The 55,954-nt window shown below is 58.7% G+C and carries 52 protein-coding genes, 1 tRNA gene and 3 pseudogenes (2 of these 56 cut by a window edge); 29 read left to right on the forward strand and 27 right to left on the reverse strand.

The features are described 5' to 3' along the window. The 3 genes from ACP7A4_RS04585 to ACP7A4_RS04595 form a co-directional block, all read left to right on the forward strand. Positions 1–1,173: the 3' portion of a lipoprotein-releasing ABC transporter permease subunit gene (locus ACP7A4_RS04585; RefSeq protein ID WP_059761657.1), read on the forward strand. Its footprint begins 78 nt before the window's first position; the window shows 1,173 of its 1,251 coding nt (coding positions 79–1,251); its start codon lies off the left edge, out of view; the stop codon is at positions 1,171–1,173. Positions 1,174–1,180: 7 nt separating this feature from the next. Continuing rightward, positions 1,181–1,864 (forward strand): lipoprotein-releasing ABC transporter ATP-binding protein LolD, encoded by a 684-nt coding sequence (lolD, locus tag ACP7A4_RS04590; protein ID WP_165599907.1) that lies wholly within the window; start codon positions 1,181–1,183, stop codon positions 1,862–1,864. 62 nt (positions 1,865–1,926) lie between these two features. Then, positions 1,927–3,171 carry a lipoprotein-releasing ABC transporter permease subunit gene (locus tag ACP7A4_RS04595; RefSeq protein ID WP_203302961.1) on the forward strand — a complete coding sequence of 415 codons (1,245 nt, stop codon included), beginning with the start codon at positions 1,927–1,929 and terminating at the stop codon, positions 3,169–3,171. Positions 3,172–3,237: 66 nt separating this feature from the next. On the opposite strand, the gene ACP7A4_RS04600 is transcribed toward ACP7A4_RS04595, so the two are convergent. Further along, positions 3,238–4,602: a heavy metal sensor histidine kinase gene (locus ACP7A4_RS04600; protein WP_426245724.1), complete on the reverse strand. Its 1,365-nt coding sequence runs from the start codon at positions 4,600–4,602 to the stop codon at positions 3,238–3,240. Next, positions 4,602–5,282 (reverse strand): heavy metal response regulator transcription factor, encoded by a 681-nt coding sequence (locus ACP7A4_RS04605; RefSeq protein WP_203302963.1) that lies wholly within the window; start codon positions 5,280–5,282, stop codon positions 4,602–4,604. Before ACP7A4_RS04605 ends, ACP7A4_RS04600 begins: the two co-directional genes overlap by 1 nt. A 151-nt stretch (positions 5,283–5,433) precedes the next feature. Between ACP7A4_RS04605 and ACP7A4_RS04610 the strand changes: the two genes are divergently transcribed. Continuing rightward, the gene (locus tag ACP7A4_RS04610) at positions 5,434–5,970 is read left to right on the forward strand and encodes a cupredoxin domain-containing protein (protein ID WP_059761662.1); all 537 of its coding nucleotides are present in this window, start codon (positions 5,434–5,436) and stop codon (positions 5,968–5,970) included. An 81-nt stretch (positions 5,971–6,051) separates the two neighbouring features. After that, on the forward strand, positions 6,052–6,882 hold the full coding sequence (gene queF, locus ACP7A4_RS04615) for an NADPH-dependent 7-cyano-7-deazaguanine reductase QueF (protein WP_059761663.1): 831 nt from the start codon (positions 6,052–6,054) through the stop codon (positions 6,880–6,882). Positions 6,883–6,931: 49 nt separating this feature from the next. Here the strand turns inward: queF and ACP7A4_RS04620 are convergent, their stop codons facing one another. Both ACP7A4_RS04620 and ACP7A4_RS04625 read right to left on the reverse strand, forming a co-directional pair. Next, positions 6,932–7,405, reverse strand: coding sequence for a peroxiredoxin (locus ACP7A4_RS04620; RefSeq protein WP_426245727.1), 474 nt, complete (start codon positions 7,403–7,405; stop codon positions 6,932–6,934). Between the two features lie 12 nt (positions 7,406–7,417). After that, a complete protein-coding gene (locus ACP7A4_RS04625) occupies positions 7,418–7,978 on the reverse strand; it encodes a glycine cleavage system protein R (protein WP_048365183.1) in 561 nt (186 codons plus the stop codon). A gap of 326 nt (positions 7,979–8,304) precedes the next feature. Here ACP7A4_RS04625 and dapA point away from each other — a divergent pair, with 326 nt between their 5' ends. The 5 genes from dapA (at position 8,305) to ACP7A4_RS04650 (ending at position 12,002) form a co-directional block, all read left to right on the forward strand. Next, a complete protein-coding gene (gene dapA / locus ACP7A4_RS04630; protein ID WP_059761665.1) occupies positions 8,305–9,183 on the forward strand; it encodes a 4-hydroxy-tetrahydrodipicolinate synthase in 879 nt (292 codons plus the stop codon). A gap of 17 nt (positions 9,184–9,200) precedes the next feature. After that, positions 9,201–10,316, forward strand: coding sequence for an outer membrane protein assembly factor BamC (gene bamC / locus ACP7A4_RS04635; RefSeq protein ID WP_059761666.1), 1,116 nt, complete (start codon positions 9,201–9,203; stop codon positions 10,314–10,316). 3 nt (positions 10,317–10,319) lie between these two features. Next, positions 10,320–11,078 carry an MBL fold metallo-hydrolase gene (locus ACP7A4_RS04640; protein ID WP_048398787.1) on the forward strand — a complete coding sequence of 253 codons (759 nt, stop codon included), beginning with the start codon at positions 10,320–10,322 and terminating at the stop codon, positions 11,076–11,078. Between the two features lie 28 nt (positions 11,079–11,106). Further along, a complete protein-coding gene (gene purC, locus ACP7A4_RS04645) occupies positions 11,107–11,820 on the forward strand; it encodes a phosphoribosylaminoimidazolesuccinocarboxamide synthase (protein ID WP_059761667.1) in 714 nt (237 codons plus the stop codon). Between the two features lie 92 nt (positions 11,821–11,912). Further along, positions 11,913–12,002, forward strand: a tRNA-Ser gene (locus ACP7A4_RS04650). A gap of 319 nt (positions 12,003–12,321) precedes the next feature. On the opposite strand, the pseudogene ACP7A4_RS04655 reads toward ACP7A4_RS04650, so the two are convergent. The 3 genes and pseudogenes from ACP7A4_RS04655 to ACP7A4_RS04665 all read right to left on the reverse strand — a co-directional run. Next, positions 12,322–12,574: pseudogene (locus ACP7A4_RS04655) on the reverse strand (transposase domain-containing protein); the annotation flags it as partial. Then, entirely contained in the window at positions 12,532–12,702 is a 171-nt protein-coding gene (locus ACP7A4_RS04660; protein ID WP_238938370.1) for an RHS repeat domain-containing protein, read from the reverse strand. The gene ACP7A4_RS04660 and the pseudogene ACP7A4_RS04655, both read right to left, overlap by 43 nt. After that, entirely contained in the window at positions 12,693–13,037 is a 345-nt protein-coding gene (locus ACP7A4_RS04665; protein WP_338101700.1) for an RHS repeat domain-containing protein, read from the reverse strand. Before ACP7A4_RS04665 ends, ACP7A4_RS04660 begins: the two co-directional genes overlap by 10 nt. 155 nt (positions 13,038–13,192) lie before the next feature. On the opposite strand from ACP7A4_RS04665, the gene ACP7A4_RS04670 reads away from it, so the two are divergent. After that, positions 13,193–13,384, forward strand: coding sequence for a hypothetical protein (locus ACP7A4_RS04670; protein WP_203302977.1), 192 nt, complete (start codon positions 13,193–13,195; stop codon positions 13,382–13,384). 47 nt (positions 13,385–13,431) lie between these two features. Here ACP7A4_RS04670 and ACP7A4_RS04675 read toward each other — a convergent pair whose 3' ends face one another. Genes ACP7A4_RS04675 through tssI (ACP7A4_RS04690) form a run of 4 tightly spaced genes read right to left on the reverse strand, consistent with a single transcriptional unit; the run spans position 13,432 to position 20,040 of the window. Further along, on the reverse strand, positions 13,432–13,857 hold the full coding sequence (locus ACP7A4_RS04675) for a hypothetical protein (RefSeq protein ID WP_203302967.1): 426 nt from the start codon (positions 13,855–13,857) through the stop codon (positions 13,432–13,434). A 3-nt stretch (positions 13,858–13,860) separates the two neighbouring features. Then, a complete protein-coding gene (locus ACP7A4_RS04680; RefSeq protein WP_426245732.1) occupies positions 13,861–18,387 on the reverse strand; it encodes an RHS repeat-associated core domain-containing protein in 4,527 nt (1,508 codons plus the stop codon). A 39-nt stretch (positions 18,388–18,426) separates the two neighbouring features. Next, positions 18,427–18,855: a DcrB-related protein gene (locus ACP7A4_RS04685; RefSeq protein ID WP_426245734.1), complete on the reverse strand. Its 429-nt coding sequence runs from the start codon at positions 18,853–18,855 to the stop codon at positions 18,427–18,429. A 39-nt stretch (positions 18,856–18,894) separates the two neighbouring features. Beyond that, the gene (gene tssI, locus ACP7A4_RS04690; protein WP_426245736.1) at positions 18,895–20,040 is read right to left on the reverse strand and encodes a type VI secretion system tip protein TssI/VgrG; all 1,146 of its coding nucleotides are present in this window, start codon (positions 20,038–20,040) and stop codon (positions 18,895–18,897) included. A gap of 44 nt (positions 20,041–20,084) precedes the next feature. On the opposite strand from tssI (ACP7A4_RS04690), the pseudogene ACP7A4_RS04695 reads away from it, so the two are divergent. Continuing rightward, positions 20,085–20,200: pseudogene (locus ACP7A4_RS04695) on the forward strand (IS5/IS1182 family transposase); the annotation flags it as partial. A 132-nt stretch (positions 20,201–20,332) separates the two neighbouring features. On the opposite strand, the gene ACP7A4_RS04700 reads toward ACP7A4_RS04695, so the two are convergent. The 12 genes and pseudogenes from ACP7A4_RS04700 to ACP7A4_RS04755 form a co-directional block, all read right to left on the reverse strand. Next, the gene (locus ACP7A4_RS04700; protein WP_426245738.1) at positions 20,333–20,782 is read right to left on the reverse strand and encodes a hypothetical protein; all 450 of its coding nucleotides are present in this window, start codon (positions 20,780–20,782) and stop codon (positions 20,333–20,335) included. Positions 20,783–20,793: 11 nt separating this feature from the next. Further along, on the reverse strand, positions 20,794–21,255 hold the full coding sequence (locus ACP7A4_RS04705) for a hypothetical protein (RefSeq protein WP_426245740.1): 462 nt from the start codon (positions 21,253–21,255) through the stop codon (positions 20,794–20,796). Further along, the gene (locus ACP7A4_RS04710) at positions 21,252–22,319 is read right to left on the reverse strand and encodes a hypothetical protein (RefSeq protein ID WP_426245742.1); all 1,068 of its coding nucleotides are present in this window, start codon (positions 22,317–22,319) and stop codon (positions 21,252–21,254) included. Before ACP7A4_RS04710 ends, ACP7A4_RS04705 begins: the two co-directional genes overlap by 4 nt. Positions 22,320–22,322: 3 nt before the next feature. Next, complete coding sequence (locus ACP7A4_RS04715) at positions 22,323–22,679, reverse strand: DUF4150 domain-containing protein (protein WP_426245744.1); 357 nt, start codon at positions 22,677–22,679, stop codon at positions 22,323–22,325. 1 nt (position 22,680) lies between these two features. After that, a complete protein-coding gene (locus ACP7A4_RS04720; RefSeq protein WP_426245898.1) occupies positions 22,681–23,478 on the reverse strand; it encodes a DUF2169 domain-containing protein in 798 nt (265 codons plus the stop codon). A 3-nt stretch (positions 23,479–23,481) separates the two neighbouring features. Beyond that, complete coding sequence (locus ACP7A4_RS04725) at positions 23,482–24,027, reverse strand: DUF2169 domain-containing protein (protein WP_426245746.1); 546 nt, start codon at positions 24,025–24,027, stop codon at positions 23,482–23,484. Between the two features lie 9 nt (positions 24,028–24,036). After that, positions 24,037–24,915 (reverse strand): type VI secretion system Vgr family protein, encoded by an 879-nt coding sequence (locus tag ACP7A4_RS04730; RefSeq protein ID WP_426245748.1) that lies wholly within the window; start codon positions 24,913–24,915, stop codon positions 24,037–24,039. A gap of 95 nt (positions 24,916–25,010) precedes the next feature. Next, positions 25,011–26,045 (reverse strand): annotated as a pseudogene (gene tssI / locus ACP7A4_RS04735) (type VI secretion system tip protein TssI/VgrG); the annotation flags it as partial. Between the two features lie 910 nt (positions 26,046–26,955). After that, the gene (locus ACP7A4_RS04740) at positions 26,956–27,219 is read right to left on the reverse strand and encodes a tyrosine-type recombinase/integrase (RefSeq protein WP_426245900.1); all 264 of its coding nucleotides are present in this window, start codon (positions 27,217–27,219) and stop codon (positions 26,956–26,958) included. 299 nt (positions 27,220–27,518) lie between these two features. Beyond that, positions 27,519–28,310 carry a type I methionyl aminopeptidase gene (gene map / locus ACP7A4_RS04745; protein WP_059761420.1) on the reverse strand — a complete coding sequence of 264 codons (792 nt, stop codon included), beginning with the start codon at positions 28,308–28,310 and terminating at the stop codon, positions 27,519–27,521. Then, positions 28,307–28,567, reverse strand: coding sequence for a ParD-like family protein (locus ACP7A4_RS04750; protein ID WP_426245750.1), 261 nt, complete (start codon positions 28,565–28,567; stop codon positions 28,307–28,309). The genes map and ACP7A4_RS04750 overlap by 4 nt, the downstream gene beginning before the upstream one ends. 140 nt (positions 28,568–28,707) lie before the next feature. Then, on the reverse strand, positions 28,708–30,255 hold the full coding sequence (locus tag ACP7A4_RS04755) for a TerC family protein (RefSeq protein ID WP_426245752.1): 1,548 nt from the start codon (positions 30,253–30,255) through the stop codon (positions 28,708–28,710). 611 nt (positions 30,256–30,866) lie between these two features. On the opposite strand from ACP7A4_RS04755, the gene ACP7A4_RS04760 reads away from it, so the two are divergent. The 4 genes from ACP7A4_RS04760 (at position 30,867) to ACP7A4_RS04775 (ending at position 35,226) form a co-directional block, all read left to right on the forward strand. Next, the gene (locus ACP7A4_RS04760) at positions 30,867–31,292 is read left to right on the forward strand and encodes a hypothetical protein (RefSeq protein ID WP_059761422.1); all 426 of its coding nucleotides are present in this window, start codon (positions 30,867–30,869) and stop codon (positions 31,290–31,292) included. Positions 31,293–31,634: 342 nt separating this feature from the next. After that, on the forward strand, positions 31,635–32,171 hold the full coding sequence (locus ACP7A4_RS04765; RefSeq protein WP_426245754.1) for a sugar dehydrogenase complex small subunit: 537 nt from the start codon (positions 31,635–31,637) through the stop codon (positions 32,169–32,171). A gap of 14 nt (positions 32,172–32,185) precedes the next feature. Next, on the forward strand, positions 32,186–33,775 hold the full coding sequence (locus ACP7A4_RS04770) for a GMC family oxidoreductase (protein WP_203302671.1): 1,590 nt from the start codon (positions 32,186–32,188) through the stop codon (positions 33,773–33,775). Positions 33,776–33,777: 2 nt separating this feature from the next. Continuing rightward, positions 33,778–35,226 carry a c-type cytochrome gene (locus tag ACP7A4_RS04775; RefSeq protein WP_426245757.1) on the forward strand — a complete coding sequence of 483 codons (1,449 nt, stop codon included), beginning with the start codon at positions 33,778–33,780 and terminating at the stop codon, positions 35,224–35,226. A gap of 64 nt (positions 35,227–35,290) precedes the next feature. On the opposite strand, the gene poxB is transcribed toward ACP7A4_RS04775, so the two are convergent. Then, positions 35,291–37,012: a ubiquinone-dependent pyruvate dehydrogenase gene (poxB, locus tag ACP7A4_RS04780; protein ID WP_426245759.1), complete on the reverse strand. Its 1,722-nt coding sequence runs from the start codon at positions 37,010–37,012 to the stop codon at positions 35,291–35,293. Positions 37,013–38,466: 1,454 nt separating this feature from the next. On the opposite strand from poxB, the gene ACP7A4_RS04785 reads away from it, so the two are divergent. Both ACP7A4_RS04785 and ACP7A4_RS04790 read left to right on the forward strand, forming a co-directional pair. Then, on the forward strand, positions 38,467–39,774 hold the full coding sequence (locus tag ACP7A4_RS04785; protein WP_426245903.1) for a glutamine synthetase family protein: 1,308 nt from the start codon (positions 38,467–38,469) through the stop codon (positions 39,772–39,774). A 146-nt stretch (positions 39,775–39,920) separates the two neighbouring features. Further along, positions 39,921–40,556 carry a class I SAM-dependent methyltransferase gene (locus ACP7A4_RS04790; RefSeq protein WP_059764346.1) on the forward strand — a complete coding sequence of 212 codons (636 nt, stop codon included), beginning with the start codon at positions 39,921–39,923 and terminating at the stop codon, positions 40,554–40,556. Here the strand turns inward: ACP7A4_RS04790 and ampC are convergent. After that, a complete protein-coding gene (gene ampC, locus ACP7A4_RS04795) occupies positions 40,553–41,713 on the reverse strand; it encodes a class C beta-lactamase (protein ID WP_426245761.1) in 1,161 nt (386 codons plus the stop codon). The genes ACP7A4_RS04790 and ampC overlap by 4 nt on opposite strands. A gap of 292 nt (positions 41,714–42,005) precedes the next feature. Here ampC and rnd point away from each other — a divergent pair, with 292 nt between their 5' ends. The 3 genes from rnd to ACP7A4_RS04810 all read left to right on the forward strand — a co-directional run bounded on the left by rnd (position 42,006) and on the right by ACP7A4_RS04810 (position 44,487). Beyond that, complete coding sequence (gene rnd / locus ACP7A4_RS04800) at positions 42,006–43,139, forward strand: ribonuclease D (protein WP_048365200.1); 1,134 nt, start codon at positions 42,006–42,008, stop codon at positions 43,137–43,139. Further along, positions 43,136–43,429, forward strand: a complete 294-nt coding sequence (locus ACP7A4_RS04805) for a YcgL domain-containing protein (protein WP_426245763.1) — start codon at positions 43,136–43,138, stop codon at positions 43,427–43,429. The genes rnd and ACP7A4_RS04805 overlap by 4 nt, the downstream gene beginning before the upstream one ends. Positions 43,430–43,554: 125 nt before the next feature. Further along, positions 43,555–44,487 (forward strand): D-2-hydroxyacid dehydrogenase, encoded by a 933-nt coding sequence (locus tag ACP7A4_RS04810; RefSeq protein WP_426245765.1) that lies wholly within the window; start codon positions 43,555–43,557, stop codon positions 44,485–44,487. 145 nt (positions 44,488–44,632) lie between these two features. Here ACP7A4_RS04810 and ACP7A4_RS04815 read toward each other — a convergent pair whose 3' ends face one another. Beyond that, a complete protein-coding gene (locus ACP7A4_RS04815; RefSeq protein ID WP_059764331.1) occupies positions 44,633–45,226 on the reverse strand; it encodes a nitroreductase family protein in 594 nt (197 codons plus the stop codon). Between the two features lie 153 nt (positions 45,227–45,379). Between ACP7A4_RS04815 and ACP7A4_RS04820 the strand changes: the two genes are divergently transcribed. The 8 genes from ACP7A4_RS04820 to ACP7A4_RS04855 all read left to right on the forward strand — a co-directional run bounded on the left by ACP7A4_RS04820 (position 45,380) and on the right by ACP7A4_RS04855 (position 55,164). After that, on the forward strand, positions 45,380–45,829 hold the full coding sequence (locus ACP7A4_RS04820) for a YcgN family cysteine cluster protein (RefSeq protein ID WP_048365204.1): 450 nt from the start codon (positions 45,380–45,382) through the stop codon (positions 45,827–45,829). A gap of 27 nt (positions 45,830–45,856) precedes the next feature. Next, positions 45,857–47,089 carry a hypothetical protein gene (locus tag ACP7A4_RS04825; protein WP_426245767.1) on the forward strand — a complete coding sequence of 411 codons (1,233 nt, stop codon included), beginning with the start codon at positions 45,857–45,859 and terminating at the stop codon, positions 47,087–47,089. 156 nt (positions 47,090–47,245) lie between these two features. Further along, positions 47,246–47,335 (forward strand): K(+)-transporting ATPase subunit F, encoded by a 90-nt coding sequence (gene kdpF, locus ACP7A4_RS04830; RefSeq protein ID WP_003446770.1) that lies wholly within the window; start codon positions 47,246–47,248, stop codon positions 47,333–47,335. Positions 47,336–47,343: 8 nt separating this feature from the next. Continuing rightward, complete coding sequence (gene kdpA / locus ACP7A4_RS04835) at positions 47,344–49,038, forward strand: potassium-transporting ATPase subunit KdpA (protein ID WP_426245770.1); 1,695 nt, start codon at positions 47,344–47,346, stop codon at positions 49,036–49,038. A 10-nt stretch (positions 49,039–49,048) separates the two neighbouring features. Next, a complete protein-coding gene (gene kdpB / locus ACP7A4_RS04840; protein ID WP_426245772.1) occupies positions 49,049–51,121 on the forward strand; it encodes a potassium-transporting ATPase subunit KdpB in 2,073 nt (690 codons plus the stop codon). 18 nt (positions 51,122–51,139) lie between these two features. Beyond that, the gene (kdpC, locus tag ACP7A4_RS04845; RefSeq protein WP_203302681.1) at positions 51,140–51,691 is read left to right on the forward strand and encodes a potassium-transporting ATPase subunit KdpC; all 552 of its coding nucleotides are present in this window, start codon (positions 51,140–51,142) and stop codon (positions 51,689–51,691) included. An 80-nt stretch (positions 51,692–51,771) separates the two neighbouring features. Beyond that, positions 51,772–54,438 carry a DUF4118 domain-containing protein gene (locus ACP7A4_RS04850; protein ID WP_426245774.1) on the forward strand — a complete coding sequence of 889 codons (2,667 nt, stop codon included), beginning with the start codon at positions 51,772–51,774 and terminating at the stop codon, positions 54,436–54,438. Between the two features lie 36 nt (positions 54,439–54,474). Then, the gene (locus ACP7A4_RS04855; protein ID WP_426245776.1) at positions 54,475–55,164 is read left to right on the forward strand and encodes a response regulator; all 690 of its coding nucleotides are present in this window, start codon (positions 54,475–54,477) and stop codon (positions 55,162–55,164) included. On the opposite strand, the gene ACP7A4_RS04860 is transcribed toward ACP7A4_RS04855, so the two are convergent. Next, on the reverse strand, positions 55,161–55,954 hold the 3' portion of the coding sequence (locus tag ACP7A4_RS04860; RefSeq protein ID WP_059764318.1) for a patatin-like phospholipase family protein. 247 nt of this gene lie beyond the right edge of the window; the window shows 794 of its 1,041 coding nt (coding positions 248–1,041); its start codon lies beyond the right edge, outside the window; the stop codon is at positions 55,161–55,163. The two genes, ACP7A4_RS04855 and ACP7A4_RS04860, sit on opposite strands and share 4 nt — an antisense overlap.

The raw sequence follows: 55,954 nt of genomic DNA on the forward strand, positions 1-55,954 counted from the left end.
TCTCTGACTTCAATGATCGGACTCGCCCTCGGCGTGGTCGTGATGATCGTTGTGCTCTCGGTGATGAACGGCTTCGATCATGAGATGCGCACCCGCGTGCTGGGCATGGTGCCCCACGCGACCATCGTCGGTGATCAACCGATCAGCGACTGGCAATCATTGGCCGCCAAGGTCGAGCAGAACCCGAAGGTGGCGGCGGTTGCGCCGTACACCCAGATGCAAGGCCTGCTGACCCATGACGGCAATGTGCAAAAAGTGCTGCTCAATGCCATCGATCCCGCGCAAGAGCGCAAGGTGTCGATCATTGACCAGTTCATGTTGCAGGGTCAGCTCGACGCCCTGACGCCCGGCAGTTTCGGCATTGTCATTGGCGACAAGGCCGCCAAAAAGCTCGGCGTGGCCATTGGCGACAAGCTGACGTTCGTGGCGCCGGAAGTCACGGTGACCCCGGCGGGCATGTTTCCGCGCATGAAGCGCTTCACCGTGCAGGGCATTTTCCATGTCGGCGCCGGTGAGATCGACGGCTATCTGGGTATCACCAACTTGCAGGATCTGGCGCGCTTGCAGCGTTGGAAACCCGATCAGGTCCAGGGCTTGCGCCTCAAGTTCGACGATCTGTTCCAGGCCCCGCGTGCCGCATGGGACATCGCCCAGCAGTTGGGCGAAGACCGCTACTACGCCCGCGACTGGACCCGTACCCACGGCAATCTGTATCAAGCGATCCGCATGGAAAAAGCCATGATCGGTCTGCTGTTGCTGCTGATTGTGGCCGTGGCCGCGTTCAACATCATTTCCACGCTGGTGATGGTGGTGAATGACAAAAAGGGCGATATCGCGATTTTGCGCACATTAGGCGCCACTCCCGGCACGATCATGGCGATTTTCATGGTGCAGGGCACGGTGATTGGCGTGGTCGGCACGGCCATCGGCGCGGTGCTGGGCATGCTGGCGGCGCTCAATGTGAGCGCGGCGATTTCGGGCCTTGAAGGCCTGATCGGGCACAAGTTTCTCAACGCCGACGTGTACTTCATCGACTACTTGCCGTCGCAATTGCAGGCACAAGACGTGTTGATGGTGTGCGGTGCGGCATTGGTTCTGAGTTTCCTCGCGACCTTGTACCCGGCCTGGCGTGCTGCACGCACCCAGCCTGCGCAGGCGCTTCGTTATGAGTGAGTTGGGCATGAAAGAACAAGCAGTGTTGAGTTGCCGCGACCTGAGCAAGTCGTACGACGAAGGCCCGGAGTCGGTGGTGGTGTTGTCGGGCTTGCAGCTTGAACTGCACCCCGGCGAGCGCGTGGCCATTGTCGGTACCTCGGGTTCGGGCAAAAGTACGTTGCTCAATATGCTCGGTGGCCTCGACACACCTTCCCGCGGCAGTGTCTGGTTGGCGGGTGAAGAATTGTCGGCGCTGGGCGAAAAGGCCCGTGGTCAGTTACGCAATCGTTCGTTGGGCTTTGTGTATCAATTTCACCATCTGTTGCCCGAGTTCACCGCGCTGGAAAACGTGTGCATGCCGCTGTTGATCGGCAAAACACCGATTCCCGAGGCGCGTGAGCGGGCGACAGCCCTGCTGACCCGCGTGGGCCTGAGCCACCGTCTGGAGCACAAACCGGCCGAACTCTCCGGTGGCGAGCGCCAACGCGTGGCCATCGCCCGTGCGCTGGTCAACAATCCGGGGCTGGTGATGCTCGATGAGCCGACGGGCAACCTCGATTCGCACACCGCGCAAGGCATTCAGGACCTGATGCTGGAACTCAGCACCTCGATGCGCACCGCATTTTTGGTGGTGACCCATGACATGAACCTGGCTCGCCAGATGGATCGCGTGTTGCACCTTCAAGAAGGTCGCTTGACCACGATTTAATCGGCCCCCAACCCGACGCCTTGACCGGCGTCGGGTCTTTTATTTTTATACGGTGCCCGCGAATGTTCAGACCGTTATCGATTTTTATCGGCACGCGCTATACCCGCGCCAAGCGCCGCAATCGTTTTGTATCGTTTATTTCCATGACCTCGATGATCGGTCTCGCCTTGGGCGTTTTGGCCATGATCGTGGTGTTGTCGGTGATGAACGGCTTCCAGCGTGAAATGAGTAACCGCATCCTCGGCATGGTGCCGCACGCCACCATCGTAGGCGTAAAGCCGATTGATGACTGGCGGCCGGTGGCTGAAGCGGCGATGAAAAACCCTGAAGTGACGGCGGCGGTGCCGTTCACCGAAATGGAAGGGATGCTGTCCTACAAAGGCTCGATGCAGCCGATCCAGATCAGTGGTGTCGATCCGGCGCTCGAAGGTGAGGTGTCCATCGTGACCCGGCACATCGTGCAAGGTCGCATGGAAGACCTTAAGCCCGGTGAATATGGCGTGGTGCTCGGCGACATCACTGCGCGGCGCTTTCGTTTGGGGGTGGGCGACAAAATCACCTTGATCGTGCCCGAGGCCAGCACCGCACCGGGCGGCATTACCCCACGCTTGCAGCGCTTGAACGTGGTGGGCATCTTCAAGGTCGGCGCTGAGCTGGATGGCTCCATGGGCCTGATCCACGTCGCAGACGCCGCCGCCATGCAGCGCTGGGCACCGAACCAGGTGCAAAGCGTGCGCCTGGCAGTTAAGGATTTGTACGCTGCGCCCAAAGTCTCGGCCGATGTGGCCGCAGGTCTGGGTGAGGGCTACCGGGCTGATGACTGGACCCACACCCAGGGCAGCCTGTTCAGCGCCATGAAAATGGAAAAAACCATGATTGGTTTGCTGCTGCTGATGATCGTTGCCGTGGCTGCGTTCAACATCATCGCCACGCTGATCATGGTGGTGAACGACAAGGGCGCCGATATCGCGATCCTGCGTACCATCGGCGCTACGCCGCGCCAGATCATGGCGATTTTCATGGTTCAGGGCACGGTGATTGGCATTGTCGGTACGCTGATCGGTGGTGTGTTGGGGGTGATTGCTGCGTTGAATGTCAGCGAGCTGGTGGGCTGGATGGAGCGCGTGTCAGGGCAGCACATCTTCAGTTCTGACGTGTACTTCGTCAGTAACCTGCCGTCTGAACTGCAAGGCGGTGACGTGGCGCTCATCTGCACGGCGGGGTTTGTGTTGAGCTTTTTGGCGACGCTGTACCCGGCGTATCGGGCCGCCAAAATCCAACCGGCGCACGCGTTGCGTTACTCCTGATCGACTGCTTCTACCCCGAAGACGGCGATCTTTGACCTTCAAAAAGATCGCCGTCTTCGCCAGCGCCTACGAAATCGCTGGTTTTGCGGGCAGCTCTACCACAAACCGCGTCAATCCTTCCTGCGACTCACAGCGAATCTGCCCACCATGGGCGCGAATGATCGATTGGGTAATTGCCAGTCCCAGCCCGGCATGTTCACTGCTGCCTTCGCGGCGCGCCGGGTCTGCCCGATAAAATCGGTCGAACAAGCGTGGCACCTGCTCAGCGGGGATGCCTGGCCCTGTATTTTCAATCGTGATGTTGACACTGGACGCTGATCCGCTGATCAACACCTTGATCGCGCCGCCCGCCGGTGTGTAGCGCAAAGCGTTATCCAGCAGGTTGGACAGGGCGCGACGCAGCATGCTGCGGTCGCCTGCTATCTGACCGTTGCCTGTGTGGCTCAACTGAATGTGCGAATCCTCGGCCAACAGCGCGTAGAACTCCAACAGCGCGTCAACTTCATGGGCCACGTCCAGCGGCTCGCGTTTGGGGGTGAGCAAGCCATGGTCCGCTTTGGCCAGATACAGCATGTCGTTGACCAGTTGCGCCATCCATTGCAGCTCCTCGAGGTTGCTGTGCAGCGCTTCGCGGTAGGCATCTATGTCGCGCGGGCGGGTGAGGGTGACTTGGGTGTGTGTCAGCAAGTTTGAGAGCGGGGTGCGCAGTTCGTGGGCAATGTCGGCTGAAAAGGCCGAGAGCCGCTGAAATGAAGCGTCCAGTCGACTGAGCATGGCGTTGAAGGCATTGGCCAGTTCGGCCAGTTCGGCGGGCATCTGTGCTTGGGGTAGGCGTGCGTTGAGTGAGTCGGCCGAGACGCTGGCGGCAATCGCGCTCATGCGGCGCAAAGGGCGCAAGCCGCTACGGGCTGCCCAGGCGCCGAGAATCGCGGTGGCCAGCGCCGAGAGGCTGACGGTCATCCAGATCAGGCGCTGCATGCGCTGTAAGAAATGCTGGTGGTGGGTGATGTCCAGCAGCAAGGTCAGACGGGGTGCGCCGGGTGAGTCAGGCGCCGGGTTAAGCACGCGGTAATCGGTGCCACTGATTTGCAGGCTGACCAGCCCCGGTATTGTCGGCAGTTCGTCAGGCAGTTGCGTTGAGCTGTCGAACCACACGTGGCCGTCGGGGCCGCGCACCCGAACGCTCAAGTCGGGTTGATGGCTGAGGTCCTGCAATAACAGGGGCAGGCGTTGGGTGAATTGTTCCAGGGTACTGGCACCGTGCAGGGTACTGCGTAGCCCTGCCAGGCGGCTTTCCATCAGTTGCTGGTCCAGTTCGACGAAATGCACTTCGCTGGCGCGCCCAAACAGTACGCCGGCAAACAGTGAAACCACGGCTGTGCAGCCTGCAAACAGCAAGGCCAGACGGCTGCTCAGTGACAAGCGACGCATCAATCGGCACGCTCTTCAAGCACGTAGCCCATGCCGCGCACGGTGTGGATGAGCTTCTGTTCGTGGCTGTCGTCGATTTTCAGGCGCAGACGGCGAATGGCCACTTCGATGACATTGGTGTCGCTGTCGAAATTCATGTCCCACACCTGTGAGGCAATCAATGATTTGGGCAGCACCTCGCCTTGACGCCTGAGCAGCAACTCCAGCAACGAAAACTCCTTGGCAGTGAGGTCGATGCGCTGGCCATTACGTTCGACGCGGCGACGGATCAGGTCCAGCCGCAAATCTGCCAGTTGCAGGCTGGTTTCCTGCGTCGTGCTGCTGCCACGGCGCAACAGGCTGCGCACCCGCGCTAACAGTTCAGAGAAGGCGAACGGTTTGACCAGGTAATCATCGGCGCCCAGTTCAAGGCCATGTACGCGGTCTTCAACGGCGTCGCGCGCGGTCAAAAACAGCACCGGGATGTCCAGCCCTGCGCTGCGCACCGCTTGCAGGATTTGCCAGCCATCACGTCCAGGCAACATCACATCGAGGATCAGCAGCGAATAATCACCGGTCAGGGCCAGGTGCTGGCCGGTGATGCCATCGGTGGCGAGTTCGGTGCTAAAGCCTGCTTCACTTAGGCCCTGACGCAGGTATTGGCCGGTTTTGGGCTGGTCTTCGACAATCAGCAGTTTCATGGGCGACCCATCAGCAATTAACCTCAGCCTTATACAGTGGCCCTTAGGGTGCAGGGCTAAACTGACAAAGTTGTAATCTTACGGTCAGTTGGCTGCCAGCGCCGTGCTTTAAAGTCAGGCAACGTTTGAATAGTAGTTTTCAGGAGTTCGCATGACCCTACGAAATCGTTTAGCTCTCGCGGGTGGTTTACTGGTGCTGAGTGTTTCGGCTCTTGCCTCACCCGCGGGCACTTACACGTTTGGCCAGCCTGCGTCCGCCGCAAATGCGACGCGCACGGTAGAAGTTGACATGACGGATATCGCCTTCACGCCCAAGGCCCTGCAAGTCAAGGCCGGTGAGACGGTGCGCTTTGTGCTGGTGAATAAAGGCCAATTGCTGCACGAATTCAACCTGGGCGATGCCGCGATGCATGCCGCGCATCAGAAAGAAATGCTCAAGATGCAGCAGAGCGGAGCGATGACGCCTACTGGCATGAGCCACGATGGCATGGATCACAGCGCGATGGGGCATGGCGCGATGGGCATGGCCGGTATGAAGCATGACGACCCGAACAGCGTGCTGGTCGAACCGGGTAAAACCGCTGAGCTGACGTGGACGTTCAGCCAGGCGGACAACCTTGAATTTGCCTGCAATATCCCCGGCCACTATCAGGCAGGCATGGTGGGCACGCTTAAAGTTGACCCTTAAATCGGGAAGTTCGTCTGCGGGCGCTGAAAGCGGGGCGTAAACCCGCTAGAATTACCGGGTTTTTCTAGCCAGGTTTTTGTCATGCATCCCGCAGCCGAACATTCGCCGCTGGGCAAGTCCAGTGAATACATCAGTACCTACACCCCCTCCTTGCTGTTCCCGATCCCGCGTGCGGCGAAATGGGCAGAGCTTGGGCTAAGCGCCGAAACGTTGCCTTATGTCGGGGTCGATTATTGGACCTGTTTTGAGCTGTCGTGGCTGCTGCCCTCGGGCAAGCCGGTGGTGGCCATTGGTGAGTTCTGCTTTGCTGCCGACTCGCCCAATATCGTTGAGTCCAAATCGTTCAAGCTGTACCTGAACTCGTTGAACCAGAGCGTGTTTGCCGACACGCCAAGCCTTGTCGCCACCTTGCAGGCCGACTTGTCAGTCGCTTCTGGCAAGCCTGTCAGCGTGCGAGTACGCAGCCTGGATGACGTGCAGGCCGATGGCGTAGGTGTTTTGCCGGGTGTGTGCATTGATGATCTGGACATCACGGTCAGCGACTATGCGCAGCCGCGTCCTGAGTTGTTGGCGTGTGACGCTTCGCGGATTGTCGAAGAAAGCGTCTACAGCCACTTGCTCAAATCCAACTGCCCGGTCACCAGCCAGCCTGATTGGGGCACCGTGGTGGTCGAGTATCGTGGGGCGGCGCTGGACCATGCCAGTTTGTTGGCGTACCTGGTGAGCTTTCGCCAGCACTCGGACTTCCATGAACAATGCGTGGAGCGGATCTTTCTTGACCTGCAACGCCTGCTCAAGCCCGAAAAACTGACCGTGTACGCACGTTACGTGCGTCGCGGCGGGCTGGACATCAACCCGTACCGCTCAACCGAAACCGTGGCGTTCAAAAACGTGCGACTGGTGCGTCAGTAAAAGCAAAGCCCTCACCCTAACCCTCTGCGCAGGGTTAGGGTAAAGCGCCTCAGCCGTTATTCAGCGCCTTCGCCTGCTCCAGCACGGCTTCAACATGCCCTGGCACTTTCACCCCGCGCCACTCGTGACGCAATACACCGTCCTTGTCGATCAAGAACGTGCTGCGATCCACGCCCAGGTACTCTTTGCCGTATAGCTTTTTCAGCTTGATCACCTCAAAAAGCTGGCACAGGGCCTCATCCTTGTCGCTCAGCAATTCGAACGGGAAACCTTGCTTGGCCTTGAAGTTCTCGTGGGACTTGAGGCTGTCACGCGACACGCCAAACACTTCAGTGTTGGCGGCCTGAAACTGCGCGTAATGGTCGCGAAAGCCCTGGCCTTCGGTGGTGCAACCCGGTGTGCTGTCTTTTGGGTAGAAGTAAATCACCACCTGCTTGCCCTTAAGATCCGACAGCGCGACGGTTTTGTCGCTGGTGGCCGGGATCTGGAAGTCGCTTACGGGTTGGTCAATTGCAACGGCCATGAGGCGGTTTCCTTACATTGGGTTCTGCGGACGCCACGGTTCGATCAGTGCGTCCAGATTTAGCGCATCGGCGAAATCCAGGAACTGATCGCGCAACCAGCTGATTTGCACGCCTGCCGGCAGCGTCACGGTGAACGTGGCATTGAGCATGGTGCCGCCGGTTTGTGGGGCCTGGTAGGTGTCACAGGTCAGGTTTTCGAGCTCGACGTTGTGGTCGATGAAGAACTGGCACAGCTCATTGATGATGTCAGGGCGATAAGCCGAGCTGACATAGGCCACGTAGGGCAGAGCTTGCGGGCGGGTTTCCAGCGCGGCGCTGCGCACCACATTGACGGTGAAAGCGTGTTTTTTAGCCAGTGCTGGCAAGCCAGCCTCAAGGCGCGCCAGCGCATCCCAGCTACCTGTGACTTCCAGGACCAGTGCGCTGCACTCGCCGTGGCGAGTCAGGCGTGAGGTCACGACGGCGCAGCGATTTTCATGGCTGGCACGGCACAGGACGTTAGTCAGCTCCATGGGGTTGGCGCCAAGGGCACTGATGACAAGGAATTGTTCGCGAACTGAGGGGGTGGACATTCAGCCTTCCTAAAACGATGAGTGGTCGGTACGTGCGGTGCAGGGGTGGCCTGGCCCGGGTAGTCGTGACTCGCCCAGCTTCCACAAAAAGGCCGTCACCTACGATTTGCACTGGCTGCAAACCACGCGTGGTGGCGCTTGGGCGGGGCTTTGGGCGCGTAACAAGGATCAGGGAAACAGGCTCATGCACACATCAGTACCCATCAAAGGCTGAAGGGTAGCGAAAAGCGGCGCGAAGGGGAATGCTCATCGGGCGCGCTGTTGCTTGTGCAAGGGTCAAGGCGCCAGTACCATTACGGCTCTCTTTTTCCGGCAGGAGCGGTTGCATGATTGCGGGCAGTATGGTGGCACTGGTCACACCTATGGATGCACAAGGTCGCCTGGATTGGGACGCTCTGAGCAAACTGGTGGACTTTCACCTGCAAGAGGGCACCAACGCCATTGTTGCCGTTGGCACTACAGGTGAATCGGCAACGCTGGATGTGAACGAACACATCGAAGTGATTCGTCACGTTGTCAAACAAGTCGCAGGACGTATTCCGGTGATCGCCGGTACGGGCGCCAACTCGACGCGTGAAGCGATCGAGCTGACCACCAACGCGAAGGCAGCCGGCGCTGATGCGTGCCTGCTGGTCACGCCGTATTACAACAAGCCGACCCAGGAAGGCTTGTATCAGCACTTCAAGACCATCGCTGAAGCGGTCGACATTCCTCAGATCCTCTACAACGTGCCGGGCCGTACGGCGTGCGACATGCTGCCTGCCACGGTCGTGCGCCTGTCGACCGTGCCAAACATCATCGGTATCAAGGAAGCCACCGGCGACCTGCAACGCGCCAAAGACATCCTGGCCGGTGTCAGCAGCGACTTTCTGGTGTACTCGGGCGATGACGCCACGGCGGTTGAGCTGATCCTGCTCGGCGGCAAGGGCAACATCTCGGTCACCGCCAACGTTGCGCCGCGTGCCATGAGTGACCTGTGTGCAGCGGCAATGGCCGGCGACGCAGTCACCGCCCGTGAAATCCACGAAAAGCTGATGCCGCTCAATAAAACCCTGTTTATCGAATCCAACCCTATCCCCGTGAAGTGGGCGCTGCATGAGATGGGCTTGATGCCGGACGGTATCCGTCTGCCGCTCACCTGGCTCAGCGAAGCCTGCCACGAACCGCTGCGTCAGGCCCTGCGCCAATGCGGCGTATTGGTTTAATTGAGGAAGCACTACGCATGAAGCGATTGGCCGGACTTTCCGCACTAGCCGTGATTATTTCAAGCACCAGCGGCTGCGGTTGGCTGTGGGGTCCAGAGGGTTACTTCCGGGACCGTGGCAGCGATTACCTGGAAGCGCAACAAACAGCGCCCATGCAGTTGCCGCCGGGTGTCCAGACTGACAAGCGCCTGGTGCCACTGTTGCCGATCCCGAGCAACGTGCCCAATGACAACGTCAAGGGTGAGTTTGAAGTACCCCGTCCGCAACCTTTGGTAGCGACCTCCAGTGCAAGCGATTTCAGCCTGCAAAAAAGCGGCGACAGCCGTTGGCTGATGGCGCAGCGTGCTCCCTCCGAGGTGTGGCCTCTGGCATTGCAATTCTTCCAGGACAATGGCTTTCGCATTGACGAGCAGCGCCCGCAAACCGGCGAGTTCACGACGACCTGGCAGGGCGCGAGCGAGTTGTCTGCTCCGATGGCGCGCCACTTGGGCAGCAGCGGTCTGGCCGCCGACAGCGAAACCCGTCTGCGGGTGCGCATCGAGCCAGGCGTGCAGCGCAACACCAGCGAAGTGTATGTGGTCAGTGCCAACCGTCCTGCGGGCAGCACGGCTAATGTCGACTTCACCAACCGCTCGGTTAACACCGGTCTGGACGCGGCGCTGGTCGACGAAATGCTGATCAGCATGAGCCGCAGCGCGGACAAGGGCGGCACTGTATCGCTGCTGGCGGCACGAGACTTCGACACCCCGACACGCGTCACCTTGAGCGAAGACGGCAGCGGCAACCCGGTGTTGACCCTCAACGAAGACCTGGACCGTGCCTGGTCCAGTGTTGGTCGCGCGCTTGAGCAAGGCGAATGGCGCGTTGAAGACATCAACCGCACCTTGGGCCTTTACTACATCAACCTGGCCGAAAAAGCCCAGAAGAAAGACGAGAAGCCTGGCTTCTTCGCCGGTCTTTTTGGCAGCAAACCGGACAAGGAAGAAGTTGAAGCCCGTGCTCAGCGTTATCAGGTTCGCCTGAGCAAGGTTGGCGATGCAGTACAGGTGACGGTCGAAGAAAACATCAACACCGTTGCCTCGCCAGAAATGGCGCGCAAAGTGTTGGGCGTGATCCAAGACAACCTGGGCTGACCTATGCGTTTTGCCGTTCTCGGCAGTGGTAGCCAAGGGAATGGCACGCTGATAGCCAGCGACAGCACGTATGTACTGGTCGATTGCGGTTTCTCCTTGCGAGAAACCGAGCGCCGTCTGGTTCGGTTGGGGGTTAGCCCACACCAACTGAGCGCGATTCTGGTAACCCACGAACATGCCGATCACGTGCATGGCGTGGGTTTACTGTCTCGGCGTTACAATTTGCCGGTGTACATGAGCCGTGGCACCCAGCGCGGGATGCGCAAACCGCTTGAGCCTGCAGGCTTCGTGGCAGGTGGCGAGACGTTGCAGATAGGCGCGTTGAGCATCAGCGTCACCCGGGTTGCGCATGATGCCCAAGAGCCCACGCAATACGTCTTCAGTGATGGTCAGCGACGCTTTGGCTTGTTGACCGATCTGGGGTCGTACTGTGACGGGGTACTGGACAGTTACCGTGGCCTGGATGCGTTGATGATCGAAGCCAACCATTGTCGCGACATGCTTGCCCGTGGTCACTACCCGTACTTTTTAAAGCAGCGGGTAGGCGGCCAGGAAGGACATTTGAACAACCATCAGGCTGCAAGCCTGGTGGCCGAGCTGGGCTGGCAAGACCTGCAACACTTGGTACTGGCTCACCTCAGCAGCAAGAACAACCTGCCGCAGCTGGCCCGGCAATGTTTTGTCGACACCCTGGGGTGCGACCCGGACTGGCTGCAATTGGCCGATCAAGATTCAGGGCTCGACTGGCGCACAATCGCCTAGCCCACCTACTTAGCATGCGGAGCCCATCATGGAAAAACGTGAAGAACTCTATCGCGGTAAAGCGAAATCGGTTTACAAGACCGATGACGAAAACCGCCTGATCCTGCTGTTTCGCAACGACACCTCGGCGTTCGACGGCAAGCGTATTGAGCAGCTTGATCGCAAAGGTATGGTGAACAACAAGTTCAACGCCTTCATCATGCAGAAACTCGAAGAAGCCGGCGTACCGACTCAATTCGACAAACTGCTGGGCGACAACGAATGCCTGGTCAAAAAACTCGACATGATCCCCGTCGAGTGCGTTGTGCGTAACTACGCGGCAGGTAGCCTGGTCAAGCGCCTGGGTGTGGAAGAGGGCATGAAGCTCAACCCCTACACCTTCGAACTGTTCCTCAAAGACGACGCCAAGGGCGACCCGTTCATCAACGAATCCCACGTCGTGGCGTTTGGTTGGGGCACGGCCGAGCAACTGGTTCGCATGAAAGAACTGTCGCTCAAGGTTAACGACGTACTCAACAAACTGTTCGATGAGGCTGGCCTGATGCTGGTCGACTTCAAACTGGAGTTTGGTGTTTTCCACGATGGCTCCATCGTGCTGGGCGACGAATTCAGCCCGGACGGCTGCCGCCTGTGGGACAAGGCCACCGGCAAGAAAATGGACAAAGACCGCTTCCGCCAGGGTCTGGGCGGCGTGATCGAAGCCTACGAAGAAGTTGCACAGCGTCTGGGTGTACCGCTTTAAACCGTAAAAAACGCGCAAGCATCTGATAGCACGCAGTTTTTTTGAAAATAAGGTTTGCCTAAATCAAAACAGCTGTTATGATGCGCGCCGTTGGAGAGATGCCAGAGTGGCCGAATGGGACGGATTCGAAATCCGTTGTACTGGCGACAGTACCTAGGGTTCGAATCCCTATCTCTCCGCCATACAAATGAAAGCCCCTGAAATCAATGATTTCAGGGGCTTTTTTGTTTTTTGGTTGTACGTAAAAAAGCCGCAGATTCCCCTTCCGCTGTACCAAAAATCACGTACCCGACGGCATGCCCATTAAGAAGGGGCATGCTGATGCTATGGCCCCTATGTTTAGACGGGTCAGAACGATTTGATTGACGGGGCGTGCAGTATTTTTTGCAAACCATCTGTGTTTTTCAAACAGTCCATGTTTGCCACGTACTGCATGGTTTAACTGCGCGATTAATAGTAAGCGCTCCATAAACCCCGCCGGGCTAAAGATGGGTAAAGCGCTTAGCTGTGAAGTCGAGTTTCGCAGTTCCAAGGCAGCAAAGGCTTCGTAATCTCCAAGCGACGTCGCCGTTGGCAGGCCTTCAAGTGCGTGGCGAAGCCACGCATAGGGCTCTTGGCCGTTGGCTTTGGCAGTCTCGACCTGGCTGTATAGTTGAGCGCTGGTCGTTGCGCCTTTGGGCGTGTCGCTAAACAGCCAGTTCTTGCGTCCGATCACGAAGAGGCGGATAGCGCGTTCAGCGGCGTTGTTATCGAGCGCCCACTGCCATCGAGGTCGCGCTGGGCAACCAGTCGATCCAGCGCGTCCCAGCCGAAGGCGTAGGCTTCGTTGTTTTCGTTGGTCAGCTTTTGCAGGCGGCCATAGGCGTCGTAGCTCAAGCGCACGCTATGGCCCAGGGCATCGGTGCGCTGTTTGACCCGGCCACTGAGGTCGTACTGGTAACGGGTGGTCTGCTGGGCGGGGTCGGTGTAAGCCCGGCGCTGTCGCGCTCGTAGCGGTCGAGGCGGCCGTCCGGGCGTTCGCTCTCGACCAGCAAGCCGCGCCGGTCGTAGCGGTAGTGCTGGCTTTCACCGCGTGCGTTGATGCTCTGGCTGAGCTGGCCGCGGGCATCATAGCGGTAGTGGGTTTCGGCATTGGAGCAGTCGCGGTAGCTGAGCAATTGGCTGTGGGTGTTCCAGTCCAGGGTTTTGTGTTTGCCTGTGGCGTCGGTGATGGACACCACCCGGCCTGCGGGTCGTAGCGGTAGGTGTGGGTGCGCCCGCCGCGGTTGGTGATGCTCAGCGGCAGCGCCCAGTGTTCGGTGTAATAAATGCGCTCGCTGCGGCCCAGCGGGTCGCGGGTTTCGATCAGGGGGCCGATTTCATCGTAGGCGTAATGCCATTCACCACACTGTGGGTCGGTGGTCTTGAGCAATTGCCCGGCGAGCATCTCGTCCTGCCAGCAGTGGCCCAGCGGGTCGATGTGTTTGTAGACCAGTGGCCCCCAAAACTGCTGCCGGTGGAGACCGAGACCGGGTTGCCCTGCCAGGTTATTATTCAGGATCAACAGGATAATATGCAGGCGTAGTAATAGATGAAAGTCGGGGTATACCCGACGTTAAATAAATTGGGTTGTTATGTTTTTTGTGTTTTTTTTGAAAAAATAATCGCGCCTGCAATCACTTCAATGTAATGCTTATTGCTTTGAATAATATAGTGCTTGTATTCTGTTTTATCATATTGTTTCCAGTCAGAAAAATAGCTCTCTCTTTCTAATGTTAGTTCCTTTAGCCATGAGGAGTCATCGATGATCCAGTAGCAAGAATTAAAATCGTCGTCTTCCCTGTTGGGGTAGTAATGTAAACGCTTATGTCTTTCGAATCTTACCCCCCATACTTGTTTGAAATTTAATAAGCCGAGAAGCTTTGAGTATTTGCCCGCGCTTAGCCATATTTTAAATATAATATCTAAGTCTTCGCCTTTACTCTTTATATAAACATCGTCGTTAGGGGCCTGCCATACTGGTAACTCAATAGGAATGCCTCTATCCTGTTTTGTCATATGTCACCCCTTGCATTTCGGAACTTTTGACGTGCCATTATTTCGCAATCCGTTGTTTCTTAATTGTTTGGTGAAGTCTCTTAAGAGATCTATCTCGGTGATTATTTTGTACTTAATTTGTTTGGCTTTTCCTAATACTGCAATTGCTAGTCGGCTATTGCCGTCTCTAGCTACCAATTGTCCTTTAACGTCAATCACTTCAATGGCAGGGAAGTCTGTAACTTTCACATCTCCGCTTTTGACTTGGTTGACAACTGACTGAACAGCCTTTTTACCATCAGGAGTATCAAATGAGCTGTTAATAGTCACCTGAGAAAAATTAATATCTTTAGGGTTACCTAGCATTTCACCAGGATTAAGCTTGATTTTACCTGTATTAGAGGATGTCAGCCCCCACGGATCAACCCACCCAACCGCATTCGGCGCGTACTGATAAAGATTGATCCCGCCCAGCAACCCAATCGGATCTGGCTGGGTAAACCGTCCTATATCCGGATCGTAAAACCTGAAGGTGTTGTAGTGCAGGCCGGTCTCGCGGTCAAGGTACTGGCCTTGAAAGCGCAGGTTCTGTTCTTGCTCGTGTTGGGTGTTATGCCATTCCTCGCGGCTGTTGCCCCAGGCCTGGAATTCGCTGTGCCACACGCTCAGCCCATGTTCGTCGGTCAGTTGTTCGGGGAGGCCGGCCAGGTTGGTGTGGAAGTATAAAAACTCTTCATCGCCGGGCTTGCCGTCGATACGGGCTAGCGGCTCGTAGCTGTCGATGTTGGCGTACAGGTACAGGCTGGGCCTGCCGTCCTGTACTTCTTGCAGCAGGCGCAGGCCTTGCCATTGAAATGTAGTGCGTCGGTACGGGCATTGATCGTCGTTGCGGTAGAGCTGTTTGCCGATGCGCCGCCCCAGCGGATCGTACTGGTAGTGGATGCGCAGGCGTTCGCCGTGTTTGCTCTGCTGGACGCGGATCAGGCGCTGTTCGGCGTCGTATTCAAAACGTTGGACGGTGTGGCTGCCGATGCGTTTTTCGCTCAGGCGGCCGAAGCGGTCGTAGCGGTAGCGCTTGTCTTCGAACACCTGCACGCGGTTGTGTTTGACGTGGCCGCGCAGCACGCCGGTCTGCATCAGGTTGGCGGCGGCGTCGTAGTTGAAGGTTTCGCTGTGTTGACCGGGCGCTTGCGGGGTGTGCTGGTAGTGCTGGCGGATGCGCTCGGTAGGGTCGTAGCGGTAATGCTGGCTGAGGGTGTGGCTTTTGCCGTTGCTGTTGTGCGCCTCGAAACGTCCGATGACGGGCTCTTGGGCTGAGTTGTGGTTGCTGCGGCGCTGGGTCTGGGTCAGTACTTCGGCGATCAGGTTGTCGCAGGCGTCGTATTGGTAATCCTTGCTTAGCAGGGGCAATTCTTCGCGGGCGGCGTTGTGGTAGTGCAGGGCCTTTTGCGCGAGACGGCCGTTGCGGTCGTAGCGGGTGCGGGTGTGCAGTTGGCCCTGGGTGCGCAGCACTTCGTCGTGCAGGTTGTCGCGCTCGAAATCGCAGATTACCCGGCCATTGAGGTTGATCTGGTGCAGGTGCCCGCTGCCGTAGTACAGGTGGTTGATGGCGCGCTGATCGGGCAGGGTCAGGGTTTCGAGGTTGCCCAGTTCGTCGTAGTGGTACTGCAGCTCGCCGGCAGTGCTGGTTTCGCTGAGCAGTTGTCCGTTCTTGTCGTAGCTGAAACTCAGCGGTTGCTGCTGGCCATTGAGGTCGGTGAAGGTGATCGACAGCAGGTTGTCGGCGGCGTCGTAGGTGTAGTCGGTGACGCCGTCGGCGGTGGTTTTCTGGATCAAACGCCCGGCGGCATCGCGCTCGAAGCGGTGCTTGAGCGGTGGACAATCATCGTCCTGCGCGTCAACGTCTGCTGCGACAGGCACATGATCCACGCCGCTGACATCGCCGACTGCGTTGTAGTGGTAACAGCGTCCGCTGTTGTCCAGATCGCGCTGGGCAACCAGTCGATCCAGCGCGTCCCAGCCGAAGGCGTAGGCTTCGTTGTTTTCGTTGGTCAGCTTTTGCAGACGGCCATAGGCGTCGTAGCTCAAGCGCACGCTGTGGCCCAGGGCATCGGTGCGCTGTTTGACCCGGCCGCTGAGGTCGTATTGGTAGCGGGTGGTCTGCTGGGCGGGGTCGGTGTAAGCGGTGATCTGGCCTGCGCTGTCGCGCTCATAGCGGTCGAGACGGCCGTCCGGGCGTTCGCTTTCAATCAGCAAGCCACGCCGGTCATAGCGGTAACGCTGGCTTTCACCGCGTGCGTTGATGCTCTGGCTGAGCTGGCCGCGGGCATCGTAGCGGTAGTGGGTTTCGGCATTGGAGCAATCGCGGTAGCTGAGCAGTTGGCTGTGGGTGTTCCAGTCCAGGGTTTTGTGTTTGCCGAGGGCGTCGGTGATGCGCTCGACACGGCCTTGCGGGTCGTAGCCGTAGTGGGTGGTGTGCCCGAGCGGGTCTTGTTCGCAGAGTAAGTTGCCGCGTTCGTCGTAACGGTAGGTGTGGGTACGCCCACCGCGGTCGGTGATGCTCAGCGGCAGCGCCCAGTGTTCGGTGTAATAAAGGCGCTCGCTGCGGCCCAGCGGGTCGCGGGTTTCGATCAGACGGCCGATTTCATCGTAGGCGTAATGCCATTCACCGCCTTGTGGATCGGTGGTCTTGAGCAATTGCCCGGCCAGCATCTCGTCCTGCCAGCAATGGCCCAGCGGGTCGATGTGTTTGTAGACCTCGTACAGTGGCCCCCAAAAATACTGATCCGTGCGTCCGAGGCTGTCCACGACACGGGTTTCGCCCTTTTCCAGGTCGTAGCTGAACTGGTAGTCCTCGCCGTCGCTGCCCCAGTGCCGTATGACCCGCCATTCATGGTCGGGTTGCGGCTCCAGCAGGGGCGGCAGGGTGTAGGGGGTGCCGTCGGCGCGTACGGGTTGCGGGCGGATAGGCGGGACGGCGAATGTGGCCCACTGATAGTGGCGGGTCGCGCCGCTGGGCAGGGTGTGGCTGCTCAGGTAATGCTCGGGCGTATAGGTGAAGCGCCGCACGACTTGGCCACTGGCATCCAGGACTGTGCTCAAGTTGCCGGTGTCGGTATACCGGTAAGTTACCAACGGTTCTCTGCGTTCAATCTGGCTGGGTTCGTTGGGCTTGAGGTACAGCCGATCGACTTGACTGACCCTTTGTGTGTGCAGCGCGTCATAGTGCAGGTGGACGGTCAAATGGCTGACGGGATCAACCACCAGCACCAGCCGTGCGGTCTCGTCATACATAAGATTGAGGGTGTTGCGGTTACGGTCGCCGAGGCGCACCAGGCGAGAGCGTTGCGGGTTATGCGGGTCGGTTTCGAAGATCTGATACAGGCCATCGTGAATGTCTTCGACTACGGTCAGGCCTTCGCCCAACTGATAGAAGCTCAGGCCGTCAAGGATGCTGACAAAGCTGTCGCCGGTGTTGAGGCGGCCCAGTTCCAAACGGCTGCCTTGGGCGTCGATATACACCCACAAATCACCACCGTCAGGGTGGGGAACCCGCACGATCTCGACGTCGTAAAACACGCTCCAGCCCGGCCCGAACAGGCCGGTGGTGCGGATGTCCTCACTGTTGTATTGGCGGGCCCACTCGATCGGCAAAGTACCCGGCAACGTGAAATCGACGTCTTCGGGGCCATTCTGGAACTTGCTGCCGGTGGAGACCGAGACCGGGTTGCCCTTGCAGCGGTGTCCGGCGACTTTTCGGGCCAGCAACATGCCGATAATCAGCCCGGCAATCATCCCCAGCTTGTTCTTGCCGCTGCGGATTTCGCGTACCACCAGCGACTCCCCGCCAATGCGCACATCCGGGGATATGTTGAGGTCCGCGTTAATCGTACCTTCACAGGTGGTCCGTTCGCTGTCCCGCGCAGCCGGTTGGCTGTTGATGAAGACTTCCCGTGAGCCTTCAGCGATGTATTGCAGGGGCATGGGCGGGTGCCGGGTGCAGGCCACTTCGTCCTGTTCGGCAGGGATCGTTCCGGGGTTGGGTTGGGTGACCACAGGCGGATTGATGATGGTGTCTACGGCTTGATACCAGCCATAAGGTGTCAGCCCTACCACGAGCGCGCCGAGTGTTTCCAATACGCCGGGTTTTACGGGTTCTGCATCGGGCACATCGCTGATTTGGTAACCCGCAGCCCGTGCTGCGGGCAGGGCGTTGACGGCCGTGTCATCGGATCCCGAAGCGATAGCCCCGGCCGGTTCGGGAGGGAAAATCAAATTGGCGACCGCATCACAACCGTCACTGATGTGCTCGGTAATGCTTTTACTGCCCACCGGGATCAAACTGGTCGCGGCTCCCAGCATCAGCCCTGCGCCAACGGCAACAGCTGTTGCACCCACCGCTGCGACCAAAGTACAGGGTGCGGCTGCCACCAGTGCCGCGGTCGCCGCTGCGTAAATGACGCCTTGGGCAACGACGCTCAAAATTTCAGCCCACACCGAGGTGTGGATAATCAGGTCCCCTGCGCGGGCAGCTTTGACTTTGTCGGCCACGAATCCGTGCTCCTTACGGCTGGTTGTTCATGGGCGCTTTCAGGCAAACCGCAGCGTGCGTTTGATCGCACGCCAGTGGTCGCAGTCGGCGTCGGTCAATAGGCTTTTTTTGCTATAGGTGAGGGCCAACATGCGCCGTACACCGGGCACTTGGCAGACCAATTGGTACTGGTAAGAAGGGCTGGTCCCTTGCATGAATTGGATAACAACTTCCAAGCCTTCCAATAGGTTGTTTTCACCCGTATTGACGGCTTTAGGTTCGGTGCATTGAAGAGCCTTGACCTGATGCTTGAGCGCTTTCAGCTGTTGGGCATAGGTGCTGGCGAGGGAGGTGCCTTCTTCTATCGCACCGCGAGCAATGACGAGGGTGGTTTGCCGTTCCTTGAAGATGAACACGTTGAGGCTGTTGTCGTCCGGTTGGTCGTCCGGAAAGCCAATCAGCAGATCATGGGTGCGGTAGTGAGTCATGTTGCAAGCTCCTTATGGATCGGTCGGTCGTCTGGATGCTCAGCGCTTGCCGAAATGGCCATCGACATCGCCCTTGATGGCCGCATCGCTGACGCCGGAGGCACTGGTGCCCGCGGCTTTACCGGTCATGTTCAGGTCGAGCTTGGCGCTGAGGCTGTTGATTTTTCCGGCCTGATTGGCGGTGATATTGAAGTTTTCGCAGGTGATGCTCAGGTCACCATTGGCGTTTAGCTCGATCACGGTTTTGCCGCATTCGAGGCGTAGTGTTGAACCGACACCGATGTAGTACTCGCCAGCAACGTGATCGTTTTTGTTGCCACCCACCTTCAGCGTGTCGTTGGTCTTCACCACGCGTAAGCTGTTGCGGCCCACGGTGATGGTTTCGTCCTGGCCTACCGCATGGGTGCGGTTCGCCCCAACGGTGTGGCTTTCGTTGTTGTTGACCATCACGTTCTGATCTTTCTCGGCATGGACGTAGATCTCTTCCACGCCCTTTTCATCCTCAAATCGCAGCTCATTGAAGCCATCACCTTTATGGGTCTGGCTTTTGATCGTCATGCGGGTTTTGTGTTTGGGCAGTTCGTAGGGCGGCAGGTTGGCTTCGCGGTAGGCGCGGCCAGTGGCGATTGGTTGGTCGGGGTCACCGTCGAAGTATTGGACGATCAGTTCCTGACCGATGCGCGGTATCGCCATCGCGCCCCAGGTGGTGCCCGCCCAGCCTTGGGCGACGCGGATCCAGCAGGAGCTGTGTTCGTTGTTCTGGCTGGCGCGGTCCCACGGGAAGCTGACTTTGACCCGGCCCCACTTGTCGCAGAAGATTTCTTCGCCGGGCGGGCCGACCACGGTGGCGGTTTGCGGGCCGTCGATGCGCGGTTTGGGGCACAGCGGGGCTTTCCAGTCGAAGGCTGCGGGCGCCAAAGTGGCCTTTAGGTGATAGCGGGTGCCAGAGGCGCTGCCAGCGGCTTCCTCCTGTTGGCTGCTGTGCTGGAGGCCGGTGTGGGTGATGCTTACGGTGCGCCAGCGGATGTTCAGGTCTTCGCGCGGGTGGTCGGTGAGGTCGAAGGATTTGCCCGGTTGCAGACGGGCGTCGTCACCCTCGACCTCGGCGATGCGGGCATCGCTGCGCAGGGCGTTCAGGCGGGTTTGGGTGAAGGGCTTGGTCGGTGAAGATTGGGAGCACAGCATCTGATATCAGACTGCGACTTGGAATGCGGCTTCATCGCTTACTGCTTTACCGCAATCGGCACCCAGTAGAAAACGCTCTACCCGGTGCAAGCATTACCGGGCGGTCGCATCGCGTTTCAACAAGCTCAAGAGAAATTACGAAAGTGTAGTGGCCATGGCCATTGATGGCGCACTGGTTGCCTGCAACTGAGCCCTGTATAAGAAGAGCATTTGTTGCAAACGATATGAGTCTACGCTGCGGTGTCTCGATCTGTTATGGGGCCTTATTATGCTAGGAAATATTTTGATGAGTCTAATCCTTTGATAACCACTTTAAAAAACGATCTTCAAGTACTGCCTCTATTTCTCTATAATTAGCCTCAGTGTTGGCGATGTTGTTTAGGTCGTCATGTTCATGAAAGGTCTTTGCGAAGTCAGTTAGATAGAAGTATTTCCAGCCGGGACGGTAGTAGTCTTGCGTGAATGCGTTACCCTTTGGGTTGAAGTGGGCTGGTAGTAGTTGATCGCCAAGTATTTCTCTGATAATTTTTATATCTTGTTCTAGTGTGTCTTTTTCTTTCGTGACTGTTGCTATTTCATTGTTGTGTAATAGTAAATAGTTGGAGGATGCCCATTTCAGATAAAAATATGGCAATATTCCGCTTCCTTCGTCTGGATCATTTGAGGTTGGAAAAAAGTCAAATGGTTGTGTTTTGAGGTTTTCTCTTTCTTCTTCAAGGAATTGCTTCAGTATGTCTTCCATTGCCCTTCTTCCTATACGGAGTGGTAGATGCTGAACCAAGGTTCATCATTGTTTAAGTTCCAGTGGTTTATTTGATGGTCTATTTCTGTTTTTAGGGCTCCGGATGGGTCTGATTTTTTTATCATCTGAACTATTGCTTTGATGTGCTTATGTTTTAATTCGAATCCAGGGTAGTCTAGCAGGCATAGCGCACTGTCTGGATCTTGATTTAGAAGTCGGGGTAGAATTTTGAAAAGGGACTCATAGTACTGTTCGAAATTAATCCCGCTGAGGGCGGTGATGCATATTTGCATCACAGATGAGTCAAATGGTTTTAAGAAACTCTCCATTATGGCATCCACCATTTCTTTGTCGGCATTTGGCGGGGTTGCAAGTATTAGCTTGTGGAAGCTAGTCTCAGTTTCTCTGTTTTTAGGGCCGTCTACGACGGACTTCATTTTAGTGATCCATTGAACCCTATCTACTAGTGTCATATGTACTCCTTGCACTTAGCCCATGCGAGCATTTGCGCTATTGCTACGTCATACTTGTTGCCAAATTTAGATCGTACATCTTCTATGTCCATCATCATTGCTGCGCGGTATCCCGATTTTCCTCCTTGCATGGATTTCGATTGTAGAGCTCTATACGCTTTCCCTTCACTTCCCCAGCTTGCTGTTTTTTTATGATCCTCAACATCAAGCTGTATAGATGGTTTCGCATTCGAGCTAACTCGTTTTCCGTTAACTTGTGAGTATGCAGAATCTGCGGGAGTGTGGTGAGATTCTCTGTTTGGATCGTAAGACTTTCCGCCTTTTTTTATTTTCCCATGTTTGCCGCCTCGATAACCATTACCAGGGATTCCGTTCTGCAGTGCAGCGCATGGATCAGTCTTCTTTGTACCTTTTGTTTTCCCACCAGTCTTCTTCGTGGCAATATCGACAGCCTCCTTGCCCGCTTTACCCGAAGCCTCGGCCATCTTCGCACCGTAGCGGGCGGCCTTGCCAGCGCTCCCCGCGTAGCCGACAAACGGAATCGCCGACAACAGCGACAGTCCTGCTCCCACGTAGTCGCCGCGGGCTAGGCTAATGCCTGCGCTGATGATATCTGCCGCTTCCCCTATCACCGGGATCAAGCCCACCACATCCAGACCCAACTGGATGCCATCCAGCACCTGCTCGCCGGTGATGCCTTCTTCTTCGGTCTCCGCCTCTATCGGCGGATTGGCCTGTGTGGCAGGGACCGCTGCCGGGGCAGTTTCACCGACCACACGCCCAACGGTATTGCCGCTTTTGAACGAGTTGAACGGCGGCAGCGTGGCTTGTTCGGACTTGAGGTAGCGCGTGCGAAGGGTTTCGTACTCGTCCTCATTCAGTTCCTTGCTGTCGTGTATTTCTTTGCCCGTGGCATCGCGCCAGAAGGCATCGACTTGCACGCCGCCGTTCTCGCCTTGCTGTAGAAACAGTTCGTCGGGGTCGCCGATTTTGGTAGCGGTCTTTCGGATAGGCACGCGGATGGCGTGCACATGCAGCGGCGGTAGATGGAGTGCTTCTGCCATGCGCTACGCCCCATTCATCCAGAACATGTCGTCATGGCGCACGATCAACTTGCCTTCGGCCCGCACCGTGCTGCTTTTTTCCAGCGGGTAGCACTTGCCGCCCACGGTGTTGCTCTTGATGCCTTTGGCTGCCCCGGCCTGATCGCCCAGGGTGGTGGGCACCAGGCTCATGTCGTAGACCACCACCGGGTTGCCATTGGCGCGCACCGATTTGGCTACGCCGGTCGCGGTTTTGAGTTCGGCGGTGACGGGGTAGGGCACCGGCGGGATGGCCGCGCCCATCGGGGTTTTGCACACGTCGGGGACGATGCTGACGACCTTCCATTTGCCCTGTTTGCGGGCGATAACGTTATCGGCCATGTCAGGGCACCTGCTGCGGTGTGCGCTTGAGCAGCGGCGCAGTCGGGTCGGTTTCTAAGCGCGTTTCGAGCACGCGGATGTCGAGGCTGTTGGGCAGGCTGATCCGATGGGTCAGCACCAACGTCATGGCTTCGGTGTCGATGCGCAGGGTGTCGGTGAGCATCGGCAACGGCAGCAGCGCGCCGTTGACTAAACGCAGTAATACAAATGGGCGATGGCCGGGCAGTTCGACGCGCAGTTGTCCGTCCGGGGTGAGGGTTGGATCGGTCAGGTTGAACAGTTCGATGCGCAGGTTGGGCGGCGCAAATTCGATCTGTTGATCGGCGGGTGCGCCGTTCCAGTAGGCGAAGTCAAAATCGTATGGCAGACCGGGCCAGCGTTCGGCTTGCCATAAGGCATCGTAGTTACCGGCTAAAGCCAGTCGCGGTGCCCAAGCTCGACCGACCACACCAAAGCCAGCGGGTTGATACTTATAAGTGCTCGCCACCTGCTCCATGTCGGTGGCATCGAGTTCTCCATCGGGATGTTTAACTCTGTCCAAGTGCTGGACGGGCGTGTCGGGTGCTTCGATCTGCGGCGCGGGCAGTTCACGCAGCGGCGCATCCAGTGTGTAACCCAGCGACTCCTGACGTTTTTCGATCCAGCCGCTGCCCAAGGGGTTGCTGTAACAGACCTCGTTGAGCAGATATTCGGGGCTGTCGGGCGCGAGCGGATGCTCAGGATTGCGCACCACGCTGCTGCCGCCAAAGGCATATTCCCAGCGCAGTGGAACGCTGAGCGCGGGCAGCGGTTCGCTCAGTTGTCAGCCGCCGAACAAACTGTGCTTGAACTGGCGTGGCCCGGTGAAGCGCAGTTGTTTGTCCAGCAGGTTACGGCGGGTCGGTGCGTTGGCGCAGGCCTTTTCGGCAGCCATGCGCCGGGCTTGCCATGCCTGAAGCTGGAACTCGTTCAACGGTTCGCCGGGGCTCAGCGGCTGGGGCAACGGCACCTCTATTTGTAAGGGCGGCACCGGCATGCTCAATCTGATGCCTGCCTGCCATAAGGCGGCGGGTTGGCCCTGCGGCGCATGTGCCCGGCCCACCACGATCAGATCACAACGCGGCTTGAACGGCGCCAGGTCGCTTTCCTCAAAGACGCTGCTGCTGCTTTCGTCGCCGTAATACGTGTCGCCGGTACACAACGGTACGGGCGCGTCATCCATCACTTCGGCGCGGAACTGTCCAGTTTTGCCGTCGATGGGCAACAACCGGTAGCCGACCTTCATGGCCAGTACGGGATACTCTTGATCGTCCACGCCCAGCGCGCTGAAACACAACGCATCGAAGGGCGTCAGGTTACGAAATTGCATGACGCCTCCTCAGTTGATGTCCACGTCTTTGCCGTTGATCTGCACTGCGCCTGTGGCACTGAAATCGAAGGTGCAGCCGTTGATCAGCACTGTGCCGTCGGACTTCATCGTCAGGATGGATTTGCCGACCGTGACGGTGAATTCATCACCGGCATCGATGGTGAATTTATTGCCCACCACCACCGATTTATGAATGCCCACTTGCTCGCTTTGGCTCAGGCCGACCGAGGTGTTCATGGCGGCCCCGACACTGGTCTGGTACGCCGCACCAATGCTCAGCGCCTTGGCCAGCCCGATGGTTTCGGCTTTGGCCAGGGCGATGGTTTCGGTCTTGTTGCCGCCGATGGTCACGCTGCGGTTGGCGCCGATCTGGATAGTTTCGTTTTTGCCGACATCCTCGGTGCGGTGGTCGCCGATGGAGACGGTTTCGTTGTGGTCAACCCGTTCGCTGCGGTCATTGCCCACAAACGTGGTTTCGTTGTGGTTGACGTGGATGTTCTGATCTTTCTCGGCATGGACGTAGATCTCTTCCACGCCCTTTTCATCCTCAAACCGCAGTTCATTGAAGCCATCGCCCTTGTGGGTCTGGCTTTTGATCGTCATGCGGGTCTTGTGTTTGGGCAGTTCGTAGGGCGGCAGGTTGGCTTCGCGGTAGGCGCGGCCGGTGGCGATTGGTTGGTCGGGGTCACCGTCGAAGTATTGGACGATCAGTTCCTGACCGATGCGCGGTATCGCCATCGCGCCCCAAGTGGTGCCCGCCCAGCCTTGGGCGACGCGGATCCAGCAAGAGCTGTGTTCGTTGTGCTGGCTGGCGCGGTCCCACGGAAAGCTGACTTTGACCCGGCCCCACTTGTCGCAGAAGATTTCTTCGCCGGACGGGCCGACCACAGTGGCGGTTTGCGGGCCGTCGATGCGCGGTTTGGGGCACAGCGGGGCTTTCCAGTCGAAGGCGGCGGGCGCCAAAGTGGCCGCAAGGTGATAGCGGGTGCCAGAGGCGCTGCCAGGGCTTCTTCCTGTTGGCTGCTGTGCTGGAGGCCGATGTGGACGATGCTCACGGTGCGCCAGCGGATGTTCAGATCTTCGCGCGGATGGTCGGTCAGGTCGAAGGATTTGCCCGGTTGCAGACGGGCGTCGTCACCCTCGACCTCGGCGATGCGGGCATCGCTGCGCAGGGCGTTCAGGCGGGTTTGGGTGAAGGGCTTGCCCGCGATGTCGCGCTTGTAGCGGCCGGGATAATCGAAGCGTTCGTACTGGCGGCCTTGGTGTTCGAGCTGGGTGCCGGTGGCGATGTGTTCCTGGTCGTAGCGCGGGTGGGTAAAGGTGTAGTCGCGCTGCACCTGGCGGGCGGTACGCACCTGTTCGGTGTAGTGGAAGCGGTGCAGTGCCGGTTCCGGTTGATCGCCGCCACCCATGGCCTGGTACAGCACGTTGCAGGCGTCTTTAGGCTCGATAGTGCCGATGGCGCTGACGCGGTCGGTAACAATCAAACGATGGCCATCGGCGCGGTGTTCGAAGGTGTAGAGCAGGCCTTCTTCGGCAGCCAGCCGGGCGATGAACTCAAGGTCGGTTTCACCGGCCTGGACGCAGTATTCGCGGGGTTGGTGGTCGTAACTGAGGCGTTGTTCGACGTCGTTCAGGCCATGGGCCTTGAGCACGGTGTCGAGGATTTGCGGCACCGTTTGCTGCTGGAAGATCCGCCAGTTGGAACACAGCCGGGTGCGGGCTAGTGCGGGTTCAATCACGGCGCTGTAGCGGGTGCGGCGAAAACCGGTGTCGCCTTGGGTCAAGGAGCTGATCAGGCCATGCACGTAGCGCACCGGGGTGTCGCCACGCCAGATCGTCAGCAGTGCGGGTTTGTCGAGCAGCGTGCCGAAGTCCAGTTCGGCATCAAAACTGGCCAGTTGCAGTGCCAGTGTGAAGGGCTGGGACAGGCTTTCATCAAGGGTGAATTCGATGACCTCGAAGTCGGCGCCACCGCTGGGTTCGAAGGTGTAGCGCAAGTCGCTTTGGCGGGGCATGGCGCCCTCCTTGAGGCACGCTACCGCCCAACCCGTGATCTCGACGGGCTGGAAGGTAGCGAACAATAAAAGCCCTGCCCATCCGCGGGCGGGCGTGGTTGTGTTGGGTAGAACGGACTCGCGTCAGTTGCCCGAAGCTTCAGTGCCTGAGGTCAAACAGCCTGGATGGTCTTTCGTCACGTCAGGCTGCGGGTCAGGCGGTCTTGATGGTCAAGATGGCGGCGTCTTTAACAACGCCTGACTGAGCAACATCTGCTTACCTTCGGTTCAAGTGCGTTACCGGCAGTGATCGGTCGCTTAGGCGGCAGTTCGCGCCTCGCCTGGCAGCCGTCGGTAGGGGGGAAGGAGTTGAGGTTGATGCTTTTTTTATGGGCAACTGAAGCCAATTTGTCTGGCATGGAGGAGCATCCTTTTTCTTTTCAGAAGACAGGACATTTAACCTCTCAAGACCGCGGGCTGTAATGTAGTCCCAGTAGCTTTATGGTGTGGGAATTACCGTCATAAGTCTGAAGGTGGCTTCGTATCTTTATTCGCAGGCGCAGCAGTCCCGTGACGATTGCTGTCGTCAGGTGTTGTCGCGAAGAACGGGGTAGGAATGGGAGTTGAGGGCGTCTGTGTACATTCATTCCTGGGTGTCAGGCTCATGCCGATAGGTGAGCTTGCCGTATCGGATCGTGGCGCTGAGAACACTACTGAGCCTATCCCGTCTTGTTGCTTAGATATCTGCCCCAATGCTCCATCATGACCCTGCGCTTCTCGAACAGGCCGCACCGTGCACAGGCTACTTCGGTCTTGTCCCTGATCGTATGAGCAAGGGCGGCTTCTGCCACCTCCCGCGGGTAGTCGGTTGTCTCCCTGGCCCAGTCCCGAAAGGTGGAACGAAAGCCGTGTGCGGTGAGGTCTGGACGCTCTAGCGGCCGCAGAAGTTGAAGCAAGGCCATGCTGGAGAGGTGAGTGCCGGGCTTGTTTCCGGGGAAAGGTAGTCTGATCCGTTCGATGCATTCTCGATCAGAGGGCGAAGCAGCTTGATGGCTTGGGTGCAGAGCAGGATACGATGCTCCTTCGCAAACTTCATGCGCTCGGCCGGAATCGTCCAGACTTTGGCGTCCAGATCAACTTCGGCCTTACAGGCACCAATGGTCTCGCTCGTGCGAGTCGCGGTCAGGATCAGCAGTTAGAAGGCTTTGGCCGCTATACCATCCAGTGACCGCAGGGCATGAACACACTTGCCGATCTCTTTGTAAGGGAGGGCAGCAGGGTGTTTTACCCTCTGGATTTTCGGGGCAGCAGATGGTCCGAATCCTCCTGAAGATAGATCAGAAGGTGTAAACCTTATTCAGGAGGGGACAAGGTTCTATTCCACCGTACCTGACCCCCCGCATTGTTTCTAAGCTCAAGGCCTCAGTCGTTTGTATCGGCTGTCGATCAGTAGGCAAATCTTCAGCGTGCTTACTGGCTCGCGCCTATTTCGCCTCAACTAATCGCCGGGTACTCCGCCACCTGGTCAGGCCACGGGCTGAGCAGCTCAAACCCGTCGTCCGTGACGGCGACCATGTGTTCCCACTGGGCTGACAGCGATTGGTCTTTGGTGACCACTGTCCAGCGATCCGTCAGGGTTTTTACGTGGCGCTTGCCAGCGTTGAGCATGGGTTCGATGGTGAAGATCATGCCGGTCTTGAGTTTCATGCCCTGGCCCGGATAACCGTAATGCAGTACTTGCGGCTCATCGTGGTACACCTTGCCGATGCCGTGGCCGCAGTATTCACGTACTACACTGAAGCCTTCTTTTTCGGCAAGGCTCTGAATGGCGTGGCCAATGTCGCCCAACGTAGCGCCGGGACGCACCACGCGGATGCCTGCGCACATGGCATCGTAGGTGGTTTTGACCAAGTGACGCGCTTCGGGGCTAGGCTCACCCACGAAATACATGCGGCTGGTGTCGCCATACCAGCCATCTTTGACCACGGCGATGTCGATATTGATGATGTCGCCGTCTTTTAACGGGCTGGCAGAGGGAATGCCGTGGCAGACCACGTCGTTGACTGAGGTGCACACGGTTTTCGGGAAACCGTGATAGCCCACGTTGCCCGGTATGGCTTTTTGCACATTGACGATGTAGTCGTGGCAGATCTGGTCCAGTTGGTCGGTGGTTACCCCCGGCTTCACATGGTCCGCGATCATCGCCAGCACGTCTGCGGCCAGTTTTCCGGCAATTTTGGATTGGGCAATTTGCGCCGGGGTATTGATTGTGACGTGGGTTTTCATTGGTCGGCCTGCGAAGCGGTTTCGATAACGTTTGCGTCTTGAACCAATCCGCTCAACTGCTTGAGATCCAGACCTCCAGCCGCTTCGGCGCGGATCAGTAAACGGCAGATTTGGTTGTGGTCCAGGTTGGGGTGCAGCTCAGTCAGCATGCCGATGCGCATCCAGTGTTCGGCTTGCGCGTTGATTGAGCGGCTCAGCGCATCGCTGGCGAGTCGCAGATTTTCGTGCATGTGGTCAGAGATTTTTACGATGCCCATCGGTACGTCCAATATGAAATGCATATGAAACGTATATTAGTCGATGCTGAGGGGCAAGCGAAAGGGCGGGCCAATGACCGCATGTGACGGGCCAAGCCCTTGCAGCCAATAAGTGAATGCGCTGCAAGGGAAGCTTTACCTTATGTTTTTGACAGGTGAACGCGAGTCACACGGCGTTCTTCGACCTCAGTGACGGTCAAGTCCCAGCCTTGCCACTCAACCCGATCGCCCTTCATCGGCAAACGGTCCAGCAGACTCATGACCATGCCGGCCAGCGTGTGGTAATCGTCCGTACCTTGTGCAGCAAACCCCGTACGCTCGCGCACCTGGTTCAGGTTCACGGCACCGCTGACCAGGTAACCGTCACCCCGCACTTCAATGCCCGGGCCATCTATTTCACTGGCGTCCGGCAGCTCACCGGCAATCGACTCCAAAATGTCGGTCATGGTCAGAATGCCGAGGAAGTCCCCGAACTCGTTCACCACGAACGCAATGTGCGTCGACTCTTTGCGCATTTGCTCCAATGCATTGAGGATCGTGAAGCTGTCTAGCAAGTTGATGGTTTTTCGTGCCATGGCCTCAAGGTTGGGTTGATTGCCCGCGAGCAGCTCCTTGAGCAGTTCTTTCTTATGGATAAACCCCAGCGGTTCATCGATACGGCCTTCGCGAATCAGCGGCAGTCGGGAGTACGACGAATGCATCAGCGTTGTACGAATAGTTTCTGCTGAATCGGCCAGGTCGATATGGTCGATGTCGGTACGCGGGGTCATGACACTGCGTATTGGGCGCTCGGCCAGTTGCAGCACACCGCTGATCATGATCCGTTCACGTCGATGAAACACGTGCTTGGTCTGGCCACCGTCGAGTATGTCCGCAATCTCGTCGTCCACCTCATCGGCTTGCAGTGTGCGGCCGCTCAACAGGCGCATCACCGCGTGCGCCGTGCGCTCACGCATGGGGCGCATGCCGTGCAGGCTTTTTTTACGTCGGGCGCGGGCGATCTGGTTGAACAGCTCGATCACAATCGAGAAGCCAATGGCCGCATACAGATACCCCTTCGGAATGTGGAAACCCAAACCTTCGGCCGTGAGGCTGAAGCCGATCATCATCAAAAAGCCCAGGCACAGCATGATCACGGTGGGGTGGCTGTTGACGAAACGGGTGAGTGGTTTGCTGGCCAGCATCATCAAGCCGATGGAGAACACGACCGCGATCATCATCACCGACAAGTGTTCGACCATGCCCACAGCGGTGATCACCGCATCGAGCGAGAAAACCGCGTCCAATACCACGATTTGCGCCACGATCGGCCAGAACATGGCGTAAGTCGTGTTTGATGTGCGTTCGGCTACATGGCCTTCGAGACGCTCATGCAACTCCATCGTGGCCTTGAACAGCAGGAACAGGCCGCCGAACAGCATGATCAGGTCACGGCCCGAGAACACCTTGGTGAACACCTCAAACAAAGGTTCGGTGAGGGTCACCATCCACGAAATACTGGCCAGCAGGCCCAGGCGCATCAACAACGCCAACGACAAGCCGATGACGCGGGCCCGGTCGCGCTGCTCGGGCGGGAGCTTGTCAGCCAGAATGGCAATAAACACCAGGTTGTCGATACCGAGCACCAGCTCCAGCACGATCAGCGTCAGCAGGCCAAGCCAGGCCGTAGGATCTGCAATCCATTCCATAAGGATCAGTAAACCTCGTGCGCAAAATGAGAAACGGATGACCGTGCGGCCACAGCTCTAGCGTCATGCACGCTTAAGCGCGGCATTTGTTTTGGGGGTAAGCAATGGGCTAGAGAACCTGTAATACACAAAGCCACGGCAAGGCTGCGTGGGTGCGACGGGTTATAGCGGAGCGTTGGGAGGTGGCGCGCAAGGGCGGGTGTTGCAAAGAAGCGACTGGGAGGCTCCAGGAGGGTGTTCATATAGACCTGTTGTGAAATAGGGGAGGCAAGACTACAGCGCTTTTCGGGTTTTTTGATGGGCGGAGTTATTACAAAATTTAACCGTTTGAGGGGCTTGGTGGGGGGATGAAAAAGAAAATACGGTAAGCACCTTAATGAGCCTGAGAGCGGAACTTATAAAGTCGTCAGCACTTTTAGTGTGTGGCTGAAAGGATTCATGTTTGAAAAAGACCCTGAACATTTCAAAAGTAGGGGGGCTTTAAGAATCGTCTTATTACTAACTTAGTTGGCCTGGGCTACTGTCCGGTGCCCGTTTAAAACGGGACCTTGAACCCCATCAAGGCACATAAAACTAATCAGTAGCAAGGAAGTACCGTTTTGAACAAGTTGATGAAATTTGCAGCATTGTCCGTGGCCATAGCACTCTCTGGCGGTTGTGTGAGCTACAACGCCAGCCAGCCATCGTCGCCTATCGACAGCGTGGTCAAAGCTGACCTGAAGGCGGATGTCGCTGTCGGTGAGACCATCACTGGCCAGTCTTCGGTGAATGTACTGTTCGGCATTTTCAAGTTTGGTGGTGACAGTGAATTTGCCGATGGCGTTGAGTACGGTGGCAGCACTGGCGGTGGCCTGGGCGGCGCTCTCGATCCTGTGAGCGCGGTTAAATCGGCAGCCGCCTATAAGGCAGTGAAAAGCTCCGGCGCTGACCTGATCATTGCCCCGCGTTACGAAGTCAGCGAACAAAGCTATGTCGTGTTCAAAAAAGTGTCTGTGACGGTTAAAGGCAACAAAGGCAATATTCGTAGTATTCGTTAACCTTCAATGCCTCGGTTTGCACAGTGCCGGGGCAGAGAAGTAACAACGCACTGCACGCGCTTTTGCTTCGCGCATCGGAGCAACAGCCAGCGAATCAAACAGTCCACTTTGGTGGGCTGTTTGCGTTTAAGCGCAGCGTGAAACAGTGGCGTCAAATAATAATGTTTCGTATTGAGTGGCTGTGTGAAAGGTTGAAAGGCGTGAGGGAGGGCAACTTTCATGAATAGGTGAGCAAAGCACTGTAGGATGTTTCATACATTTTTTGTAACAACCTGATTAGTTCAAGGTCGAGATGCCTGCCATTGGGCACGTATGTGATGCTTGGCGGTCAAGGAGATTTATGTGATATCGCGCAGAACGTTATTGTCCACGGGCGCCACCTTAACGGGTGTCGGTCTTCTCACCTCTTCATGGATCGGTGCGGCTCTGGCACAGCAAGTCAGCCAGGCGGCCACGACGGATGCAGAGCAACTGCTCCAGCTTTCATTGTTCCTCACTGAACGCGAGTCGCTTGATGCAAGCCTTGCGCAACGTGTGCTCGCCCGTTGCACCGAAGCTGACCCGGCCTTTGCCGACAAGATGAAATCGCTGTGGGGCCAGATTCAGCAACAAGGCTTGAGCCATGCGGGGCTGCTGCGCAGCAGTCCGATCTATCAAGACCCGGTTCACAAAGACACCGTGCAAAAGATCGTACGTGCCTGGTACCTGGGTTACACCGGCACCCCTGTCAGCCTAAGGGCGGTAGACGACACCGAGCTGGTGACATTCACCGGTGCGCTGGCCTATACGCCGACGCTGGATGCCACTGTGATTCCGACCTATTCGCGGGGGCATACCAACTATTGGGTTAACCCGCCGTCTACCGTCGCCAACGATTAATACAAGGGGTACCCATGAGTCAGGTCTTTGATGCTGATGTCATTGTTGTTGGGTCCGGAGCCTTGGGCAGCAACGCGGCTTTTGAATTGGCCAAACAGGGCAAGTCGGTGATTATTCTGGAGGCGGGTGAGCACATTCCCCGCTGGAAAATCGTCGAGAACTTTCGTAACTCATCGAACAAAAGCAATTACAACTCGCCGTACCCGAACGAGCCGTGGGCGCGTCATTCCTACGACGAGCAGTACATCGAGAACATAGGTTCGTTCGAGTTTCGTCCCGGCATGTTGAAGCTGGTGGGCGGTACGACCTGGCATTGGGCTGCGGCCTGCTGGCGCTATCTGCCCAACGACATGAAGCTCAACAGCCTGTATGGCGTGGGCCGTGATTGGCCAATGGAATACAGCGAGCTGGAACCTTATTACGCCCGGGCTGAAGTGGCGCTGGGCGTGTGCGGCAGCGACACGCAGGACCAGAGTGGCCACAACGGCGGCGCATTCCCGCCGCGGTCCACGCCTTATCCGATGCCGCCTGAGGGCGACACCTACCTGTTCCAGCGCCTGCGCGCACGGTTGGCGCCTGCCGGTTATGTGTTTTTGCATGAGCCAAACGGCCGTGCGACCACGCCTTATGACAGTCGCCCGGCGTGCAGCGGCAATAACAACTGCATGCCGGTGTGCCCCATTGGTGCGATGTACAGCGGCGATGTCCACGCCAAACATGCTGTGCAAGCAGGTGCCAAGCTGCTGACTGACGCCACGGCGTATAAGTTGGAAAAAGGTGCAGACAGCAAAATTGTCGCGGTGCATTACCGCTCCTCCAATGGCGATGATGTGCGCCTGAGCGCAAAGTATTTCGTGGTGGCCGCCAATGGCCTGGAAACCCCCAAGCTGCTGTTGATTTCGGACGTGGCCAATTCGTCGGATCAAGTAGGACGCAACCTGATGGACCACACCGGCCAGGGGCTGCAATTTCTGGCCGATGAACCCGTGTGGCCGGGGCGTGGTGCCGTGCAGCAGGGCGGTATCTTCAATCGCCGTGATGGCGAGTTCCGCAAAGAACGGGCATCGGTCAAGCATGCGTTTGCCAACAATGTGCCCAACATGGCCGTGGCCGGGCGTTTAATCGAACAAGGCATCTTCGGCAAGGAGCTGGATGAACGTATTCGTCATGACGCTGCTCGCTGGGTAGATGTGTCGACCGTGTATGAAACCTTGCCGCTGGCCAGCAACACCGTGCGTGCGAGTACCACGCGCAAAGATGCACTGGGCATCCCGATGTTGGTGGTCAATTACGAGGTGGGTGATTACGTCAAAGCCGCCAAGCCTGGGGTCGACGCGGACTACGCCGACTTCGTGAAGGTCATGGGCGGCACGGTCGTCGAAGACAACACGGGCTGGCAGAATCGCGACCACCTGATGGGCACCGTGATCATGGGCAGTGATGCCCAAGATTCGGTGGTTAACCACGAATGCCGCACCTTCGACCATCCCAATCTGTTTTTGGCCACCACCGGAGTGATTCCGGCCTCGGGCACCATTAACCCGACCCTGACGGGCGTTGCGCTGAGCCTACGCCTGGCCGACATCATTGCGCGGGAGGTCTGAGCATGAACCTGAAGACCTTACGTCTGCTGCCGCTTGCCGCTTTTGTGGTGTCGCTGAGCGCGATGGCCAGTCAAGACAACGCCGCGCTGATCAAACAGGGCGAATATGTGGCGCGTGCGGCTGACTGCGGCGCCTGTCACCGCACGGTTGAGCAGGGCGGTGCGCTCTTTTCGGGCGGTTATGCGATTGATTCGCCTATGGGCCGCATCATCAGCAGCAACATCACGCCCTCCAAGACCCACGGCATTGGCGACTACACCGAGCAGCAATTGGCTGACGCGTTGCGCAAAGGCATCAATGCCAAAGGTCAGCACCTATACCCGGCCATGCCCTATACCGCGTATCAAGGCATGAGCGATGCGGACATTCACGCCTTGTATGTGTATTTGCAGCAAGGTGTGAAACCGGTCGACAAGGCGGTGCCCGCTACCGAACTGGCGTTCCCGTTCAATGTGCGCGCGTTAATGTTTGGCTGGAACCTGTTGTTCCTTGATGCGTCGAGTGCGACGTTGCCGACCGATGCTGACGAGCCGCTCAAGCGCGGGCAATACCTGGTCGACACGCTGGGCCACTGCGGCGCTTGCCACACGCCGCGCAACGCGTTTATGGCAGAAGACAGCAGCCGCTATTTGGCAGGTGCTGCGCTGGGCGGTTGGGTAGCGCCCAACATCACCTCCGATCAAGCCTCGGGCATTGGCAGCTGGAGCAATGATGAGCTGGCGGGCTTCCTGAAAAACGGTCATGTCACCAACAAAGCGCAAGCGGCCGGGGGCATGGCGGAAGCGGTAGAAAACAGCCTGCGCTTTTTGAGCGATGGCGATTTGCACGCGATGGCGAGCTACCTGAAAACCGTGCCGGCGATTGCCAGTGCACACCCGGTGCTCAGTGCTCCACGCACGGTCGTGCCTGTGGACATGACCACACTGGAAGTCGGGCAGGGTGATCAGGCTTCGTTGGCCAATGCCTCTGAAACGGACGGCGCACGCCTGTACAACGCCGCCTGCGCCAGCTGCCACGGCCGTGACGGACAAGGCACAGCGGACGCGTTTTACCCTTCGTTGAGCCAAAACACTGCACTGACCGGCGGCCAGCCGAACAATCTGGTCATGGCCATCATTGAAGGCATTAGCCGCAAAGGGGCCGACCTTGAGGTCAACATGCCCGCGTTGGGCGGTGATTTGAATGATCAGCAGATTGCGGCGATCGCCAATTACAGCCTGCAACGTTTCGGCAATCCCGCGCTCAACGTCAGCGAACAAGAGGTTGCTCAACTGCGACGTGGCGGCGACGTGCCCTTGTTGGTCACGGCCATGCCTTATGTGCTGTGGCTGGGCGGTGTGCTGGGCGTGGCAATGGTGTGTTGGTGGGTGCTGGCACGGGTTAAACGCAAGCGCGAGCGTGAAATCCTGGAGAAGAAAAACGCCCTGAATCGGCGCTTTCATTCACGCTAATACAGAGCGCTCAAACCAAACCCTTGGGGCATGACCCAAGGGTTTTTTTATACGCCAGATACACTCAACGCCACAGATTGACCTTGGCCAGATCGATCAACTCGCGTGCCCGGCCGTCCATCACGGTTTTGAGCATAAACAGGCTGAATCCTTTGGCCTGCTCGAAGGTCTTGGTCGGCGGCATCACCAGTTCCTGGCGCGCACTGACCACGTCCACCAGCACCGGGCCGTCGTGGCTGAAAGCTTCGCGCAAGGCGGCTTCCAGTTCAGACGGATGTTCGACGCGTATGCCCTTGACCCCCATTGCCTGGGCCATCGCTGCAAAACTGGGGTTTTTAAGGTCACAGCCTACGTCAGGGAAACCCGCAGCCTTCATCTCCATCTCGACAAAACCCAGCGTGCCGTTGTTGAGCACAATGACTTTGACCGGCAAGCCCACCTGATTGAGTGTCAGAAAGTCGCCCATCATCATGGTGAAACCGCCATCTCCCGACATGGAAATTACTTGTCGATGAGGGAAGGCCGCTTGTGCGCCAATCGCTTGCAGCATGGCGTTGGCCATTGAACCGTGGTTGAACGAGCCGACCAGACGGCGTTTGCCGTTCATTTTCAGGTAGCGTGCGGCCCACGCAGTCGGCGTGCCCACGTCACAGGTGAAAATCGCGTCTTCTGCTGCCAGCTCGCTGACCAGTCGATTGAGGTATTGCGGGTGAATGATATCGCTGTTCGGGCCGCTTTCGGCCAACGCATCGAGGTCCTCGCGGGACTTTTTGTAGTCGTTGAGGGCAGCCTCCAGGTGTTTGCTGTCGGGGTTCTGGGCCACGCCGGGCAGCACCGCCTGCAAGGTCAGCTTCACGTCACCGATCAGTCCCAGTTGTAATGGGCAGCGATTGCCCAAGGCTTCGGCGCGCAAGTCGATTTGCGCAATGTTGCCGTGCTCGGGATAAAACTGGCGATAGGGAAAGTTCGTTCCCAGCATCAACAGCGTGTCGCAATTCATCATGGCTTTATAACCAGACGCAAAACCGATCAAACCGGTCATGCCCACGTCGTATGGGTTGTCGTATTCGACGTGCTCCTTGCCGCGCAGCGCGTGCACGATGGGGGCTTTCAAACGTTCGGCCAGGGCCACGATTTCGGTGTGCGCCCCGGCGCAACCGGCGCCGCAGAGCAGGGTGACTTTTTTGCCCGTGTTGAGAAACGCTGCCAACTGATCGATTTCGGTATCGGCGGGGCGAATCATTGGTGCGGCCGGTTTCAGCCAGTGTGGCACTTTGGCGTCAGTGGCTTGCAGTGCCACATCCCCTGGAATCACCACCACCGCCACACCGCGCTTGGCGATGGCCATGCGCATGGCGCGCTCAAGAATCTGCGGCAATTGCTCAGGGTGCGAGACCAGCTCAACGTAATGGCTGCACTCTTTAAACAGGCTTTCGGGGTGTGTGGCCTGGAAATAATCAATGCCGATTTCGCTGCTCGGTATATGGGCAGCCAGCGCCAGCACCGGCACGCCGCTGCGATGGGCGTCGAACAGACCGTTGATCAAATGCAGGTTGCCGGGGCCGCAACTGCCGGCGCAGACCGCCAGCTCACCCGTCAGGTGCGCTTCGGCGCCTGCCGCAAACGCGGCGGCTTCTTCGTTGCGCATATGGATCCACTCAATCTGCTCCTGACGGCGCAATGAATCAGTAAAGGCGTTCAACGAGTCACCCACCACGCCAAACACACGTTTGACGCCAGCTTCTTGCAGGGTTTCGGTGATGAAATCAGCAACCGTTCGGGCCATGGGGAACTCCTCGAAGTAAGAAAGTGTGCAACTTGAGACAGGTACGTAACCTTTTCCCAAGCAGGATAGACACTGCATCCGACCTTGGCGGTAACGCATCCGTTCGATGAAAAGAGTTTCATCCATAAAGACCTTGGCGGTTCTATGGTGGGTCAAGCCGATGCCCTGCGTAGCAGCTGCCGAAGGCTGCGTCCGGCTGCGCAGCAGTCGTAAGCCATTCAATGGAGTACGTCATACACACTACATTCACCGCAGATACGGCCGCTTCGCAGCCTCGTGCCTCGGCTACAGGGGATAAATGCAGGACCTGTAGGCGTTGACGAGTAACACGAGGCTACGCGCGGCGACAGAGTCGTCGTGAAGCCTTCAACCGTGGTGTGTCAGATACTGCGCGGTGATTGGTTTTACGACCGCTTCGCGCCCGATCGCAGCCTCGAGCCTCGGCAGCGACTACATGTGATGAATGCAGGCCTGTAGGCGTTGACGAGTAACACGAGGCTACGCGCGGCGACAGAGTCGTCGTGAAGCATTCAATCTAGTTGTGTCAGACACTGCGCGGTGATCGGGTTTACGACCGCTTCGCGCCCGATCGCAGCCTCGTGCCTCGGCAGCGACTACATGTGATGAATGCAGACCTGTAGGCGTTGACGAGTAACACGAGGCTACGCGCGGCGACAGAGTCGTCGTGAAGCATTCAACCTTGGTGTGTCAGACACTACATGGAGATCGGGTTTACGACCGCTTCGCGCCCGATCGCAGCCTCGTGCCTCGGCAGCGACTACAGGTGATGAATGCAGGCCTGTAGGCGTTGACGAGTAACGCGAGGCTACGCGCGGCGACAGAGTCGTCGTGAAGCATTCAACCTTGGTGTGTCAGACACTACATGGAGATCGGGTTTACGACCGCTTCGCGTCCTATCGCAGCCTCGTGCCTCGGCAGCGACTACAGGTGATGAATGCAGGCCTGTACGCGCGGCGACAGAGTCGTCGTGGAGCATTCAACCTTGTATGTCAGAGACTGCACGGTGATCGGGTTCGCAGCCTCGTGCCTCGGCAGCGGCTACAAACCTTGGGGGGCAATGTTTAGCCGTTGGACATGCAAAGATTTAAAACGCTGTATTGAACTGCCGCGCCAAGCATGTGAGGCTGCTGGCTCTTTTTCGGCAGTGGTTGCAGGTATGAGGCTTGGCTTTAGCGCTGTTGAATGTCAAAGCCTGTCGGGTACTTCAATGCTACTCAACCCTTGCGCATTCTCCTGTGAACGGGCCTTCTGGGCGCTGTATCACTGCCGTCACGCCCGCCCGCCGGATACTCGTCTTCCCGTTAAATCGTGATCCTTCGCGCCACGGCGCGCCTGTCTGATACGCCTAAACGAGTAAGCCCATGAGTGCCACACCTCTGTTTGCCCCGCTGCAAGATGCTCTGGATTTCCTGCAATTGAACCCGGATGTCGAGATGTTCGAGCTGTTTATTCTCGACAACAACGGCGTGCCGCGCGGCAAGTTGTTGCATCGCGATGAACTGTTGGCGGTGTACGAAAGCGGGCGACCGTTGCCCAGTACGATTTTGGGTTTGAGCATTAACGGCGATGACGTAGAAAACACCGGGCTGGTGTGGGATGTAGGCGACATCGATTGCCGCGCCTATCCGCTGGCGGGCAGTTTGCAGCGCATGCCGTGGCGTCAGATTCCGATGGCTGCGGTGCAAGTGAGCATGCATCCGCAGCAGGGCATGCCCGCGACGGTCGCCGATCCTCGTCATCTGTTGGTCAAGGTCATTGAAGGGCTAAAGGCTGACGGCTATTACCCGGTGATGGCCGCGGAGCTGGAGTTTTACCTGCTCGACCAGCAGCGTGACAGCCAAGGGCGGCCGCAACCGGCACGCGATGCCGATGGCCAGCGTCCGCGCGCCACGCAGGTGTACGGTTTGCGCGAGCTGGAACAAATCGAGCCGTTTTTGGCTGACTTGTACAGTGCCTGCAAATTGCAAGGTATCCCGGCCCGCACGGCTATTTCCGAATACGCGCCGGGCCAGGTGGAAATCACCCTTGAACACCGCAGTGACGCGTTGCAGGCGATGGATGAAGCGGTGCGTTACAAGCGCTTGGTCAAAGGCGTGGCGCACAAACACGGGATGGTGGCCTGCTTCATGGCCAAACCGTTTGATGACTTGGCAGGCACGGGCATGCACATGCACGTGAGCCTGGCCGATGAGCACGGCCATAACCTGTTTGCCAGCGAAGCGCCTGACGGTACGCCGCTGCTCAAGCACGCGGTGGGCGGAATGCTCAGTACCTTGCTCGATTCGCTGCTGATGTTTTGCCCGAACGCCAACTCTTACCGTCGCTTCCAGAGCAATAGTTACGCGCCGCTGGCGCCCACCTGGGGCGTGGACAATCGCACGGTGAGCTTGCGGGTGCCGGGTGGTCCGGCGTTTTCACGGCATATCGAGCACCGCATTTGTGGTGCCGATGCCAATCCGTATTTGGCGGCGGCAGCCATTCTTGCCGGTATTCATCGTGGTATTCGTGAGCAGCGCGACCCGGGCGCACCGATTGAGGGCAACGGCTACGCTCAGGCGACACAGAGGCTGCCAACCGACTGGTTGACCACATTGCGTGCGCTTGAAGGTTCGTCATGGGCAAAAGAAGCGTTCGGGCCTGAATTTTTGAAGGTGTACCTGGCGGTAAAAAATGCCGAATACCGGCAGTTCATGGGTGAAGTGGGCGAGCAAGACTGGCGGTGGTATTTGAATCAAGCGTGAGTGGGGGCGGTGCTCAGCCCCGCGCTGCAACTGCATTTTAGAGATGCACAGGGCTGTAAGCGTTTTCATCTTTTGCTGACAATTTTTTCACTGACGTCCCGTTAACCTCTGTGTCGAATGCCATCAAACACAAGAGTTAGCGGGCCATGTCATCGCAACCACCGTCCACCATTGAGCTTGAGTTCGCCGAACGCTATGACCGTGAGCATGCGCAAGTGTGCCAGCAGGTGCGCCCTCAAGGCGTGGTGCGTCGGTGGGCGCAGTGGCGCGAGCGGCGTTTGGTCAGGCGTGCGCTCAAGGTGGCCGGTGAGCCGGGGCTGGTATTGGATCTGGCCTGTGGCGCCGGGCGATTTTGGCCGGTGCTGGCTGAGCGCGACAATCGGGTGATTCTGGCCGCTGACCCATCCCAAGGCATGCTTGATCACGCACAGACCCACCATTCAGCGGCTTTGCTCAAGCGTGTGAAGCGGTTTAAAAGCTCGGTGTTTTCCATCGACATGTCTGAAAACGCGGTGGATTGCATTTTTTGCATGCAACTGTTCCACCATGTGCGCAGCAATGAGCACCGTTTGGCGATTTTGCGCGAGTTGCACCGCGTCAGCCGCGACACGTTAATACTGTCGGTGTGTGTGAGCGGTGTTCAGGGCCAGCAACGCATCTGGGTGAGCAAAGAGGAGGTTGAAGCCCAGTTTTCAGACTCGGGCTTCAGTATTCTCAAGCAATACGCGGTGCTGCCGGGTTTTACGCACAACAGCATTTATGTGCTGCGCAAAGAGGCTTAGTTCAGTGCCGCTAAAAGGGCGTAAGCCAGCTCAACGCGTGCAGCGTTTGGGTAGTTCTTGTTGGCCAATATGACGACGGCCTGTTTTTTGGCCGGGATGAAGGCGATGTAACCACCAAAGCCGTTGGTTGAGCCGGTTTTGTTGATCCACACCTGTTGTTGGGGTGCCTGCGCAGGTGTGAGCGCAACCGCTGCATTGGTTTCATACGCCATCGTGTTTGAGTTGCCATCGAGCAGCGCCTTGAGCTCAACGGGGTAGGGATATTGCTCCCATACCAGATCCTGAGTCATCGGCCCCACCTGGTAATACCCCACGTGGGTATCCGCCAGCGCACGTCGCACCGTCTCGCTTGTGCTTCCTAGCCCCATGTTCAACTGCGCGAAATGGATGAGGTCGCGGGCAGTGGTTTTTACCCCGTAGGCTTCATCCGCCAATACACCTGCCCCCAACCTGACGGGTTCATCCTGCTTGTTATAGCCCTGGGCGTATAACGGCATTTCACTGGCCGGGATGTTCAGGTAGCTGTGTTTGAGGCCCAGTGCCGGGAGCAACTGACCTTGCAGCGCCTGGGCATAGGGCATGTTCATGCGCTTGGCGGTGATCAGCCCCAGCATGCCGATGCTCGGGTTGGCGTAGCTTCTCTTGCTGCCCGCGACGTATTCCGGCTTCCAGGCTTTGAGATAGCCCATCAGTTGTGCATCGTTTTGCACCGCATCGGGCACTTGCAACGGGAAGCCGCCCCCGGTGTGAGTGGCCAAGTGCATGAGGGGCACATTGCCGAAGGGCGTGTTTTGGAACTCAGGCAGGTAGGTGCTGACGGGGTCGTTGAGTGACAGTTGGCCATTGGCTTGCGCGTAAGTGGCCAGGGTGGCGGTAAACACTTTGCTGATGGAGCCAACTTCAAACAACGTATCGGAGGTGACGGGGGCTTGAGTGGCCTTTGAGGCGAGACCAAGGTTGTAGAAATGCGTTTTGCCATTAACGCTGACTGCAATGGCCAGTCCAGGCACGTTGTATTGCTGCATGACCTGGGCGGCGTTCTTGTGTACGACGGCATCGATTTTTGCGGTGGAGTCTTCTGCTCTCGCCACGTTTGCACCCGTACTCAGGCCCGTTATCAGGAGCGCAATGGCAAAAAATTCAAACGGCTTACGCATACAGGGCATCCTCGTGTTCTGTGAGCGGTGGCGGGGTTGAGTCAAAGGCGGGCCGCCTTGTCACCTCATGTTTCATACCTGCATGAGTGTGATGTCGCCAGCGAGCGTCTTCATGATGAGTTCAGGGGGTTTTGACGCATGTGCACGCGCAAACTACACAATAAAAGCCAAAAAGTGATGAAAGTTATCGCTCGAAATTGCGTAGGTAATTTCGTCGACAAGTTTGTGCGCCAATCGCCGGAAATCCCCGATGCCGATATATACTGCGCGCCATTCTTCAAGGGAGAGCCGTGTGGCCATCGATATTCACTGGATTCGCGACAACGATAGCCTCGGCCAACATTGCGCCCAATGGCAACATTTGCCGTTCGTCGCCCTCGACACCGAATTTATGCGGGTCGACACTTTTTACCCCATTGCCGGCCTGATTCAGATTGGCGACGGTACGCGGGCGTACCTGATTGACCCGCTGACCATCGACAATTGGCAGCCGTTGGCCGCCTTGCTTGAAAACCCGGCCGTGGTCAAAGTGTTGCACGCATGCAGCGAAGACCTTGAGGTCTTGTTGCGCTTGACCGGCAGTTTGCCCGCGCCGCTGTTTGATACCCAACTGGCCGCCGCGTATCTGAACCTGGGTTTCTCCATGGGTTACTCGCGCTTGGTCAAAGAAGTGCTCGACCTCGACCTGCCCAAGGGCGAGACCCGTTCGGACTGGCTGCAACGCCCGTTGTCCGAAACCCAGATCAGCTACGCCGCCGAAGATGCGCTGCACCTGGCTGAGGTTTACGTGCTGTTGCGCCCGCGCCTGTCGGATGAAAAATACGCATGGGTGTTGGAAGACGGCGCTGAACTGGTGGCCAACTTGCGCCGCGAAGTGGACCCGTACGAGGTTTACCGTGACGCCAAGCTGGCGTGGAAGCTGTCGCGCGATCAGTTGGCCGTGCTGCGTGAGATCTGTGCCTGGCGCGAGCGTGAAGCCCGTGCTCGCGATCTGCCGCGTAACCGCATTGTGCGTGAGCATGCGTTGTGGCCATTGGCCAAAACCCAGCCCGACAATTTGGTGTCGCTGGCGCGCATAGAAGACATGCACCCGCGCACTGTGCGCCAGGATGGCGAGTTCTTGCTGGACTTGATTAAACGTGCGGGCAGCGTACCGCCCGAGCAATGGCCCGCCGCAGTCCCTGAGCCGTTACCGGTAGAGGCGGCGGCATTGATCAAGCGCCTGCGTGCAATCGGTCAGGTCTACGCCGAGCAACTGAACATGGCCCCCGAGCTCATGCTGCGCAAGAAAACCCTGGAAGCGCTGGTGAAAAGCGGCTTTCCCAATGGGCCTTATCAATTACCCGACTCACTGCGCGGCTGGCGCCGTGAGCTGATGGGTCAGGCATTGCTCGATAGCCTGGCCACCGCTGGAGAACCGTCTTGAAACGTATTTGCTCTATCTATCGCAGCACCAAGCGCGAAGGCATGTATTTGTACGTGCTTAAGGCCGATGCCCTTGAACGCGTGCCTGAGCAGTTGATGGCCGCGTTTGGCAAAGCCATTCACGCGTTTGACCTGGTGCTCACCCCCGAGCGCACGTTGTCGCGGGAAGACATCGTCGTGGTGCTGGAAAACCTGGATAAACAGGGTTATCACCTGCAAATGCCGCCAGCTGAAGACGAATACATCGAGCACTTGCCCGAAGAGTTGTTGCGCCGCAACGACCCGATGTAAGTGCGCCATCAGGTGCCCGGCATGGGGCACCTGCCCTGAATGGACTCAAATTGATTGGCGGTGGCCGAATTCGACGAGTGAAACCTCGACGGCGGACGCTGGCAGCGTTTTAAAAGGTTAAGAACATGCGCGTTCTGATTGCCGAACACGACCACCCTCTGTACACCCGACTTCTGCAACAGGCAGCGCCTGATCTGGAGGTGCTCAGCAGTGGCGACTCTGCGCACTTGTCGCGTCTGGCTGCTGATTGCCCGATATGGCTGGGTCAGCCTGATCTGTTGGCCACGCTGATGCGTCAGGGACATCGGCCGCAGTGGTTGCAATCGACCTGGGCGGGCATTACGCCGCTGCTGGCCAGCGGTTTGCAACGTGATTACCGGCTGACCCGCGCCGTGGGCATTTTCGGTCAGGTCATGGCCGAATATGTGCTCACCTACATGCTGGGCCATGAGCGCGAAGTCATGGCGCGGCTGGTCAGCCAGGTTGAGCGCAAGTGGGACAACCGCATGGGGCAGAGCCTGGTCGGGCGCAAGGTGCTGATCGTCGGCGCCGGTGACATTGGCCAGACCGTGGCGCAATTTCTGCAACCGTTTGGCGTGGAGCTGTATGCCATTGCCAGTACGGCCCGTGAACAAGCGCCGTTCAAGGAAGTCGGGGTTCTGAGCGACTTGCCGCGTTTGGTCGGGGGCATGGATTACGTGGTGAACCTGCTGCCCAACACGGCGGACACCCATGACCTGTACGATGCCGAGCTGTTTGCGCAGTTCAACCCGAACGGGGTGTTTATCAACGTCGGCCGTGGCGTGGCGGTGGTGGATGCGGACCTGGTCGAGGCGTTGCGCGTGGGCCACTTGGCGGCGGCGGTGATTGACGTCTGCCGTCAGGAGCCGTTGCCGGCCAAACACCCGTTCTGGACAGCCTGGGGGTTGTTGCTGACCGGCCACAGCTCGGCGCCCACCTCGCCGCCGATGATGGTGCAACTGTTTGTCGATAACCTGCGGGCGTTTCAAGCGGGGCAGCCGATGCGTGGCGAAGTGGATTTCGACCGCGGCTATTAACGGTAGTCGCTACCGAGCGACGCGAGGCTGCGATGGGCGGGATACGTCGCAAACCTATTGACCCGGTGCGTCACGCGCACCGAGTTCGCTTGGCGTCTTGTCGCCGCCTCGTGTAGCTGGGCGGCGACTAGACGCTTTGCTTGGCTTACAGGCTGAAATCGCCTTCGGCCACCAACGTGCTCAGCGGTTCACGCTGGCTCGGTACTTCTTTGGCTTGCAGGTAATCGACCAGCGTCGCTTTATCGCCCAGCTTGCCAATTGCCACCATCGCTTGCACGGCATAGCCTTCCGGGATTTTCAGTTCCTGGCGGGCGCGCTCGTAATCCAGACCGCTCATGCCGTGGGTGTGCCAGCCGCTCAAGTGAGCTTGTAGCGCCAAATGGCCCCAGGCAGCGCCTGTGTCGAATGCATTGGTCGGCGAGGGTTTTTCTTCGGTGGTGCCCGGCGCGGCAAACGTTGTTTTTGACACAATCACCACCAGGGCGGCGGCATGTTTGGCCCAACCCTGGTTGAACTCGACCAGCAGGCTCAGGTAGCGGTCAAAGTCTGGGGTGCCACGCAAGGCAAACAGAAAGCGCCACGGTTGCGAGTTATAGGCCGAAGGTGCCCAGCGAGCGGCTTCAAAGAAGCTCATCAACGTGGGTTTGTCGAGGGTGGCATCGGTGAAGGCGCGGGGCGACCAACGCTGGGTAAATTGCTCATGAATGGCGTGATCGGCAATGCGGGTATTAGCAGTCATTCTCGTTACCTGAGTTGTTTTCGCGATTGAGCGTAGGCGTAAAGCTACTGTTATGCCATCTGTGTGACAAGTCTGACGACAAGCCCTTGGCCCGCGGGGCCTTGGGCACTAGACTGGCGGCCTTTTCCACTGCCCGATGTTGATGTTTGAGCCATGGCCGCAAAAGTTGAACCGTTCTGGATCCGCAAAACCCTCGATCAACTTGATCAAGAGGAATGGGAGTCGCTGTGCGACGGCTGCGGCCTGTGCTGCTTGCAAAAGCTCGAAGATGAAGACGACAACAGCGTCTACTACACGCGCATTGCCTGCAAACTGCTCGATCTGAAAACCTGCCAGTGCACCGATTACCCCAAGCGCCGTGATTCGGTCCCGGACTGCATTCAACTGTCGCCGGGCCAGGCTGAAGAGTTCAAATGGTTGCCGCCTACCTGTGGCTACCGACTGGTCAGCGAGCGCAAGGATTTGCCGTTGTGGCATCACTTGGTCTGTGGTGACCGGGATGCGGTGCATCACGAACGCATCTCGCAATCGGGGCGCATGCTCGCCGAGGGCAGCGTGCCGGAAGACGATTGGGAAGATCATCTGATTTTTCGCGCCGGTTAAATGCCGGAGCGGTCGCAAGGAGTGTGTATGCCGCTGCGTTACCGATTGACCCTGGGGCTGCTGATTGCATTGCTCGGCACGCCGTCGTGGGCTGCCAAAAAAGTGGACCTGGATTATCACGTGCAATTTGAGCCTGACACCGGTCAGGCTCAGGTGCGGCTCACCCTGGCGGACGGTTCAGCCGTGCGCAGCCTGGATTTCGACCTGGGTGCGCCGGGCAGCTACAGCGATTTCAAGGCCGACGGGCAGTGGCAGCTGTCCCCTGACGCGCAACACAGTCGCGGGGTGTGGCATCCCGGGTCAGGCCCGTCGAGCCTGACCTACCGTGTGCGCCTGAGCCATGCGTTCAAAAACGGCAGTTTCGACACCGACATCACGCCCAAGTGGGCGTTGTTTCGGGGCGAGCAATTGGTACCGCCGGCCAGTCTCGATCAACAGGACGGCACCGAGTTGGTGTCACGCCTTGAATTCGAGTTGCCCAAGGGCTGGAAAAGTGTCGAAACCGCCTGGCCGCGGATTGGTAAAAACCGCTTCCGTATTGATGATGTGTCGCGCCTGTTTGACCGCCCCACTGGCTGGATGCTGGCCGGTACGCTGGGGAGCCGTCGCACCACGCTGGGTGAAACCGAGGTCACCGTCGCCGCGCCGCAAGGGCAGGGGATGCGGCGCATGGATGTGCTCACCTTGCTGACCTTCGTCTGGCCGCAGGTGCAAGCGGTGTTCCCGCGTAATCCGCCCAAATTACTGATCGTCGGCGCAGGCAGCCCGATGTGGAAGGGCGCCAGCGCCGATCGTCATTCGATTTACCTGAGCAGTGCCATGCCGATGGTCAGCGAGTCGGGCACCAGCCCGCTGTTGCGCGAAGTGGTGCAACTGTTCAGCGGGCTCAATGCTGAGGCCGGTCATGCCTGGCTCAGTGAAGGACTGAACGAATACTACGCCATCGAACTGATGCGTCGTGCGGGTGGCATGAGTGATGAGCGCTATCAAACTTTGCAGCACAAGCTCAATGCGGCGGGTAAAAGCGTGACGCGTCTGCGCGGCCCGCAAACCAGCCCGGCCATCGTGGCGCGCGCGGTCACGCTGTTGCAGGCGCTGGACCGCGAAATCCGGGTACACACCCACAGCAAGCGTTCGCTCGATGATGTGAGCCAGGCGTTGATGCGCATGGACACGGTCAACACGGCGTCATTTATTCAGTTGAGCGAAAGCGTGCTCGGCGGTGCCAGCGACGTGCTCGATACGCCCCTGTTGCGTTGATCTAACCCCCTACCCGTAGCCGCTGGCGGTTACGGTCTGCCCCTGTTTCTTTACGCCTTCTTTACGCCCTGGCTTGCCCCTCGATCTCGATCCTTTACACCCTTGAACCCCACACTTTCCCCCTACGCGGCAATCGCCGTTTTGGGGAGAGTTTGCATGGGCGTTCTCGATGGGGTGTCGCTGCTGTTGGCGGTGGGGTTGTTCGTTTATCTGCTGGTTGCGCTGTTGCGCGCAGATCGGAACTAGGAGCGGGTATGCACAGTTATGACTATGGGCTGATTCTGGCTTTTTTTGCGCTGGTGTTGCTCCCGGCCCCGTGGCTGGGACGCTTTTATTACAAGGTCATGGAAGGCCAGCGTACCTGGCTCACGCCGGTATTGGGGCCGGTTGAGAAGGTCTGTTATCGCCTCGCCGGGGTTGAGCCGGGTGTTGAGCAAAGCTGGCAGAAATACACCTTGGCCCTGTTGGCGTTCAACCTCGCAGGCTTTGTGCTGCTGTTCAGCATTTTGCTGTTTCAGCAGTATTTGCCGCTCAACCCGCAGCAGTTGCCGGGTCAGGAGTGGACGCAGGCGTTTAACACCGCGGTGAGTTTTGTCACCAACACCAACTGGCAGAGCTACAGCGGTGAAGCGAGCCTGAGTTATTTCAGCCAGATGGCCGGGCTGACCGTGCAGAACTTCGTCAGCGCCGCCACCGGTTTGGCGGTGTTGGTCGCGTTATGCCGGGGTATCAGTCGTCGCTCGGCGCAGACGCTGGGCAACTTCTGGGTGGACATGACCCGGGCCACGCTCTACGGCCTGTTGCCACTGTGCCTGGTGCTGGCGCTGTTGCTGGTGTGGCAGGGCGTGCCGCAAACCTTCGCCCATTATGTGCATGCCGTGACGATGCAGGGCGTGGACCAAGTGATCCCGCTGGGCCCGGCTGCCAGCCAGATTGCGATCAAGCAGTTGGGCACTAACGGGGGTGGCTTCTTCGGGGTGAACTCGGCGCATCCGTTCGAGAACCCGACCGCCTGGAGCAACCTGTTTGAAGTGGCGTCGATCATTTTGATCCCGGTGGCGCTGGTGTTCACCTTCGGCCATTACGTTAAGGATCTGCGTCAAAGCCGCGCGATCATCGCCTGCATGCTGGCGTTGTTTTTGATCGGCGGAGGCACTGCGCTGTATGCCGAAAATCAACCCAACCCGGCGCTGAACAGTCCGCTGGTTGAGCGCACTGCGCCACTGGAAGGCAAAGAAGTGCGTTTTGGCACCACCGCCACGGTGTTGTGGACCGAAACCACCACCGCGGCCTCCAACGGCTCGGTCAATGGCATGCATGACAGCCTCAACCCGCTGAGCGGCATGGTGGCGCTGGTCAACATGATGGTCGGCGAAGTGATCTTTGGCGGGGTGGGTGCAGGCCTTTACGGCATGTTGCTCAACGTGCTGATCGCGGTGTTTCTGGCGGGCCTGATGATTGGCCGCACACCCGAATACCTGGGCAAAAAGTTGCAGGCCAAAGAGGTGCAATTGCTGGTGGTCACGTTGCTGGTGATGCCGGTGGGTGTGTTGGTGATGGCCGCGATTGCGACCAGTGTGCCGAGTGCCGCGGCGTCGGTGAGTAACCCCGGCCCTCATGGCTTCAGTCAGGTGCTGTACGCCTTCACCTCGGCCAGCGCCAACAACGGCTCGGCCTTCGCCGGGTTGAACGCCAACACACCGTTTTACAACCTGATGCTGGGCTTGGGCATGTTGATTGGGCGCTTCGGTTACATCCTGCCGGTGCTGGCGCTGGCGGGCAGTCTGGCGATGAAAAAAACCGCCCCCGTGGGCCAGGACAGCTTCCCCACCCACGGCCCGCTGTTTGTGGTGTTGCTGACCATGACCATTTTTCTGGTGGGCGGCTTGACCTTTTTACCGACGCTGGCCCTGGGCCCTGTCGCTGAACAACTGACACTGGGCTTGTGAGGAAACGATGATGAACCTGCCTGCTCCTGTTAAACAGCTGACGCCAGCGCCTGATACCCAGGCGCCGCAATCACCTAAAACCGCGTTTGCCGACCTGTGGCGCCCTGCGTTGCTGCAAGCGTTCGTCAAGCTCGACCCGCGTCAGCTCAAGCGCTCGCCAGTGATGCTGGTGGTCGAACTGACCGCCGTGTTCACCACGATGTTGTGCTTGCTGCCGGACCCGGCCGTACCCACCGGCGTGGCGTTGCAAATCGCCGTGTGGCTGTGGTTCACCGTGTTGTTCGCCAACTTCGCCGAAGCCTTGGCCGAAGGCCGGGGCAAAGCCCGCGCCGACAGTTTGAAGGCCGGCAGTGTGGGCTTGAGTGCACGCCGTCGCACTGCCAATGGCAGCTATGAAGTGGTGCCCGCCACCCGCTTGCGCAAAGGGGATGTGGTGCGGGTCGAAGCGGGGGAGATGATCCCATGTGATGGTGAAGTCATCGAAGGCATTGCCGCCGTCAACGAAGCGGCGATTACCGGTGAATCGGCGCCGGTGATTCGTGAATCGGGCGGTGATCGTTCGGCGGTCACGGGTAATACTCGCCTGGTCTCGGACTGGCTGCTGGTACGCATCAGTGCCAACCCCGGCGAGTCGACACTGGACCGCATGATCGCACTGGTGGAGGGCGCCAAGCGCCAGAAAACCCCTAACGAAGTGGCGCTGGATATCTTGCTGATCGGTTTGACCCTGATCTTTCTGATTGTGGTCGTGACCTTGCAGCCCTTTGCCTACTTTGCCGGTGGCAGCCTGCCGCTGGTGTTTCTGGTGGCGCTGCTGGTAACCCTGATCCCGACCACCATTGGTGGCTTGCTTTCGGCCATCGGCATCGCCGGTATGGACCGCCTGGTGCGTCTGAACGTGATTGCCAAGTCCGGGCGCGCCGTTGAGGCCGCAGGTGACGTGCATGTGCTGATGCTGGACAAGACTGGCACCATTACCTTCGGCAACCGGCGCTGCACCGCGCTTTACGCCGCCCCCGGCGTGACGGCGATTGAACTGGCGCAGGGCGCACTGCTGGCCTCGCTGGCGGACGACACGGCGGAAGGTAAATCCATCGTCGAGTTCATCCGTGGTCACCATGCGCTGCCCGAACCCGATGCCCGCGACATTACAGCGGTGCCGTTCACCGCTGAAAAACGCTTGTCGGGGGTTGACTGCAACGCTCAGGTGTATCGCAAAGGTGCGGTGGATTCGGTGCTGGCGTTTGTCGGCCTCAAGCGCGGCGAAGTGTTGCCCGCCCTGTCGCGGGAAATCGACAAGATCGCCCAGAGCGGCGGCACCCCGTTGCTGGTGTGCGTGCAAGGCAAACTGCTGGGCGCGATTCATCTCAAAGACGTGGTCAAACCCGGCATTCGCGAGCGTTTCGCCGAGCTGCGCAAACTGGGGATTCGTACGGTGATGGTCACTGGCGATAACCCGCTGACGGCCGCAGCGATTGCCGCTGAAGCCGGGGTGGACGACGTGTTGGCCGAAGCCACGCCCGAGAAAAAACTGGCGCGCATTCGTCAGGAGCAAAACGACGGTCGGCTGGTGGCCATGTGCGGTGACGGTGCCAACGACGCCCCGGCCCTGGCGCAAGCCGACGTCGGCATGGCGATGAATGACGGCACCCAGGCCGCGCGCGAGGCGGCAAACATGGTCGACCTCGACAGCGATCCGACAAAACTGCTGGACGTGGTGCAGATCGGTAAAGAGTTGTTGGTGACACGGGGCGCGCTGACCACGTTTTCCATCGCCAACGATGTGGCCAAATACTTCGCAATACTGCCCGCGCTCTTTGCCACGATTTACCCGCAGTTGGGTGTACTCAACGTGATGCACCTCAACAGCCCGCAGAGCGCGATCCTGTCGGCGATTGTGTTCAACGCGCTGATCATCGTGGTGCTCATTCCGTTGGCCTTGCGCGGCGTACGGGTGCAGGCGGCCAGTGCAGCGCAATTGCTGCGACGCAACCTGCTGATCTATGGCCTGGGTGGTCTGGTGGTGCCGTTTGTGGGCATCAAACTGATCGACATGCTGCTCACCGCGCTGCATTTGGTTTAACCCGTGGAGGAACGTGTCATGGCTACTCTTTTACGTCCGGCCCTGAGCCTGATGGTGTTGATGATTGCAATTACGGGCGTGATCTACCCACTGACCGTGACCGGGATTGCGCAACTGGCCTTTCCCGAGCAGGCCAACGGCAGCCTGGTGCGCGATGCAGAGGGCAACGTTCGCGGCTCCGGGCTGATCGCGCAGGCGTTCACCGGCGACGCGTGGTTTCACTCACGCCCTTCGGCCGGGGCGTATGCCACGGTGTCGAGTGCCGCGAGTAACCTGGCACCGAGCAACCCGGCGCTGGCGACGCGGATCAAGGACAGTGCCGCCGAGTTGGCAGTGGCCGAACAAGGCCCGGTGCCATTGGCGATGCTCACCACGTCGGCCAGTGGTTTGGACCCGCACTTGCCACCCGCCGCAATACGCTATCAACTGGCCCGTGTGGCGGCGGCCCGTGGCTTGCCCGTGCAAACAGTTGAGCAACTGTTGCAGGCGCATATCGAGCAGCCGCTGGTAGGGCCGCCAGTGGTCAACGTACTGAACCTGAACCTGGCGCTGGCGCAGCTGAAACACTGAAACACCCAACCCGCAGGCTGCGAGCTTTTAAGATCGAAAGCTCGCAGCCTGCGAGGCTCTTCATTTGAATAGGTATAGACATGACAGATTCCGGTCGCGCCGATGCGTTGTTAGCTGATTTGCCACGGGCGGGACGTGGTCGGCTCAAGGTGTTTTTGGGCGCGGCCCCCGGCGTGGGCAAAACCTACGCCATGCTGCAAGCGGCGCACATGCAACTGCGCCAAGGGGTCAAAGTGCTCGCCGGGGTGGTCGAAACCCACGGCCGCGCCGAAACCCAGGCGTTGCTCAACGGCCTGCCACAACAACCGCTGGTGCGTTCCGAGTACCGTGGCGTGCAGCTCGAAGAGATGGACCTCGATGGTTTGCTGGCGGCCCAACCTTCATTGGTGCTGGTGGACGAGCTGGCCCATAGCAATGCCCCCGGCAGCCGCCACGCCAAACGCTGGCAAGACGTACAAGAGTTATTGGCCGCCGGGATTGACGTGTACACCACGGTCAACGTCCAGCATCTGGAAAGCCTCAATGATCAGGTGCGCGGTATCACCGGGGTGCAGGTGCGCGAAACCCTGCCCGACTGGATCGTGCAGGAAGCCTACGAACTGTTGCTGATCGACCTGCCGCCGCGCGAGCTGCTGGAGCGACTGCGCGACGGCAAGGTGTACGTACCCGAGCAAGCGCGCGCGGCCATTGACGCCTTTTTCACCCAGACCAACCTCAACGCCCTGCGTGAACTGGCGATGCAGACCGCGGCGGTGTACGTCGATGATGAGCTGGACAAAGGCTATCGCCAACTGGGCCAGGCTGCCCCGGCCTTGCGTGGGCGTTTGTTGGTGGGCATCGATGGCGATGTGCAGGCCGAACGGTTGGTGCGTCACGCCAGCCGGGTCGCGGAACGCCGTCATCTGCCGTGGAGCCTGGTGCACGTTGACAACGGCAGCGCCCGTGATGAGCAATCGCGCCTGCGTCTGCAAAGCGCGCAGCAGTTGGCCGAGCGGCTGGGCGGTGAAGTGGTGTTATTGCGCGCCGGTGAAGTGGCCAAAACCCTGATCCAGCACGCGGGCGAACGGCGCGCAAGTTTGCTGTTGGTGGGGCAGTCGCGGCCGTCCTGGCGGCGCAAGCTGTTTGGCGGCGGTTTGGCCTCACGCTTGCTGCGCGATGCCCACGGCCTTGAAATCAACGTGCTCGACAACGAGCCAACCCCGGACACCCCCTCCCGACGGCGTACCTACTCATGGGCGTGGTTTGATTATGGGTTGGCCCTGCTGGCCACGGTATTGGCCAGTGCGTTGGCCTGGGGCGTGTCCAGCGTATTGGCGTTGCCGAACATCTCGATGGTGTTTTTGGCGGCTGTGCTGCTGGTGGCCGTGCGCAGTAGCCTGGGCCCGGCGCTGGCGTGTGCGGCGCTGTCTTTTCTGGCGTATGACTTTTTGTTCATCCCGCCCAACTTCTCGCTCAGCATCCAGCGCGAAGAGGATGTGCTGACGCTGGTGTTCTTCCTGTTGATGGCGGCCTTGACCGGGAACCTGGCCGCTCGCCAGCGGCGCCAGTTGCAGGCGTTGCGCGAGACGCAACAAGAGACCACAGAGTTGCTCGACCTGTCGCGCAAACTGACGGCAGCCACCGACCGCAAGGCGGTGGTTAGCGCCGCGGCCCAGCACTTGAGCGGCTGGCAAGAACTCAACCTGTGCTTGCTCAATCGCGATGGCAACGGCGGCTGGATGGTCGAAACCGGCGGCCCTCTGACCTTCAATGAAGCCGAGCGCGCTGCCGCAGACTGGGCCTGGACCCACGAACAGCCAGCTGGCAAAGGCACCGGCACGTTACCGATGGGGCGCTGGTGGTGGTGGCCGTTGACTGTCGATGATGGCCCGCTGGCCTTGTTGGGTGTCAGCCCCAAAGAAGGCCAGACGCTGAGTGGTCAACGTCGGCGTTTGCTGATGGCGCTCAGCCAACCGCTGGCGCAGGCACTGGCGCGTGCGCAATTGGCTGAGGATCTGGAGGCGGCGCGTCTGCACGGTGAAACCGAACAGTTGCGCAGCGCGTTGCTGGCGTCGGTGTCCCATGATTTGCGCACGCCGCTGACCACCATGCGCGGCAGCATCGACACCTTGCTGGCGCTGGGCGAAGTAATTGCGCTGGCGGACCGGCGCGAGTTGCTTGAAGGCACCCGCGACGAGGCCGAGCGGCTGGACCGCTACATCCAAAACCTGCTGGACATGACCCGTCTGGGCCACGGTGCCTTGAAGCTGGCCCGCGACTGGGTGTCGCCGGCAGACATCGTTGGCAGTGCTCTGAATCGTCTGCGCGCCGTGCTGGCGCCGTTGCAGGTGCAGGTTGATGTGGCCGCGCACCTGCCGTTGCTGCACATCCACGCCGCATTGATCGAGCAGGCGCTGGTCAATGTGCTGGAAAACGCCGCACGCTTCTCGCCCCCGCACGGGGTGCTGCAACTGGTGGCCGGGGCTGATGAGCGGGAATTGTGGTTTGCGGTAAGCGATCAGGGACCGGGCATTCCGGAAGAAGACCGGGCGAAAATTTTCGACATGTTTTACACCGCCGCCCGCGGGGATCGGGGCGGGCAGGGCACGGGGCTTGGGCTGGCGATTTGTCAGGGCATGGTGGGCGCCCACGGCGGACGCATCAGCGTGGCTGAGGGTGTCGAGGGTCGCGGCACTTGCATCACGTTGCATTTGCCGCTGCCTGAACAGCCGCAGCCAGAACGCGAAGAGGCCAGCGGTGAACACTGATATCCTTCGCCCCTCTTTGCACGGTGATCAACTGCCATGAGCCAGCCCACGACTGTTTTGGTGATCGACGACGAACCGCAGATCCGCAAGTTCTTGCGTATCAGCCTGGTGTCTCAGGGGTATCAGGTGCTGGAAGCCGCCACCGGGGCCGAGGGCTTGAGCCAGGCCGCATTGCACCAGCCAGACCTGCTGGTGCTGGACCTGGGTCTGCCTGACATGGACGGACAGCAGGTATTGCATGAGGTGCGCCAGTGGTCGGGGGTGCCGGTGTTGGTGCTGTCGGTGCGGGCCAGCGAAGCGCAAAAGGTCGAGGCGCTCGATGGCGGGGCCAATGATTACGTGACCAAGCCCTTCGGGATTCAGGAGTTCCTGGCGCGGGTGCGGGCGTTGCTGCGTCAGGCGCCCAGTGGCGAGGTGCAAGAGGCTGGCGTGGAGGTCGGGCCTTTGACGGTAGACCTGGCCTTTCGCCGGGTGTTGCTGGAGGGCGTGGAAGTCGCGCTGACCCGCAAGGAATACGCGGTACTGGCGCAATTGGCGCGCCACCCTGGGCGCGTGATCACCCAACAGCAATTGCTCAAGGACATTTGGGGGCCGACCCACGTCGAAAACAGCCATTACCTGCGCATTGTTGTGGGCCATCTGCGACAAAAGCTGATGGACGATCCGACCTGCCCGCGGTTTATCGTGACCGAACCCGGCGTGGGTTATCGCCTGCTGGACACTTAGTGTTCCTCGCTTTCGTAACGGTCCAGGGTGTCTCGGGCAATTTCACGGCCCAAAGCGATCAGCTCGGGGGCTTTGTAGAACTCGAAAAAGCGGCACACACGCTTGGGTACGTTAATCAAAATGTCGGGCGGGTAACCGGCGATCTTGTACTGCGCCAGCGACGTCTGCATCACCTCGAAACTCTGGTTGATCAAGTCCAACAGTGACGCAGGCCCTACGTTGTCGATGATAAAAGACCCGGACGCGGACTTGGGCGCACCTTCTTGAGTGGGCGCAGCCGCCGGTTGTTGCGCCCCGGGGCGGGTCGATTCAACCCACGGGTTGGGCGCTCTGTCGGGCAGCGGCTTGAGCATGACCTGCTCCAGCTCCAGCAGGTCACTGGCATGTTTGTTGCGAAACGGCATGTGCGAGCCGAGTGAATTCATCAGGGTGTCAAAGCGGCTTTTGAAGGCGGGCGGGCGTTGAATCACCGGCAGTTGGTAGCTGTTTTGGCTGGTTGAGTTCAAGTTGACGGCGATGATCAGATCGCAATGGCTGGACACCACTGGCACGATAGGCAGCGGATTGAGCAGGCCGCCGTCGACCAGCATGCGATTGCCCTGCATGACCGGGGTAAACAGGCTCGGGATGGCGGCTGAGGCGCGCATGGCCTGATGCAGACAGCCTTCCTGAAACCAGATTTCTTGCTGGTGCGTCAGGTCGGTGGCCACGGCGGTGTAGGGAATGCGCAAATCTTCGATGTTGATTTCGCCCACGATATTGCGAATTTGCCCGAACACCTTTTCGCCGC

Source organism: Pseudomonas sp. TWR3-1-1, from assembly GCF_049896545.1.
GTDB lineage: Bacteria > Pseudomonadota > Gammaproteobacteria > Pseudomonadales > Pseudomonadaceae > Aquipseudomonas > Aquipseudomonas weihenstephanensis.

Excerpts from the sequence above, each read along its gene's own strand:
- lolD (WP_165599907.1), top strand. The coding sequence starts at position 1,181 with ATGAAAGAACAAGCAGTGTTGAGTTGCCGCGACCTGAGCAAGTCGTAC.
- ACP7A4_RS04595 (WP_203302961.1), top strand. The coding sequence starts at position 1,927 with ATGTTCAGACCGTTATCGATTTTTATCGGCACGCGCTATACCCGCGCC.
- ACP7A4_RS04600 (WP_426245724.1), bottom strand. The coding sequence starts at position 4,602 with ATGCGTCGCTTGTCACTGAGCAGCCGTCTGGCCTTGCTGTTTGCAGGC.
- ACP7A4_RS04605 (WP_203302963.1), bottom strand. The coding sequence starts at position 5,282 with ATGAAACTGCTGATTGTCGAAGACCAGCCCAAAACCGGCCAATACCTG.
- ACP7A4_RS04610 (WP_059761662.1), top strand. The coding sequence starts at position 5,434 with ATGACCCTACGAAATCGTTTAGCTCTCGCGGGTGGTTTACTGGTGCTG.
- queF (WP_059761663.1), top strand. The coding sequence starts at position 6,052 with ATGCATCCCGCAGCCGAACATTCGCCGCTGGGCAAGTCCAGTGAATAC.
- ACP7A4_RS04620 (WP_426245727.1), bottom strand. The coding sequence starts at position 7,405 with ATGGCCGTTGCAATTGACCAACCCGTAAGCGACTTCCAGATCCCGGCC.
- ACP7A4_RS04625 (WP_048365183.1), bottom strand. The coding sequence starts at position 7,978 with ATGTCCACCCCCTCAGTTCGCGAACAATTCCTTGTCATCAGTGCCCTT.
- dapA (WP_059761665.1), top strand. The coding sequence starts at position 8,305 with ATGATTGCGGGCAGTATGGTGGCACTGGTCACACCTATGGATGCACAA.
- bamC (WP_059761666.1), top strand. The coding sequence starts at position 9,201 with ATGAAGCGATTGGCCGGACTTTCCGCACTAGCCGTGATTATTTCAAGC.
- ACP7A4_RS04640 (WP_048398787.1), top strand. The coding sequence starts at position 10,320 with ATGCGTTTTGCCGTTCTCGGCAGTGGTAGCCAAGGGAATGGCACGCTG.
- purC (WP_059761667.1), top strand. The coding sequence starts at position 11,107 with ATGGAAAAACGTGAAGAACTCTATCGCGGTAAAGCGAAATCGGTTTAC.
- ACP7A4_RS04670 (WP_203302977.1), top strand. The coding sequence starts at position 13,193 with ATGCCATTCACCACACTGTGGGTCGGTGGTCTTGAGCAATTGCCCGGC.
- ACP7A4_RS04675 (WP_203302967.1), bottom strand. The coding sequence starts at position 13,857 with ATGACAAAACAGGATAGAGGCATTCCTATTGAGTTACCAGTATGGCAG.
- ACP7A4_RS04685 (WP_426245734.1), bottom strand. The coding sequence starts at position 18,855 with ATGACTCACTACCGCACCCATGATCTGCTGATTGGCTTTCCGGACGAC.
- tssI (WP_426245736.1), bottom strand. The coding sequence starts at position 20,040 with ATGCTGTGCTCCCAATCTTCACCGACCAAGCCCTTCACCCAAACCCGC.
- ACP7A4_RS04700 (WP_426245738.1), bottom strand. The coding sequence starts at position 20,782 with ATGGAAGACATACTGAAGCAATTCCTTGAAGAAGAAAGAGAAAACCTC.
- ACP7A4_RS04705 (WP_426245740.1), bottom strand. The coding sequence starts at position 21,255 with ATGACACTAGTAGATAGGGTTCAATGGATCACTAAAATGAAGTCCGTC.
- ACP7A4_RS04710 (WP_426245742.1), bottom strand. The coding sequence starts at position 22,319 with ATGGCAGAAGCACTCCATCTACCGCCGCTGCATGTGCACGCCATCCGC.
- ACP7A4_RS04715 (WP_426245744.1), bottom strand. The coding sequence starts at position 22,679 with ATGGCCGATAACGTTATCGCCCGCAAACAGGGCAAATGGAAGGTCGTC.
- ACP7A4_RS04725 (WP_426245746.1), bottom strand. The coding sequence starts at position 24,027 with ATGCAATTTCGTAACCTGACGCCCTTCGATGCGTTGTGTTTCAGCGCG.
- map (WP_059761420.1), bottom strand. The coding sequence starts at position 28,310 with ATGAAAACCCACGTCACAATCAATACCCCGGCGCAAATTGCCCAATCC.
- ACP7A4_RS04750 (WP_426245750.1), bottom strand. The coding sequence starts at position 28,567 with ATGGGCATCGTAAAAATCTCTGACCACATGCACGAAAATCTGCGACTC.
- ACP7A4_RS04755 (WP_426245752.1), bottom strand. The coding sequence starts at position 30,255 with ATGGAATGGATTGCAGATCCTACGGCCTGGCTTGGCCTGCTGACGCTG.
- ACP7A4_RS04760 (WP_059761422.1), top strand. The coding sequence starts at position 30,867 with ATGAAATTTGCAGCATTGTCCGTGGCCATAGCACTCTCTGGCGGTTGT.
- ACP7A4_RS04770 (WP_203302671.1), top strand. The coding sequence starts at position 32,186 with ATGAGTCAGGTCTTTGATGCTGATGTCATTGTTGTTGGGTCCGGAGCC.
- ACP7A4_RS04775 (WP_426245757.1), top strand. The coding sequence starts at position 33,778 with ATGAACCTGAAGACCTTACGTCTGCTGCCGCTTGCCGCTTTTGTGGTG.
- poxB (WP_426245759.1), bottom strand. The coding sequence starts at position 37,012 with ATGGCCCGAACGGTTGCTGATTTCATCACCGAAACCCTGCAAGAAGCT.
- ACP7A4_RS04785 (WP_426245903.1), top strand. The coding sequence starts at position 38,467 with ATGTTCGAGCTGTTTATTCTCGACAACAACGGCGTGCCGCGCGGCAAG.
- ACP7A4_RS04790 (WP_059764346.1), top strand. The coding sequence starts at position 39,921 with ATGTCATCGCAACCACCGTCCACCATTGAGCTTGAGTTCGCCGAACGC.
- ampC (WP_426245761.1), bottom strand. The coding sequence starts at position 41,713 with ATGCGTAAGCCGTTTGAATTTTTTGCCATTGCGCTCCTGATAACGGGC.
- ACP7A4_RS04810 (WP_426245765.1), top strand. The coding sequence starts at position 43,555 with ATGCGCGTTCTGATTGCCGAACACGACCACCCTCTGTACACCCGACTT.
- ACP7A4_RS04815 (WP_059764331.1), bottom strand. The coding sequence starts at position 45,226 with ATGACTGCTAATACCCGCATTGCCGATCACGCCATTCATGAGCAATTT.
- ACP7A4_RS04820 (WP_048365204.1), top strand. The coding sequence starts at position 45,380 with ATGGCCGCAAAAGTTGAACCGTTCTGGATCCGCAAAACCCTCGATCAA.
- ACP7A4_RS04825 (WP_426245767.1), top strand. The coding sequence starts at position 45,857 with ATGCCGCTGCGTTACCGATTGACCCTGGGGCTGCTGATTGCATTGCTC.
- kdpF (WP_003446770.1), top strand. The coding sequence starts at position 47,246 with ATGGGCGTTCTCGATGGGGTGTCGCTGCTGTTGGCGGTGGGGTTGTTC.
- kdpA (WP_426245770.1), top strand. The coding sequence starts at position 47,344 with ATGCACAGTTATGACTATGGGCTGATTCTGGCTTTTTTTGCGCTGGTG.
- kdpB (WP_426245772.1), top strand. The coding sequence starts at position 49,049 with ATGAACCTGCCTGCTCCTGTTAAACAGCTGACGCCAGCGCCTGATACC.
- kdpC (WP_203302681.1), top strand. The coding sequence starts at position 51,140 with ATGGCTACTCTTTTACGTCCGGCCCTGAGCCTGATGGTGTTGATGATT.
- ACP7A4_RS04850 (WP_426245774.1), top strand. The coding sequence starts at position 51,772 with ATGACAGATTCCGGTCGCGCCGATGCGTTGTTAGCTGATTTGCCACGG.
- ACP7A4_RS04855 (WP_426245776.1), top strand. The coding sequence starts at position 54,475 with ATGAGCCAGCCCACGACTGTTTTGGTGATCGACGACGAACCGCAGATC.